The 57,671-nt window shown below is 65.6% G+C and carries 49 protein-coding genes, 1 tRNA gene and 1 pseudogene (1 of these 51 running past the window's edge); 24 read left to right on the forward strand and 27 right to left on the reverse strand.

Going from position 1 to position 57,671, the window contains the following annotated elements; translation table 11 throughout:
* Positions 1-250: 250 nt before the first annotated feature.
* A complete protein-coding gene (locus GC150_17695; GenBank protein MBI1386740.1) occupies positions 251-1,831 on the reverse strand; it encodes a trimethylamine methyltransferase in 1,581 nt (526 codons plus the stop codon).
* Positions 1,832-2,231: 400 nt separating this feature from the next.
* Here GC150_17695 and GC150_17700 point away from each other — a divergent pair, with 400 nt between their 5' ends.
* Positions 2,232-2,930, forward strand: coding sequence for a cobalamin-binding protein (locus GC150_17700; protein ID MBI1386741.1), 699 nt, complete (start codon positions 2,232-2,234; stop codon positions 2,928-2,930).
* A gap of 142 nt (positions 2,931-3,072) precedes the next feature.
* Here GC150_17700 and GC150_17705 read toward each other — a convergent pair whose 3' ends face one another.
* On the reverse strand, positions 3,073-3,675 hold the full coding sequence (locus GC150_17705) for a hypothetical protein (GenBank protein ID MBI1386742.1): 603 nt from the start codon (positions 3,673-3,675) through the stop codon (positions 3,073-3,075).
* Between the two features lie 194 nt (positions 3,676-3,869).
* Between GC150_17705 and GC150_17710 the strand changes: the two genes are divergently transcribed.
* The 3 genes from GC150_17710 to GC150_17720 all read left to right on the forward strand — a co-directional run bounded on the left by GC150_17710 (position 3,870) and on the right by GC150_17720 (position 7,818).
* A complete protein-coding gene (locus GC150_17710) occupies positions 3,870-4,664 on the forward strand; it encodes a DUF1638 domain-containing protein (GenBank protein ID MBI1386743.1) in 795 nt (264 codons plus the stop codon).
* Positions 4,665-4,766: 102 nt separating this feature from the next.
* Entirely contained in the window at positions 4,767-5,699 is a 933-nt protein-coding gene (locus GC150_17715; GenBank protein ID MBI1386744.1) for a methyltetrahydrofolate cobalamin methyltransferase, read from the forward strand.
* A 37-nt stretch (positions 5,700-5,736) separates the two neighbouring features.
* Entirely contained in the window at positions 5,737-7,818 is a 2,082-nt protein-coding gene (locus tag GC150_17720) for a DUF4445 domain-containing protein (GenBank protein ID MBI1386745.1), read from the forward strand.
* Between the two features lie 38 nt (positions 7,819-7,856).
* On the opposite strand, the gene GC150_17725 is transcribed toward GC150_17720, so the two are convergent.
* On the reverse strand, positions 7,857-8,963 hold the full coding sequence (locus tag GC150_17725) for an aminotransferase class I/II-fold pyridoxal phosphate-dependent enzyme (protein ID MBI1386746.1): 1,107 nt from the start codon (positions 8,961-8,963) through the stop codon (positions 7,857-7,859).
* 17 nt (positions 8,964-8,980) lie between these two features.
* Entirely contained in the window at positions 8,981-10,231 is a 1,251-nt protein-coding gene (locus GC150_17730) for a hydantoinase/carbamoylase family amidase (protein ID MBI1386747.1), read from the reverse strand.
* A gap of 243 nt (positions 10,232-10,474) precedes the next feature.
* On the opposite strand from GC150_17730, the gene GC150_17735 reads away from it, so the two are divergent.
* The 7 genes from GC150_17735 to GC150_17765 all read left to right on the forward strand — a co-directional run bounded on the left by GC150_17735 (position 10,475) and on the right by GC150_17765 (position 21,879).
* Positions 10,475-10,849: a hypothetical protein gene (locus GC150_17735; GenBank protein MBI1386748.1), complete on the forward strand. Its 375-nt coding sequence runs from the start codon at positions 10,475-10,477 to the stop codon at positions 10,847-10,849.
* Between the two features lie 318 nt (positions 10,850-11,167).
* Positions 11,168-12,250, forward strand: coding sequence for a twin-arginine translocation signal domain-containing protein (locus GC150_17740; GenBank protein ID MBI1386749.1), 1,083 nt, complete (start codon positions 11,168-11,170; stop codon positions 12,248-12,250).
* Positions 12,251-12,508: 258 nt separating this feature from the next.
* Positions 12,509-13,609, forward strand: coding sequence for an ABC transporter substrate-binding protein (locus tag GC150_17745; protein ID MBI1386750.1), 1,101 nt, complete (start codon positions 12,509-12,511; stop codon positions 13,607-13,609).
* A gap of 173 nt (positions 13,610-13,782) precedes the next feature.
* Positions 13,783-14,721, forward strand: coding sequence for a TRAP transporter small permease subunit (locus tag GC150_17750; GenBank protein ID MBI1386751.1), 939 nt, complete (start codon positions 13,783-13,785; stop codon positions 14,719-14,721).
* Between the two features lie 17 nt (positions 14,722-14,738).
* Complete coding sequence (locus GC150_17755) at positions 14,739-17,402, forward strand: TRAP transporter large permease subunit (protein ID MBI1386752.1); 2,664 nt, start codon at positions 14,739-14,741, stop codon at positions 17,400-17,402.
* A 262-nt stretch (positions 17,403-17,664) separates the two neighbouring features.
* The gene (locus tag GC150_17760) at positions 17,665-21,228 is read left to right on the forward strand and encodes an indolepyruvate ferredoxin oxidoreductase family protein (protein ID MBI1386753.1); all 3,564 of its coding nucleotides are present in this window, start codon (positions 17,665-17,667) and stop codon (positions 21,226-21,228) included.
* A gap of 243 nt (positions 21,229-21,471) precedes the next feature.
* Positions 21,472-21,879, forward strand: a complete 408-nt coding sequence (locus GC150_17765; GenBank protein MBI1386754.1) for a hypothetical protein — start codon at positions 21,472-21,474, stop codon at positions 21,877-21,879.
* A 24-nt stretch (positions 21,880-21,903) separates the two neighbouring features.
* On the opposite strand, the gene GC150_17770 is transcribed toward GC150_17765, so the two are convergent.
* The 8 genes from GC150_17770 to GC150_17805 form a co-directional block, all read right to left on the reverse strand.
* Positions 21,904-23,157: an AMP-binding protein gene (locus GC150_17770; protein ID MBI1386755.1), complete on the reverse strand. Its 1,254-nt coding sequence runs from the start codon at positions 23,155-23,157 to the stop codon at positions 21,904-21,906.
* A gap of 33 nt (positions 23,158-23,190) precedes the next feature.
* A complete protein-coding gene (locus GC150_17775) occupies positions 23,191-24,036 on the reverse strand; it encodes an ATP-binding cassette domain-containing protein (GenBank protein ID MBI1386756.1) in 846 nt (281 codons plus the stop codon).
* Positions 24,037-24,170: 134 nt separating this feature from the next.
* Positions 24,171-25,490, reverse strand: a complete 1,320-nt coding sequence (locus GC150_17780) for an ABC transporter substrate-binding protein (GenBank protein ID MBI1386757.1) — start codon at positions 25,488-25,490, stop codon at positions 24,171-24,173.
* An 86-nt stretch (positions 25,491-25,576) separates the two neighbouring features.
* Positions 25,577-26,653 (reverse strand): branched-chain amino acid ABC transporter permease, encoded by a 1,077-nt coding sequence (locus tag GC150_17785; GenBank protein ID MBI1386758.1) that lies wholly within the window; start codon positions 26,651-26,653, stop codon positions 25,577-25,579.
* Positions 26,654-26,662: 9 nt separating this feature from the next.
* Positions 26,663-27,592: a branched-chain amino acid ABC transporter permease gene (locus GC150_17790; GenBank protein ID MBI1386759.1), complete on the reverse strand. Its 930-nt coding sequence runs from the start codon at positions 27,590-27,592 to the stop codon at positions 26,663-26,665.
* Positions 27,593-27,657: 65 nt separating this feature from the next.
* Entirely contained in the window at positions 27,658-28,458 is an 801-nt protein-coding gene (locus GC150_17795) for an ATP-binding cassette domain-containing protein (protein ID MBI1386760.1), read from the reverse strand.
* 32 nt (positions 28,459-28,490) lie between these two features.
* A complete protein-coding gene (locus GC150_17800; GenBank protein ID MBI1386761.1) occupies positions 28,491-30,533 on the reverse strand; it encodes an AMP-binding protein in 2,043 nt (680 codons plus the stop codon).
* 284 nt (positions 30,534-30,817) lie between these two features.
* Complete coding sequence (locus GC150_17805) at positions 30,818-31,492, reverse strand: cyclic nucleotide-binding domain-containing protein (protein ID MBI1386762.1); 675 nt, start codon at positions 31,490-31,492, stop codon at positions 30,818-30,820.
* 136 nt (positions 31,493-31,628) lie between these two features.
* On the opposite strand from GC150_17805, the gene mmsA reads away from it, so the two are divergent.
* The 5 genes from mmsA (at position 31,629) to GC150_17830 (ending at position 36,687) form a co-directional block, all read left to right on the forward strand.
* On the forward strand, positions 31,629-33,128 hold the full coding sequence (gene mmsA, locus GC150_17810; protein ID MBI1386763.1) for a CoA-acylating methylmalonate-semialdehyde dehydrogenase: 1,500 nt from the start codon (positions 31,629-31,631) through the stop codon (positions 33,126-33,128).
* Positions 33,129-33,289: 161 nt separating this feature from the next.
* On the forward strand, positions 33,290-34,144 hold the full coding sequence (locus tag GC150_17815; GenBank protein ID MBI1386764.1) for a transporter substrate-binding domain-containing protein: 855 nt from the start codon (positions 33,290-33,292) through the stop codon (positions 34,142-34,144).
* Between the two features lie 121 nt (positions 34,145-34,265).
* Positions 34,266-35,006 carry an ABC transporter permease subunit gene (locus GC150_17820; GenBank protein MBI1386765.1) on the forward strand — a complete coding sequence of 247 codons (741 nt, stop codon included), beginning with the start codon at positions 34,266-34,268 and terminating at the stop codon, positions 35,004-35,006.
* Between the two features lie 4 nt (positions 35,007-35,010).
* The gene (locus GC150_17825; GenBank protein MBI1386766.1) at positions 35,011-35,922 is read left to right on the forward strand and encodes an ABC transporter permease subunit; all 912 of its coding nucleotides are present in this window, start codon (positions 35,011-35,013) and stop codon (positions 35,920-35,922) included.
* A 9-nt stretch (positions 35,923-35,931) separates the two neighbouring features.
* Positions 35,932-36,687: an ATP-binding cassette domain-containing protein gene (locus tag GC150_17830; GenBank protein MBI1386767.1), complete on the forward strand. Its 756-nt coding sequence runs from the start codon at positions 35,932-35,934 to the stop codon at positions 36,685-36,687.
* Between the two features lie 21 nt (positions 36,688-36,708).
* Here GC150_17830 and GC150_17835 read toward each other — a convergent pair whose 3' ends face one another.
* The 7 genes from GC150_17835 to GC150_17865 form a co-directional block, all read right to left on the reverse strand.
* Positions 36,709-37,497: an SDR family oxidoreductase gene (locus GC150_17835; protein ID MBI1386768.1), complete on the reverse strand. Its 789-nt coding sequence runs from the start codon at positions 37,495-37,497 to the stop codon at positions 36,709-36,711.
* Complete coding sequence (locus tag GC150_17840) at positions 37,494-38,354, reverse strand: FCD domain-containing protein (protein MBI1386769.1); 861 nt, start codon at positions 38,352-38,354, stop codon at positions 37,494-37,496. The genes GC150_17835 and GC150_17840 overlap by 4 nt, the downstream gene beginning before the upstream one ends.
* Entirely contained in the window at positions 38,260-39,282 is a 1,023-nt protein-coding gene (locus tag GC150_17845) for an ATP-binding cassette domain-containing protein (protein MBI1386770.1), read from the reverse strand. Before GC150_17845 ends, GC150_17840 begins: the two co-directional genes overlap by 95 nt.
* A complete protein-coding gene (locus tag GC150_17850; protein ID MBI1386771.1) occupies positions 39,279-40,259 on the reverse strand; it encodes an ATP-binding cassette domain-containing protein in 981 nt (326 codons plus the stop codon). Before GC150_17850 ends, GC150_17845 begins: the two co-directional genes overlap by 4 nt.
* Before the next feature lie 2 nt (positions 40,260-40,261).
* Positions 40,262-41,092, reverse strand: coding sequence for an ABC transporter permease subunit (locus GC150_17855; protein MBI1386772.1), 831 nt, complete (start codon positions 41,090-41,092; stop codon positions 40,262-40,264).
* A gap of 87 nt (positions 41,093-41,179) precedes the next feature.
* Positions 41,180-42,277, reverse strand: coding sequence for an ABC transporter permease subunit (locus tag GC150_17860; GenBank protein MBI1386773.1), 1,098 nt, complete (start codon positions 42,275-42,277; stop codon positions 41,180-41,182).
* 25 nt (positions 42,278-42,302) lie between these two features.
* Complete coding sequence (locus GC150_17865; GenBank protein ID MBI1386774.1) at positions 42,303-43,877, reverse strand: hypothetical protein; 1,575 nt, start codon at positions 43,875-43,877, stop codon at positions 42,303-42,305.
* 384 nt (positions 43,878-44,261) lie between these two features.
* On the opposite strand from GC150_17865, the gene GC150_17870 reads away from it, so the two are divergent.
* Together GC150_17870 and GC150_17875 are read left to right on the forward strand one after the other, a co-directional pair.
* Positions 44,262-45,857 carry an FAD-dependent oxidoreductase gene (locus tag GC150_17870; protein ID MBI1386775.1) on the forward strand — a complete coding sequence of 532 codons (1,596 nt, stop codon included), beginning with the start codon at positions 44,262-44,264 and terminating at the stop codon, positions 45,855-45,857.
* 39 nt (positions 45,858-45,896) lie between these two features.
* The gene (locus GC150_17875; protein ID MBI1386776.1) at positions 45,897-47,957 is read left to right on the forward strand and encodes an FAD-dependent oxidoreductase; all 2,061 of its coding nucleotides are present in this window, start codon (positions 45,897-45,899) and stop codon (positions 47,955-47,957) included.
* Positions 47,958-48,020: 63 nt separating this feature from the next.
* Here the strand turns inward: GC150_17875 and GC150_17880 are convergent, their stop codons facing one another.
* The 4 genes from GC150_17880 to GC150_17895 form a co-directional block, all read right to left on the reverse strand.
* A complete protein-coding gene (locus tag GC150_17880) occupies positions 48,021-49,301 on the reverse strand; it encodes an aminotransferase class III-fold pyridoxal phosphate-dependent enzyme (protein MBI1386777.1) in 1,281 nt (426 codons plus the stop codon).
* Between the two features lie 146 nt (positions 49,302-49,447).
* Positions 49,448-50,338, reverse strand: coding sequence for a bifunctional methylenetetrahydrofolate dehydrogenase/methenyltetrahydrofolate cyclohydrolase FolD (gene folD / locus GC150_17885; GenBank protein MBI1386778.1), 891 nt, complete (start codon positions 50,336-50,338; stop codon positions 49,448-49,450).
* A complete protein-coding gene (locus GC150_17890) occupies positions 50,328-50,663 on the reverse strand; it encodes a hypothetical protein (GenBank protein ID MBI1386779.1) in 336 nt (111 codons plus the stop codon). Before GC150_17890 ends, folD begins: the two co-directional genes overlap by 11 nt.
* Entirely contained in the window at positions 50,660-51,034 is a 375-nt protein-coding gene (locus GC150_17895) for a YggT family protein (protein MBI1386780.1), read from the reverse strand. The genes GC150_17890 and GC150_17895 overlap by 4 nt, the downstream gene beginning before the upstream one ends.
* Before the next feature lie 237 nt (positions 51,035-51,271).
* On the opposite strand from GC150_17895, the gene GC150_17900 reads away from it, so the two are divergent.
* Positions 51,272-51,347 (forward strand) — tRNA-Ala (locus GC150_17900).
* A gap of 110 nt (positions 51,348-51,457) precedes the next feature.
* Here GC150_17900 and GC150_17905 read toward each other — a convergent pair.
* Positions 51,458-51,664: a DUF1127 domain-containing protein gene (locus GC150_17905; protein ID MBI1386781.1), complete on the reverse strand. Its 207-nt coding sequence runs from the start codon at positions 51,662-51,664 to the stop codon at positions 51,458-51,460.
* 174 nt (positions 51,665-51,838) lie between these two features.
* On the reverse strand, positions 51,839-52,423 hold the full coding sequence (locus tag GC150_17910) for an OsmC family peroxiredoxin (protein MBI1386782.1): 585 nt from the start codon (positions 52,421-52,423) through the stop codon (positions 51,839-51,841).
* A 149-nt stretch (positions 52,424-52,572) separates the two neighbouring features.
* On the opposite strand from GC150_17910, the gene GC150_17915 reads away from it, so the two are divergent.
* Both GC150_17915 and GC150_17920 read left to right on the forward strand, forming a co-directional pair.
* On the forward strand, positions 52,573-53,616 hold the full coding sequence (locus tag GC150_17915) for a helix-turn-helix domain-containing protein (GenBank protein ID MBI1386783.1): 1,044 nt from the start codon (positions 52,573-52,575) through the stop codon (positions 53,614-53,616).
* Between the two features lie 16 nt (positions 53,617-53,632).
* On the forward strand, positions 53,633-54,094 hold the full coding sequence (locus GC150_17920) for a hypothetical protein (protein ID MBI1386784.1): 462 nt from the start codon (positions 53,633-53,635) through the stop codon (positions 54,092-54,094).
* On the opposite strand, the gene GC150_17925 is transcribed toward GC150_17920, so the two are convergent.
* Positions 54,053-54,490, reverse strand: coding sequence for a DUF393 domain-containing protein (locus GC150_17925; GenBank protein MBI1386785.1), 438 nt, complete (start codon positions 54,488-54,490; stop codon positions 54,053-54,055). The genes GC150_17920 and GC150_17925 overlap by 42 nt on opposite strands.
* Before the next feature lie 89 nt (positions 54,491-54,579).
* Entirely contained in the window at positions 54,580-55,317 is a 738-nt protein-coding gene (locus tag GC150_17930) for an SDR family NAD(P)-dependent oxidoreductase (protein ID MBI1386786.1), read from the reverse strand.
* Between the two features lie 119 nt (positions 55,318-55,436).
* Here GC150_17930 and GC150_17935 point away from each other — a divergent pair, with 119 nt between their 5' ends.
* The 3 genes and pseudogenes from GC150_17935 to GC150_17945 form a co-directional block, all read left to right on the forward strand.
* The gene (locus GC150_17935) at positions 55,437-55,892 is read left to right on the forward strand and encodes a DUF3429 family protein (protein ID MBI1386787.1); all 456 of its coding nucleotides are present in this window, start codon (positions 55,437-55,439) and stop codon (positions 55,890-55,892) included.
* 85 nt (positions 55,893-55,977) lie between these two features.
* A complete protein-coding gene (locus tag GC150_17940; protein MBI1386788.1) occupies positions 55,978-56,166 on the forward strand; it encodes a DUF2256 domain-containing protein in 189 nt (62 codons plus the stop codon).
* Positions 56,163-57,671, forward strand: a pseudogene (locus GC150_17945) (cryptochrome/photolyase family protein) (it continues 18 nt past the right edge of the window). Before GC150_17940 ends, GC150_17945 begins: the two are co-directional and overlap by 4 nt.

Consider the following 57,671-nt stretch of genomic DNA (forward strand, 5'->3'; position numbering starts at 1 on the left):
CACGGCAAGGCCCGTCTCCGCGAATTCCTCCCCGATGCGGGCGAGATCGATCACCACCGGAGCCCACTCCAATCCGTGCCGCAGCGGCCCGCGCGACCGAACTTGGCCGGCCTTCGAGCGCACGGTCCCCATGAGGCCGCCGCCGCGAACCACCCCTCCGTCGTTGCCGTCATTCGTAGAGACGAAACGCCTTGCGGATCACCCGTTCACGCATCTCGTCCGCCACGACCCGCGCCACTCGCGGGCCGCTTCAATGGAAGGCGTCGGGCATCGATTGCTTGCGAGTGGCAACGAACGCATCGATCGCCTCGGCAATGCCGGGGTCGATCGCGGGGGCCTCGTAGCTCGCCAGCCACTCGCGCGCGATGGTGTTGGCTCGCTCCTCGACGCGCTTGCGGCCTTCCGCCTCCCACTGCTCGAACGAATTGTTGTCCGCGACAATGGAACGATAGAACGCGGTCTCGAAATTCGCCTGGGTATGGGCGCAGCCGAGATAGTGCGCTCCCGGACCGACCTCGCGGATCGCGGACATCGCCTGCCCGTTCTCGCTGAGATCGACGCCCGCCGCGAAGCGCTGCATCATGGCCAGCTGGTCGACGTCCAGGATGAACTTGTCGTAGCTCGAGACGAGCCCGCCCTCGAGCCAGCCGGCGGCGTGCAGGACGAAATTGACGCCCGCGAGGAGCGTCGGCATGAGTGTGTGCGCGCTCTCGAAGGCGGCCTGAGCATCCGGCACCTTGGAGCCGCAGAGCGAGCCACCCGAACGGAAGGGGACGTTCAGCCGTCGGGCGAGCTGCGCGGCTCCGAAGAGAACCAGCGAGGGCTCGGGCGTGCCGAAGGTCGGGGCGCCGGACTGCATGGAGATGGAGCTTGCGAAGGTGCCGAAGACGACTGGCGCGCCCTTGCGGCAGAGCTGGGCGAAGGCCATGCCGGCCATTGCCTCGGCGAGGATCTGCGTCAGGGTGCCGGCCACGGTGACGGGCGACATGGCGCCAGCGAGGATGAAGGGGGAAATGACGGTCGCCTGGCCGGCGCGGGCGTAGACCTTGAGGGCGCCGACCATCGTTTCGTCGTAGACCATCGGCGAGTTGGCGTTGATGAGATTGATGATGCAGCAGTTGGCATCGAGGAAGTCGGCGCCGAACACGAGCCTGGCCATCTCGACGGTGTCGGCGGCACGCGAGGGGTGCGTCACCGAGCCCATGAAGGGTTTGTCGGACCGCTTTATGTGCGCGGCCACCATGTCGAGATGGCGCTTGTTCACCGGGATGTCGACCGGCTCGCAAACCGTGCCGCCCGAATGGTGCATCGCAGGCGCCATGTAGGCGAGCTTGACGAAATTCTGAAAATCCTCGAGGCGCGCATAGCGGCGCTCACCCTCGAGATCGCGCACGAAGGGCGGGCCATAGACCGGCGCGAAGACGGTGGCATTGCCGCCGATCTGCACGGAGCGCTCCGGGTTACGGGCGTGCTGGATGAACTGGCGCGGGGCATGGGCGATGAGCGAGCGGGCGAGGCCGCGCGGCATGTGCACGCGGGCGCCGCGCACGTCAGCACCAGCCTCCTTCCAGAGGTCGAGGGCTTCGGGATCGTCACGGAACTCGATGCCGATCTCCTCGAGGATCGTTTCGGCATTCGCCTCGATGAGGGTCAGCCCCTCCTCGGACAGCACTTCGAATGGGGCCATGGCGCGGCGGATGTAGCCGAACTGCTCGCCAGAGCCGCCGCCACGCCGCTGTGCGCGTCGTGCCTGGGCGCCGGAGCCACCCGGGCGTGCGCGGCGACGGCGCTCTCCTGCGCCCGAGGTTTCGGATTCCGGCTGATCGGTCATCTCTGCACACTCCAAGTGCTGCGGTCGCTGCCAATGCTGTGGTCGGGGTCGCGGCGCCAATCGAGGGCGGGGGTCCGTCTTGCCGAAGTGCCATGCGATCCGACTGTCGAGCCGAGCTAACCCGAGTATTCCGGTCCACAGATGTCCTGCGTCGCCAGCCAAGCGGCTGGAAGCGACATGCCCCACTCGGATCGAACGGAGTGCGCTGGCTCCTCCAGCCGCTGTTCACCGCACCAGGCGATTGTTCGAAAACGCATTTTTCCCTGCCGGTGTGTCGTGGGCCCGATCCCGCCCGTCGCAACCGGCACAACAAGGCGTCGCTTCCAGTATCGCCTCGCCAAGGCATTCGCTACATTACTCGCCACCGGCCCATCAATTCGCGACCCTGGAGGTCCAACACATGTCCGACGACGATATCGTGCTCGCGGAGCTGTCCGACGACGAACTCGTGCTGCAAATGCACGACGACCTCTACGACGGTCTCAAGGAGGAGATCGAAGAGGGGACGCGCATCCTGCTGGATCGCGGTTGGACACCTTACAAGGTGCTCACCGTGGCTCTGGTGGAAGGCATGCGGATCGTCGGGGAGGACTTCCGCGATGGCATCCTGTTCGTGCCGGAGGTGCTGCTCTCGGCCAACGCCATGAAGGCGGGCATGACGATCCTGCGGCCGCTGCTGGCGGAAACCGGTGCGCCCAAGGTCGGCAGCATGGTGATCGGCACGGTGAAGGGCGACATCCACGACATCGGCAAGAACCTCGTCGGCATGATGCTGGAGGGCGCCGGGTTCGACGTGTACGACATCGGGATCAACAACCCGGTCGAGAAATATCTCGAGGCCATCGAGAAGCACAAGCCGGACATCATCGGCATGTCGGCGCTGCTGACCACGACGATGCCCTACATGAAGGTCGTCATCGACACGCTGCGCGAAAAGGGCATGCGCGACGATTTCACGGTGCTCGTCGGCGGCGCGCCGCTCAACGAGGAATTCGGAAAGGCGATCGGCGCGGATGCCTATTGCCGCGACGCGGCGGTCGCGGTCGAGACGGCCAAGGCCTACATGGCGCGCAAGCACAACCGGATGTCCGGATCGTGATCCAGGACCGAAGCCGGCCGGTGCGGGGCCGCCTCCATCAGCCGCCAGAATGCAAGGCGCCCACCGGAACAACCGGTGGGCGTTGTCGTTCTGGGCGAGGTTGGTGGCGGACAAGTCTGGCAGGTCACCGCGACCTCGCCCGTCAGCGTCGCGGCGCACTCTCCTCGGTGGCCATCGAGACGTAGCTCGTCACCGTCCGCTCGCCTGGGCGGGTGTCCTGGAGCAGGCCCGTCGGATCGCCGCCGCGCTCGCGGTCCCAGCGAAGGGTGCCCTCGTAGTGGGTGCCCATCTCCATGCCGATACCCTGGTGGATGATATCGCCTTCGACGCGGGCCGTGCGGTGGAGCATCACGCTGCGGCCGCGCACGGTACCGGAGACGCGACCGTAGATTTCGACCGTGTCGCCCTCGATGCTGCCGAGCACATTGCCGTCCTCGGAGATGGTCACCGAGCCGCCCTGGACGTCTCCGGCGACCGTGCCCTCGAGCCGCAGGCCGCGCTCGGTGCGTACGTTGCCCTCGATGGTGATGTCGGACGTGATGACCGCCTCGCTTGCCGGTTCGCCAGCGGGCAGGCCGGATCGTGGGCGAAGAAAGCTCTGGGCCCGCGAGAGCGAGGCGATGGCGGCACGCCCATCGCCCTCCCGATCGTGGTCGCGCTCACGATCACGCTCGCGCTCCCTTTCCGCCGTGTACGTTTCATTGCCCCGATCGCTCGAGCCATTCCTTCGGCTGAAGACCTGCATCTATCTCCCCAAGTCGCAGCCGTGCGATTTGAAGATGTCACCGCGATCCCGCAGTCGGACTTTGGTCACGCGAGAGGGCGGTATTGTGGCTACAACATGTGCGATCAGCGGCGATTGACGCGCCGGGCGGCGATTGCGACAACGGCCCGGCTTGCGGCGGCGCTCCGGAGCGCTTTGCGGAGAGGGAAATGTCGATGAACGAAGGCGAGAGCGTAACGGGTGAGGCGGAGGGTGTTCACTCCCCGGTGATCCCGGAGGGGTTCCGCTATCGACGTGACGGCGTGCTCGCGGAGGGGCGCGTGCTGGTGATCGCGTGCGGCGCGATCGCCAAGGAGATCATCGCCGTGGTCGAGGCAAACGACTGGCGACACATGGAAATCGCTTGTCTACCGGCGATCTGGCACAACCGGCCCGAGAAAATCCCCGAGGGCGTGCGCGAGAAAATCCGCGAGGCCAAGGCCAGCGGCCGCTACAGCGCCATCCTGGTCGGCTACGGGGACTGCGGAACCGGCGGCCTCCTCGACAAGGTCCTGGCCGAGGAAGGCGGCATCGAGCGGCTCCCGGGTGACCACTGCTATGCCTTCTTTTCCGGCACGCGGCAGTTCGAAGAGACCTTCGCCGGGGAGATCGAGACCTTCTATCTCACGGATTTCCTGGTGCGCCAGTTCGACGCCATGATCTGGCGGGGCCTCGGGCTCGCCAAGCATCCGGAATTGCGCGACATGTACTTCCACAACTACCGCAAGCTCGTCTATCTGGCGCAAACCGACGACCCGGACCTCGATCGCCGTGCCGAGGAGGCGGCCGAGCGCCTCGCACTGCCGCTCGAAATCCGACGGACCGGGTACGGTGACCTGGTCGGCTCGCTCGGCGGGCTCGCCGGAAAGGGCCAGACGCCGCCAGCACGGTTACCCAGGACCGGGCGCGTCGGTTTCCAGACACCAGACGTCGTCAGCGAGCAACCACCGAACCAGCGGTCGGGCGATTGAGGTGGTCAGGCGATCGTCGCCGCCCTCGAAATGGGCTGGCAGGACGCTCGCAAGGCTCTCGCTTCGCGCCACGCCGCGCCCGATCCACCAGAAGGCTCGACCATGACCCGCACGCTCGTCGCCTCCGCGCGCAAGGAAATCCACATCGGTTTCGATCAGCCGTTCTGCGTCATCGGTGAGCGCATCAACCCGACGGGGCGCAAGAAGCTCGCGGCCGAAATGCAGGCCGGCGACTTCTCGACGGTGGAGGCGGACGCGCTTGCACAGGTCGCGGCCGGTGCCACCATGCTCGACGTGAATGCCGGGGTCACGGCGGTCAACCCGAACGAGACGGAGCCGCCGCTCCTGCGCAAGACGGTGGAACTCGTGCAGAGCCTCGTCGATGTTCCGCTTTCGATCGATTCATCGGTGCCGGCCGCGCTCGCGGCGGGCCTCGAGGTTTGCAAGGGTCGGCCGCTGGTCAACTCGGTGACCGGCGAGGAGGACCGCCTCGAGATGGTCCTGCCGCTGGTCAAGAAGTACAACGTGCCGGTGGTCGCGATCTCCAACGACGAGACGGGCATCTCGATCGATCCGGACGTGCGCTTCGAGGTCGCGCGCAAGATCGTGCAGCGCGCCGCGGACTATGGCATTCCGGCGCACGACATCGTCGTCGATCCGCTGGTCATGCCGATCGGTGCCATGGGAACGGCCGGTCTCCAGGTTTTCGCCCTCGTGCGCCGGCTGCGCGAGGAGCTCAAGGTGAACACGACGTGCGGCGCTTCCAACGTCTCGTTCGGGCTGCCGCACCGGCACGGCATCAACGCCGCCTTCCTGCCGATGGCGATCGCCAGCGGCATGACCTCGGCGATTATGAACCCCTGCCGGCCGCAGGAGATGGAAATGGTGCGCGCCGCCAACGTTCTGATGTCCACGGACGAGAATTGCGCCCAGTGGATCCGGATCTATCGCGAACCGGCCGGCGAGGGGGCGGCGCCGGCTGAGGAAGGGCGGCGGCGAGGCGGGCGCCGGCGGCGCGACGGCGAGGCCGCCTGACGACGAGCGAAGGCCGCCACGAAAGGGATCGAGCGACATGACGGACGGACCGGTCGAAGGCGGAGCGGGTGCGGTCGCCGAGGCGAGTGCCGACGTGAAGGATGCCCTGGTGCTGTTCATGCCGAGCGGGCGGCGCGGCCGGTTCGCGCATGGTACGCCGGTGATCGAGGCGGCCCGCTCGCTCGGGGTCTACATCGAATCCGTCTGTGGCGGACGCGGCATGTGCGGGCGCTGCCAGGTTTCGGTGGCCGAGGGGCATTTCGCCAAGCACAACGTGACGAGCGCGCGCGACCATCTCTCGCCGTTCTCCTCCCTCGAAACGCGATACGCGGAAAAGCGCACGCTCGCGGAGGACCGGCGGCTGAGCTGCTCGGCGCTGATCCAGGGCGACCTCGTCATCGATATTCCGGCCGAGGTGCAGGTCAACCGGCAGATCGTGCGCAAGAAGGCCGAGGACCGCCACATCCCGCGCGATCCGGCAACGCACCTCTGCTACATCGAGGTCGACGAGCCGGACATGGAGAATCCCTCCGGCGATGTCGAGCGGCTGCTCGAGGCGCTGACGAGGGAGTGGGGCTTCGAGAAACCGGGTATCGATTTTCATCTTCTTGCGCGCGCGCAGACGGTGCTGCGGCTCGGAGAATGGAAAGTCACGGTCGCGGTCAACGACGCCGAGGGCGCGCCGCGGGTGATCGCGATGTGGCCGGGCTTCCACAACGAGGCCTATGGCGTCGCCGTCGACATCGGCTCGACCACGATTGCCTGCCACTTGTCCTCCCTCCTTTCAGGGCGCACGCTCGCCTCCTCGGGAATCTCGAACCCGCAGATCCGGTTCGGCGAGGACCTGATGAGCCGGGTCAGCTACATCATGATGAACCCGGACGGGCATCAGGCGCTGACTCGGGCCGTGCGCGAGGCGGTCGCGGGGCTGATCAGCAAAGTGGCCGAGGAGGCCGGAATCTCGGCGGCCGACATTCTCGAAGGGGTTTTCGTCGGCAATCCGATCATGCACCATCTCTTTCTCGGCATCGATCCGCGCGAACTCGGCGGGGCGCCTTTCGCGCTCGCAACGAACGCCGCGCTCAACTGCCGGGCGAGCGACATCGGGCTCGACATCAACGAGGGCGCCAGGGTTTACCTCCTGCCTTGCATCGCGGGCCACGTAGGGGCGGATGCCGCGGGCGCGACACTCACCGAGCAGCCCTACAATGGCGATGAATTGACGCTCCTGGTCGATATCGGAACGAACGCGGAAATCGTGCTCGGCAACCGTCACCGCATCGTGGCGGCCTCGTCTCCGACCGGTCCGGCATTCGAGGGAGCGGAAATCTCGTGCGGCCAGCGGGCCGCGCCCGGCGCGATCGAGCGGGTTCGCATCGATCCGGCAACGCTGACGCCGCGCGTCAGGGTGATCGGGATCGATGCCTGGTCGGACGAGGCGGAGTTCCTCGAAAAGCGCGAGCAGGTCGGAGTCACCGGGGTCTGCGGCTCCGGCATCATCGAGGTGATCGCGGAGATGTATCTCGCCGGCATCATTTCGACGGACGGGGTGATCGACGGCAGCAAGGCGGAGCTGAGCGACCGGATCGTGGAGGATGGGCGCACGTTTTCCTATGTGCTCTGGCGCGGCGATCAGGAACTGCGCATCACGCAGAACGACGTACGCGCGATCCAGCTCGCCAAGGCGGCGCTCTATGCGGGCGTCAAACTGCTGATGGACCGTATGGGCATCGAAGAGGTGGACCGGGTCAAGCTGGCGGGCGCATTCGGCACCTATATCGATCCCAAGTATGCGATGATCCTCGGGCTCATTCCCGACTGCAATCTCGACAAGGTGCATTCGGTCGGCAATGCCGCCGGCACCGGCGCGCGCATGGCGCTGCTCAACAAGGGCTACCGGCACGAGATCGAGGAGGTCGTGCGGCGGATCGAAAAGGTGGAGACCGCGCTCGAGGCGAAATTCCAGCAGCACTTCATCAATGCCATGGCCTTGCCGAACAAGGTGGATCCGTTCCCGAGGCTGAGGGCGGCGGTGCCGCTGCCGGAGGCGGCGCCTGCAGCGGGCGGCGACGATGAGGACGGCGGCCGGCGGCGCCGGCGTGGCGGGCGGCGCGGCTGAGGGGGAACTCCCAGTCCTCCCCTCCGAGCAAGACGAAATCAGTTGGCGGCGCGCCGCCACCCGGCGAGGCTGGCGACGACCGCCTCCATGTCCGAACGCGTGCCGATCGTGATACGCAGACAGTGGTCCAGCGCATAGGCGCGCATCGGGCGGACGATTATTCCTTCCCTCTTCAAGTGAGCGTAGGCGCCGGCGGCATCGTCCGGTGCCGGTTCTCCGTCGCGCTCGAAAGGCAGGAGAACGAAATTCGTCTCGCTCGGCAGGGGTGCAAACCCGATCCGCGTCAATGCGTCGATCGTCCATGAACGCGCGGCGATCGTCGCCTCGAGACAGGCCGCGAGGTGACCGCGGTCGGCGAGGGACGCGATCGCGGCGGCGATCGAGGGGGCGGCCATGGTGAACTGGGCGTTCGTGCGCGAGAGCACGTCGACAACGTCGGCAGGGCCTACCGCCCAGCCGATCCGAAGGCCGGCGAGCCCGTGCGCCTTGGAAAACGTGCGCAGGACGAGGGTCGCGGTGCCGGCGCGGGCGAGTGCCGCGCCGCTTTCATAGCCGTGCGCGGTGACGAAATCGGCGTAGGCCGCATCGATGAGGAGGAGAATGTCGTCGCGCAGCTCCCGCCTCAGGCGCTCCACCTCGCTCGCTGGAACCATGGCAGCGGTCGGATTGCCGGGATTGACCAGATAGACGATGCGGGTCGCCGGGGTGACGGCAGCGAGCATCGCATCGATGTCCGGCCGTAAACCGCACTCGGGAACACGCACGAGTGCGGCGCCGGCCATCTGCACGGCTGTGGCAAAGAAGAGATAGCCGTAGGCGCTGGTGACCGCCTCGTCGCCGGGCCCGAGGTAGGCCGCCGTGACCAGTCGGATCGCCTCCATGGAGCCTGCCGTGCACCAGATTTGTGATGGCTCGAGGCGCTCAGAGGCGGCCACCGCGTCCATGAGGCGGAGTTCACCGTTCTCGGCATAGAGATTGGCGTCGGCCAGGGCGCGGGTCGCGGCCTCTATCGCGGCGGGGCTGGCGGGAAGCGCCAACTCGTTCTGCGCGAGCTGAATGCGGCGAACGCCGGGGGGCGCCGTGAGGTCGGCGTGCGCATAGGGAGCGAGAGAGAGGAAATTGGGGCGCGGCGCCGGTCGGGCCATGGCGATGACCGATCCTATTATTCATCTGCGGTGACAAGGGCGCGCAACACGGCGACGGACGCCATCAGGTCGTCGATCTCCATTGCCTCGTGCGGATTGTGGCTGCCGTTCTCGTTGCGCACGAAAAGCATGGCGGTCGGAATGCCGGCGAGGGCGAGAACTGCGGCATCGTGGCCGGCGCCGCTCGGCATGCGCATGACCGGGACGCCGGCGTCGCGGGCAGCAGACTCGAGGCGGTCGATCAGGGCGGGGTCCATGGGCGCCCCGTTCCATGTGAAGGGCTCGCCGAAGTCGATGCTCACGCCGCGCCGTTCCGCGATCGCTTCCGCCAGTTCGTCGAGACGGCGGTGCGCGTACTCGAGGGCGGAGGGGAATTGGCTGCGGATGTCGAGGGCAAAATCGATCTGGCCGAGGACCTTGCTACCGCCATGTTGCTCGGGATCGGACTGCACCTTGCCGAAGGTGATGGTGGCGGTCTGCCCACGGGCCTCGATTTCGTCCCAGACGGTTTCGAGGCCGGTCGCGAGGTCGCAAAAGCCGAGCACGGCATCCTGGCGATAGCCGCGCGCCGTGGCGCCCGAATGGCCGTAGGTGCCGGTCACCCGACCCTGCATGAAGCGGATGCCGCCGGCGATGCCTTCGACGAGACCGACGGGCAGATCGTTGGCGACGAGCGCGGGGCCCTGCTCGATGTGGACCTCGACGAAGCCGCGGCAGCGGGCGGGATCGATCGATCGCTCGCGGCGCGCAACGCCGTCGGGGTCGAGGCCGGCGGCGCGGAGGTGATCGCGCATGGTGCGGCCGGTGTCGAAGCGCGGGGCCTCGAGCCACTCGAGCGGCATCGTGCCGAGGGCGGCCTCGCTGCCGGGATAAGAGAGCGCGAACCAAGCCTCCTCGGCACGGAAGGCGACGACGCTGAAGGGAGCCCGCGAACGCTCACCACGCTCGGCGAGGTCGGCGGCAAGCGCGAGCCCGGCAATCACGCCAGCCGCGCCATCGAAATTGCCACCATGGCGCACGCTGTCGAGATGCGAGCCGAACAGCCAGGGGGTGAGCTTCGGGTCGGCTCCGGGAAAATCGAGGAAAAGATTACCGATGGCATCGACGCGGGTGGTGGCACCGAGCGCCTCGCCTGCGCGGCGCATGATGTCGTGGGCCGCCTGTTCGCTGGCATCGAAGGGGCGGCGTGTGACCCCGGGCGGATCGGCGGTCGCCGCCAGCAACTCGTCGAACAGCCGGTGCGCCAGATCCGTGGCCGCGCTCGCCATGTGTCGCTCCCCAATAAGCCGGGCTAGCCGCCCCGATATCCCGTTCGGCTGGCAGAATGGCGCATTTTCCGCGGTCGGCCAATCAGGATCGAACCTGACGGACGTTCGTTTACGATTCCTTAACTTTTGCTTCATCGCGCGGGCGAGCGCCTGCTAGCGTTGCCGCTGGTCGCGCTCTCGCGACTGCATTGCGGAGGGGAGGGCCGTGCGAAGGGCGCCGGCCGGGGTTCGATGGATGAGTTCATGTTGCGTTTGGGCATGATCGCGGTCGCCGCGCTGACGGGTGTCGTCTCGAGCGTCGATGGGGCCGATTTCTCGGCGCCGCTGGAGCGGGAGATCGTGGTCTTCGAGGAACCACAGTGCGCGGCCTGCGAGGCGGCCAGACGTGAGGTGATCCGGCCGTTCCTGGCGCTGCGCACCGCGAGTGCGGCACTCAGTATCGTCGACCACGAGCGGCTCGGGACCGCTGGCCACGCTCTCGGCGCGCCGATCGTCAAGGCACCGACGGTGGTGTTTCTCGAAGACGGCATCGAACGCGCCCGCATCGAGGGCTATGTCGATCCGGCGCTCTTTCAGCACCTGCTCGCGCAACTGGTTCCGGTAGCGACGGCACGCTAGCAAGTTCATGATTTTAAAATATTTTGTTCATCCGACGCTTGGTTCGAAACCGAGCTGCGAGCGGGTACAAAACGTTGGATGTGCTGCACTGGCACCGCGAACGGCGACCCCGTGAACTCGGGTGCGTACCGCGCCGGGCGGTTCCGCCGGAGCCCGAGCGTGCGGACAACGATCCGATCTTGCGGAGTGGGGGGCTTTCATCCTTAGATGGCGGCGTGTGTGTCAGCGACGTGCCGGACGGGCGCGTACGCGAGCGGGTGACACGTCATCCGACGGCGGCGGAATGGACCGCGAGGCGAACGCCACGGGAGGCGCGAAATGGACCGGCGTGACATCTTGAAGCTGACCGGCGCAGGCGTGGCGGCGGCCGCTGTCGGTGGCGTGGAATTGCCGGCCGCGCGCGGCGAGGTCATCGGCCCGGTGGCGCCGCCGAAGCTCGAGAGCCGCCATGACGTGCGTCTCGTCACACCCTGGCGGCCGTCCTCGCCCGTGACGCACGAACTGCACGCCATGGCGCGTGATCTTCACCAACTGACGGATGGGCGCCTTGCGATCGACGTCGTCGGACGTGGAGCCGACGAGGTGGCCGCGAACACCGACGGCCGGGCGACGATGGTGGCCGATCTGCAGTGGCGGCTCGCCGGCGACGATCCTGCGCTCGCGCTCTTTTCGGGCCACGGCGTCGGCGCGGTGAGCGGCCAATTCGCGGCCTGGTGTGAATGCGGAGGTGGACTTTCGCTTTGGCGGGCGGCGGCGGAGCGGCGCGGCCGTATTCCGTTCATCGTCGCCGCGACGGGTCAGCCAGGTTCGATCTGGTCGTCGCAGTGGCTCGCGGATCAGGGTCAAGGGAGCGGCTGGCGCGGCGAGCGGGTGTCGCTGATCACCGCGAAGGTTCTCGAAGCGGTTCTCGGGCCATCGCGGATCGACGGTGCTCCGGTCGTCGAGGGTGGCGGGCTGGTGCTCGATGCCGATGGTCACCGCCCGGGCGAAGGGCTGCGTCATGCCATGGTCGGTGGCGCGGCGCCGGACGATGTCGTCATCGCGCTCGAGGCGCCGCTCGAAATCTGGAGCGCGATGGACGAGGACCTGCGGCACCGCTTCGAGGGCCGCCTCGCGATCACACGGCTGCGGCTCGAGGCGATGTTCCGAACCTATGCGACGGTTGCGCGCGACCGAATGGCAATGGCCGCCGAAGGCCGCGTCGGGGCCCCCGTCGTTGCGGATCAGGCGCGATTTCGGACGGCCACGTTCCGAATTCTCGACGAGATCGCCCGAAGCGAGCCGCTCGCAGAGCGGATCGTGCAATCGTTGAAGGGCTTCCGGCGGCTGACGCAGGGTGGTGATATCCACTGGCCCGCCGACGTGGAGGAGGGGGGCCGGTCGGCCCCGTCCGTTGCATGACTTCGAGAGGGCGCGCCGCGGTCATGACGTCAGCACTTCGGACGTCGGCGAAACGCCGCTGACGTGCGGCGATGCGTATGCAGGCGCTGGAATACGACTTCCGTCGTAGGTGCCTCGGGCCGCGACGGGAACAGCCCGGAAACGGGGCGCCGAGGGGGGCTGGAGACGAGCACAAAAGCTGGACACTCCAGGTTCCCCATGCAAATGTCCGGCCCGCGACTTAACAGTCCGCAGGAGAGTAGGGAGGAAATACTTACTATGGACCGTCGTTCATTCATCAAGAAGGCCGGCCTCGTCACCGTCGGCGGTGCTGCGGCGACCGCTCTCGCTGCCCCGGCGATCGCACAGAGCCGCAAGGACATGGTCATCGTTTCGACGTGGCCGCGCGACTTTCCGGGCCTCGGCATCAGCGCGCAACGCGTCGCCGCCCGCATCGCCGAGCTGAGCGAGGGCACCATCAACGTCACGTATTTCGCGGCGGGCGAGAAGGTCGGCGCGTTCGACGTGCTCGACGAGGTGGCTGCCGGGAACTCGCAGGCCTACATCGGCGCCGACTACTACTGGAAGGGCAAGCACCCGGCGATGGCCTACTTCACGGCCGTTCCGTTCGGCTTCACGTATGCCGAGATGGATGCCTGGATGAAGTTCGGCGGCGGCAAGGAGCTGCATGCCGAAGTGATGGACCAGTTCGGCCTCACGCCTCTGCAGGTCGGCAACACCGGCGTGCAGATGGGCGGCTGGTTCAACAAGGAGATCAACTCGGCCGACGACTTCAAGGGCCTCAAGATGCGTATCCCGGGCCTCGGCGGTGACGTTCTCGCCAAGCTCGGCGCGTCGGTCGTGGCTCTTCCGGGCGGCCAGATCTACGAAAACCTCGTCTCCGGCGCAGTCGATGCGACCGAGTGGGTCGGTCCCTACAACGACTACTTCCTCAAGTTCTACGAGGCCGCGAAGTACTACTACTTCCCGGGCATGCACGAGCCGGGCTCGCAGCTCACCATGGCCATCAACAACGGCTTCTGGGGTGGTCTGACGAAGACCCAGCAGAATCTCATCACCGCAGCCTGCATGGAAGAGAATGCCATGCAGATGGCCGAGACGAACGCCCGCAACGGCGAGTATCTCACCAAGCTCATCAACGAGCACGGCGTGCAGCTTCGCGAATTCAACGACGAAGTTTACGACGCCATGGCCGAGGCGGCCGAGGAGGTCTTCGAGGAGACTCGCGCGCACAGCGAGCTCGCCAAGAAGGTCCACGATGCGTTCGCTGCCTTCCGCTCCGACGTCGGCCGCTGGATGCTCGCCGCCGAGGCCAGCTACCTGCGTCAGCGCAACCGGACGACGGGCGTCAAGCTGTAACGGCAGAACGTCGTCTCACCCACAATGCGGACGGGGCACACACCCCGTCCGCAGTTCGCGCAGGGAACCGAAGCGTTTTGACCGCCGTGGCAACCTCCGGCGCCGAGCATCAGGCGCACTCCGTCCATGCCGCCCATAGACCGGCCACGCTGACCAGGCTGTTCGGCTGGATCATGCTCGGCGTCACGTTCGCATTCGTCGTCAATGTCTATCTCAGCTATTGGCGCGGCTGGCCCGGGGCCGGCCCCGCGATCGGCCTTTCGGGGAACGGCGGCGCGCCCGATGCCCTGCTCTCCGGCATTCAAGCAGCCGTCTACATGGCAGCCGTCGGCCTCGGCATCCTCGCCGTCGTCATGCGCGGTGACGTCGGCCTCAGGGCGGACAGCAAGGTCATCTCCGACTTCAACGCCTATCTCATTCGCGCCTGCTTCTGGGCGGTTCTGCTGGTCGGCGTCGTCGACGGGGTGATCTCGTTCCTCCGGATCGAAGGGCTGCTCGAAGGCGTCGTCGGTAAAGATCTCGCCGGAGCGCTGGGACGATCGAATTTCCGCGGGCCCTACGTGCACATGCCGCTAGTCGGTATCTCGTTCGTCATCGCCCTCTTCACGCGCACACTCGGGTTCACCTGGCTGGCGCTGCTCGTGGTCGCGGCCGAACTGCTCATCGTCATCGCCCGCTTCGTGTTCTCCTACGAACAGGCACTGATGAGCGATCTCGTACGCTTCTGGTATGCGGCGCTGTTCCTGTTCGCGAGCGCCTACACGCTGATCGAGGAGGGGCACGTTCGGGTCGACGTCGCCTATGCCGGGCTCAGCGCTCGAATGAAGGGTTGGTTCAACGCGACGGGGACCCTCCTGTTCGGTCTGCCGTTCTGCTGGACGATCCTCCTGCTCGGGGCCGGTAGCAAGCAGTCGGTGATCGTCAGCCCGATGGTGACCTACGAGGTCACGCAGGCGGGCTTCGGTCTCTACATCAAGTATTTCATGGCCGGGTTCCTCGGCGTCTTCGCAGTGACGATGCTGATCCAGTTCGTCAGCTATCTGTTCGATGCCGTCGCCGACGTCCGCGAGGAGCCGGGCGGCCGCAACCACGATTCCCACAACGTCCAGTGAACCGGTAAGCCCACGCCATGGAACTGCTCTTTCTCGCGCTCCTGATCGGCATCATGGCGTATGCGCTCGGCTCGGGCTATCCGGTGGCCTTCGCGCTGCCCGGCGCGGCCATCGTCACGATCGTCATCGCGGCGGGGGCCGGCTATTTCTTCGCCGGCAACCCGGACGCCTATTTCGTCCACGGGGGGCCCAGCCAGTGGCTCAGTGCCGGGGTGACGAACTTCCGCGGCATCTACTGGGAACCTGAACGCGATACGCTGATCGCCATTCCCCTCTTCGTGTTCATGGGGATCATGCTTCAGCGCTCGAAGATCGCCGAGGATCTCCTCGTGACGATGGCGCAGCTTTTCGGGCCCATTCCGGGCGGGCTCGGCATATCGGTCGTCTTCGTCGGCGCACTGCTCGCTGCAACGACCGGGATCGTCGGGGCGACCGTCGTCGCAATGGGCCTCATCTCGCTGCCGGCGATGCTGCGCAACAAGTACTCCGTACCGCTCGCCACCGGCACGATCGCGGCCTCCGGCACGCTCGGGCAGATCATCCCGCCCTCGATCGTGCTCATCATCCTCGCCGACCAGCTGGCGAGCGCGGTCGATCAAGCGGGCGTCACGCGAGCGGCGCTCTACAAAGCCAATACCGGCCAGATCTCGATGCCGTCCGACTTCGCGATCACCTCGACGAGCGCCGGCGAAATGTTCCTCGGTGCGCTCGTGCCGGGCGTTCTGCTGGTCGGCCTCTACATGCTTTTCATCCTCGGGTTGGCGATCGCCAAGCCGTCGGTGGCGCCGGCCGTCCATCGGGAAGGTGCCTTCGACCGGGCCTTCGCGGTGCGTGTTTTCGCTACTCTCGTGCCACCGCTCGCGCTCATCATCCTGGTTCTCGGCTCGATCATCGGCGGCATCGCGACGGTCAATCAGGCCGGTGCCATCGGCGCGGTCGGTGCGATGATCATGGCGGGATACCGCTTGCGCGAGGGCGAGCGTGGGGCCTACCGACCGGCGATCCTCGCCATCATCGCGTTGCTTGCGATCGCGGTCGTCCTCAGCTTCCATGCGGTCAACGTGAAGCGGATCGAAACGTCCGAGGACGTAACGGCGCTGATCGTCGCGGCGATTGCCGTTTCGCTGCTGGTCATCTCGATTTTCTGGAGCGGTTGGCGCACCTTGAAGATCGAGGACACGCTGCGCGGCGTCATGGTCGAAACGGCAAAGACCACCTCGCTCGTCTTCATCATCCTCATCGGCGCGGCGATGCTGACGGCGGCCTTCCGGGCATTCGGCGGCGAGGACATCGTGCGCGAGTTCCTGCAGGGGCTGCCGGGCGGCTTCTGGAGCCAGTTCATCACCGTCATGGCGGTGATTTTCGTTCTCGGGTTCTTCCTCGATTTCATCGAGATCGCGGTGGTCGTCGTGCCGATCGTCGCACCGATCCTGCTTGCCGATCCCGGTGCGAACATCACGGCGGTCTGGCTCGGGGTCATGATCGGGCTCAACATCCAGACCTCGTTCCTGACGCCACCCTTCGGCTTTGCGCTCTTTTATCTGCGTGGCGTCGCGCCGGCGTCGGTGAAAACGCTCTCGATCTACAAAGGCGTCGTCGCGTTCATCGGCCTGCAACTGCTCGCACTCGTCATCGTCGGATACAATCCCTGGCTCGTGAACTACCTGCCGAACCGCTCGTCGCTGCTCTCGGAAACCGCGCCGCCGCCGAAGAACCCGCGGCTCCAGTACTGCATGGAGGAATATGTCGCGGATCGCCTCGAGCGGGACGGTGCAGGTATCGTCCGGGCGATCGAGCAGGCACGCGCGCTCGATGTGTCGGCACTTCCGCAGGACCTTCGCAAGAAGTTCGCCACTGCGACGACGGAGGCCGCAAAGGCCATCCCGGCAATGGAGGCGATCAAGGAAGCGAACCTTCGGATCACCGAATTCTCGGCCGGGTATCGACCGCTGCACATCGAAGTTCGCGCCATCGAGCGCGACATCGGGCGGGCGGAAGCCAAGCTCAAGCGACTGCGGACCATCGTCTCACAGTCGGGTGATGGACGCGCCTACACGGCGGCCCGCGGAGAGCTGGCGCGCCAGGAGATCGAGGAGATCGAGGGCGAGATCGCCGCTCTCAAGGCGCGCATTCCGGATCGCTGGCAAGCGCAGCGAGCCGAATTCACGACCTTGCAGAAGGCCGAATTCGCCGCGCGTCAGGGTTATCGCAGGATCGTCGATGGTGCCTACGATCCGCTTGTCGAAGTGCTGGCCGCGGTCCGCTCGACCTCGCAGCTCGAGGCGGTTGCAGCGGACGTGCGCGGGCTGCAGGGTGAACTGGAGAGCCTTTCGACCGCAGAGTTCGAAGCGCGGGTGACGGCCGTGCGCGACGCGGTCGGCCAGGTGGCCGGCGCCGGCGACATCCGCAGCGCCGTGAACAAGGCCAGGAGCGCCATGCGTGGCGCCGGCGCCGATCCCGCCAAGGCGCGCCCCAATCTCGTCAGCGCGGTTCAGCTTCTCGATCAGGGCCTCGAATGGCGGCGACGCGCGGTCGCCGAGGTGTTGCCCGGGCTCGAGAGTTTCGATGCCGCGATCCGCGACACCATCGGGCTCAGGGGCCAGCCCCGGCTGCCGCACGAGCAGGCCGCGTATGTGGCGGCATGCAGCTCGCATCACCGCGATCTGACGCTGAATTTCTGACGCGACACGCTTCGGCGAACCGAACCAACCGACGGCCGCCGCGTGGCGGCCGGCCGGGCTCTTGCTTGCGCAGGCGCGGGCACGTGGGCAATGGCGGCTTTTCTAGTCGACATTGGCTCGGGTCGGCATCCATCCGTGTGGATCACGCGATCGCGTACGGGCGATCTGTCGGAGGGGACTAGCCGTATGGCCTAAAGTATGTCAGCATTGTTGACCTATCAATTCCCGTGCTGATCGGCTCCAGCTCACGAGGGGTGGTATCATGGCCAAGACAGGGTCCAGCCTCGGCGACAAGTTCGATCTCGCTGAAGAGCGCGTGCTGCTGACAGGCTCGCAAGCCATCGTCAGGCTCGTTCTGATGCAGCGTGCGCGCGACGTGGCACGTGGCCACAACACGGGCGGCTACGTCAGCGGCTATCGCGGCTCGCCGATCGCCGGGCTCGAGGCCCAATTCCAACGGGCCGGCAAGCTGATCGCGGACAGTCAGGTCGTTTTCCATCCCGGTCTCAACGAGGACCTGGCGGCCACGGCGATCTGGGGCACACAGCAGGCCGAGTTGCGCGGCGAGGGTAAATACGACGGTGTCTTTGCCGTCTGGTACGGCAAGGGGCCGGGCGTCGACCGCTCCGGCGATGTCTTTCGCCATGCCAATCATGCGGGCACGTCGCCACTCGGCGGTGTCATCGCGCTCATGGGCGACGACCACACCTGCGAGTCCTCGACCTCGGCGCACCAGAGCGAATTCGCATTCGTCGATGCCATGATGCCGGTGCTCAACCCCGCGGGTGTCCAGGAGCTGCTCGACTATGGCGTGCACGGGTTTGCCCTGTCGCGCTATGCCGGCGTCTGGGTCGGTATCAAATGCGTCAAGGACAACATCGAATCGACGACCGTGGTCGACGGGCGGGCGGAGCGTGTCGCGGTCGTCCTGCCCGATGATCTGGCGATGCCACCGGGAGGCCTCAACATTCGGCTCGGCGACACGGCGCTCGCCAAGGAGGCGCGGCTGCACGATCACAAGCGTGGAGCGGTGCTCGCCTATGCCCGGGCGAACCGTCTCGACCGCGTCGTCATGGGCGGTGGCAGCGCGCCGCGCATCGGGATCATCTCCACGGGCAAAAGCTTCCTCGATACCGTCGAGGCGCTCGATCTCCTCGGCGTCGATGAAGCGGGCGCCGCCGCACTCGGCATCCGCCTCTACAAGGTCGCCATGAGCTGGCCGCTCGAGCCCGAAGGTCTCGCGGCCTTCGCCGAGGGGCTCGATCTCGTCATCGTCGTGGAGGAAAAACGCTCGCTCATCGAGACCCAGGTGAAGGAGCAGCTCTACAACCGTCCTTCCCGGCCGACCGTGCTCGGCAAGCGCAAGGAGAACGGCCGCGACTGGCTGTTCCCCGCCAAGGGTGCGCTGGAGCCGCTCGAGGTCGCCATCGCCATCGGCGAGCGGATCGTCGAGCGAACCGGCGACAGCGCCGTCGGCGATGCACTCGCCGGCCTCAAGCGGGCCCGCGGCAACGCACCCAAGGGCGGGGAAGTGGCGAGCCGCATTCCCTATTTCTGCGCCGGCTGCCCGCACAATTCCTCCACACGCGTGCCCGAGGGAGCGAGGGCGTACGCGGGCATCGGTTGCCATTATATGGTGCAGTGGATGGACCGCAGCACCGAGGGCTTCACGCATATGGGTGGGGAGGGCGCGAACTGGATCGGCGAGGCCGCTTTCTCCAAGCGATCGCACGTCTATCAGAACCTCGGCGACGGCACCTATACGCACTCGGGCTCGCTGGCTATCCGCGCCGCGGTCGCCGCTGGCGTGAACATCACTTATAAAATCCTCTACAACGATGCCGTGGCGATGACCGGTGGCCAGGCGCTCGACGGAGGAATAACGGTCGGTGACATCGCCCGCCAGGTGGCGGGGGAAGGCGTGCGGCGCGTTGCCGTCGTATCGGACGACCCGGACCGGACGGCTGCCACGGGAGCGCTGCCAGCGGGAATCGCCGTGCACCACCGCAAGGACCTCGACGAGGTGCAGGAGGGGCTCGCCAGGGAGATGGGCGTCACGGTGCTCATCTACGATCAGACCTGCGCGGCGGAAAAGAGACGCAGGCGCAAGCGCGGGCTCTATCCCGATCCGCCGAAGCGCGTGTTCATCAATTCCGAGGTCTGCGAGGGCTGTGGCGACTGCGGAAAGAAATCGAACTGCGTCGCGGTGGTGCCGCTCGAGACCGAACTCGGCCGCAAGCGCCAGATCGACCAGTCGGCCTGCAACAAGGATTTTTCGTGCCTCGAGGGGTTCTGTCCGAGCTTCGTGACGGTGCACGGGGGGAGCCTGCGCAAGGTGCGCGCGAGCGGTGGCGGCGGGCTCGCGAACGGACTGATCGAGGCAATGCGCGCGTTGCCGGAACCGGCCCGATCCGCGATCGGGCACGACCGCAACGTCTCGATCGTGATCACGGGCGTCGGTGGCACTGGCGTGGTGACGATCTCGGCTGTTCTCGGCCAGGCGGCGTTCCTCGATGGAAAAGGCTTCGGCTCGATCGACATGACGGGTCTCGCGCAGAAGGGAGGGGCCGTTGCCTGCCACGTCAGGATCGCGCCGCGCGCGGAGGATATCCATGCGATCCGCGCCGGGCTCGGCGGAGCCGACGTGGTACTCGGTTGTGATCTCGTCGTGACGGCTTCGGAAAAGGTGCTCGAGACCGTGGCGCACAACCGGACGGCACTCGTTCTCAACACACACGAGATGACGACGGGGGATTTCACCCGAAACGCCGATCTCGAGTTGCCGGTGGCGCGCATCCGTCGCGCCATCGCCGATCAGATCGGGCAGGGTGCGACGTTCGCGTTCGATGCGCATCGCCATGCCGTTGCTCTCTTCGGGGATTCCATCGCATCGAACATGATGATGCTTGGCTATGCCTATCAGAAGGGGCTCATCCCCGTTTCCGAGGGCGCGCTGCTCGAGGCGATCCGGCTCAACGGGGCCGCGGTGCAGCTCAACAGAGATGCCTTCGCCGTCGGCCGGCTGCTGGCGCACGAGCCCGCGCGCGTCGAGGCGCTGAGCGCAGCCGGTCGACAGGGCGCGGACGACGAACACGCCGAGCAGGCGACCCCGTCCCATGAAGAGGTGGTGCGCCGGCTCGCGGCCCGGCTCGCCGACTACCAGGACGCCGCCTATGCGCGGCGCTTCGAGGAGCGGATCGCCGCGATCGCCCGGGTCGAGGAGCGCGTTTCTCCGGGTTCGCGGCGGCTCGCCACGGCGGCGGCCAAGGGACTGCACAAGCTGATGGCAGTCAAGGACGAGTACGAGGTCGCGCGGCTCTATACCAACGGCTCCTTCAAGCGGGCACTCGAGGCCCAGTTCGACGGCGATTATCGGATTTCATTCCATCTCGCGCCGCCGCTCCTCGCCCGCCGCAATCCGGTGACGGGAGTGCCCGAGAAGCAGGCGTTCGGCGCATGGATGGGCGTGTTGTTTCACCTCATCGCGCCGCTCAAGGGGCTTCGCGGCGGCTGGCTCGATCCATTCGGGTACACGGGCGAACGGCGGATGGAACGCGCGCTCATCGGCGAATACGAGGGGCTGCTTGCCACGATCGAGCGGGAGCTCGATCCCGCAAACCTCGATCAGGCCGTGGCGCTGGCGGAGAGCGCGCTCGCCATCCGTGGTTTCGGGCACGTCAAGCACGCCGCGGTCGAGGAGGTCCGGCGGATGCAGGGGCGGCTCCTCGAGCAGATGCGCAGCCGGGCGCCCGCTGGCGGAGAGCCCGCAGGGGCGAAAACGGAACGCGCGGGACGGTCACAGCGCGGTAGTGCCCACGCGGCTTAGCGAGTCCGGTTGGCAGCCTCGACCGTTGGCTGGTTGCGTGGTCGTGCGCGACGGCAACACGCTGGCGAGCAGCAATACGCCACTGTTTTCTACTATTGCGCGCAAATTGTGGTCTGATACACTCGCATTGGTTGAAATACGAGACCGATGCGGGGCGGGATGATGATGGGCCGACGAGCGGCAGGGTCGGGGGTCGGGTCGGAACTCCTCAAGAGGCGCAGTGCGCTTTCGTTCGAGCGGGCGATGGCCCCCAAGGTCGGAACGGTGGTTCTGCTGTTTGCCGACGACTGCGATGCGGCTTTGGTTTCGGCGCTCGTCAACATGACGTTCGGCTACGAGACGAAGCTCCTCAGGCGACGTACCCTGGGGGAATCGTTCGATATTCTCCTGACGCAACCGTCCGACCTCATCATCCTCGGTGAAATGTTGCCGCCGAACGTCAACGCCACGAATTCCCTCAGGATGCTCGCGCCGGCGCTCGGCATGGCGCCGGTCCTGGTGGTATCGGCGCACGGCGATCTCGGTTCCATCAGCCAGCGAATGGCGGCCGGGGCGGCGGCCGTCATCAGCCGCGACAATCTGGCAGGCGCGGACTTCGCCGAGGCGGTTTCGCGGTGCCTGCGGCCGCGGGTGCCACTCGCGGCGGAATAGCGCGCACGGGCTGGCCATATCCGATCACGGCGCGGAATAATCCCGTTCGTCGGCGATTACCTTGCCGTCGTTCGGCAGGGAGCCCGGAGAGGCGATCTCCACCCTTCCGGCGAGCTTGGTGACATCGCGCAACGTCGCCGCCAATTGCGCGGCAAGGTCGGCGGGCGTGCCGGTGGCCGCCTCGGCGCGGAGGGTCATGGTGTCCTGCTCGTTCGCCCGGGTGACGACGAGGCGAAGGCGCCCGAGCCCGGCGTGGCGTCGCGCGATATCGGCGATCTGGGAGGGGTGCACGAACATGCCCTTGATCTTCGTCGTCTGGTCGGCGCGGCCCATCCAGCCTTTGATGCGAACATTGGTGCGCCCGCATGGGCTCGGCTCCGGGATGATCGCCGAGAGATCACCGGTCGCAAGTCGGATCATCGGGTAATCGGGATTGAATGTGGTCACGACCACCTCGCCGACCTCGCCGTCCGCCACCGGATCGCCGGTGCCGGGGCGCACGATCTCGAGAATCACACCTTCGTTGACGATCATGCCATGCACGAGTTCGCCCTCGTGGCGCGTCTCGTACGCGACGACGCCGAGTTCAGCGGTCGCGTAACATTGCAGGCAGGTGATGCCGCGTGCCGCATAGGCTTCGCGAAGGGAAGGGAAAAGGGCGCCACCCGAGACCATCGCCTTGCGCAGCGATGAGGTGTTGGTGCTCGCGGCGGCCCCCTTTTCGAGGAGTATATTGAGGAAGTCCGGCACGCCGACATAGGCCGTCGGGCGCAGGTGTGCGATCGCGGCGAGCTGCTGCTCGGTGTTGCCGGGACCGGCGGCGATGACGGTACAGCCGAGGGCGCGCGCGCCACCGTCCATGATCCACCCGCCGGGAGTCAAATGATAGGCGAAGGTGTTGAGGACGATATCGTCGGCGCCGAGACCGGCGGCATGGAGGGCACGGGCGGCGCGCCACCAGTCCGTGCCGGCGCCTTCGGGCTCGTAGATCGGACCAGGAGAGGAAAAGATCCGGGTGGCGCGACCGGTCGAAAAGCCGCCGAACGGGGGGGTTGCCTGTTGATGGGCGGCGAGGTCGGACTTGCGCAGTACGGGAAGGCGGGCAAGGGCGGAACGGGATGCGATCTCGCGCGGCTCCGCGCCTGCGAGGTGCCGGGCCCAGCCGGGGGCCTGCCGCACGGCCTTGGCGATCAGATCGCCAAGGAGGGAGAACTGTGAGGCCTCGCGCGTCTGCGGCGATCTCGTCTCTAGGGAATCGTAATGGACGGCTGGCGGCATGCTCTGGCGCCCTTCCATGTTGTGGGTGGCGGGCTAGGCGAGCCAGCGCTTGCGCCGCTTGTAGTGCTTGACGTTCTTGAAGGAGCGGCGATCACCCCCCGAGACGCCGAGATAGAACTCCTTGACGTCCTCGTTCGTCGAGAGGTCGGCTGCCGTGCCATCCATCACGACGCGGCCATTCTCGAGGATGTAGCCGTAGGTCGCATACCGCAACGCGATATTGGTGTTCTGCTCGGCGAGGAGCACGCTCACGCCCTGCTCCTGATTGAGGCGGCGGGTGATCTCGAAGATTTCCTCCACGAGCTGCGGGGCAAGGCCCATCGAAGGCTCGTCGAGCAGCACCATCTTCGGCTTGGAAAGGAGGGCGCGGCCGATCGCGCACATCTGCTGCTCGCCGCCGGAGGTGTAGCCCGCCTGGCTCGAGCGGCGCTCCTTGAGGCGCGGAAAATAGGTGTAGACCATCTCGAGGTCGCGCCGGATTGCCCGTCCACCGTCGCGGCGCGTGTAGGCGCCGGTGAGAAGATTTTCCTCGATGGTGAGGTGGCCGAAGCAATGGCGCCCCTCCATCACCTGGATGCAGCCGCGCCGCACGAGGTCATTGGGTGTCAGATCCTGGACCTGGGCGCCGTCGAAGACGATCGAGCCCTTGGTGACCTCGCCGCGTTCGGCGGAAAGGAGATTGGAGATCGCCTTCAGCGTGGTGGTCTTGCCGGCCCCGTTGGCGCCGAGGAGCGCAACGATGCCGCCGCGCGGCACTTCGAGTGAGACGCCCTTGAGGACGAGAATGACGTGGTCGTAGATGACCTCGATGTTGCTCACCGAGAGGATCACGTCGCCGGCCGGGCCGGTCTGTCCCGTGGTGGATTTGTTCTCGGCCATCGGTCTCGGTTCCTTGCGATCACGGGGCGGTCGCGCTGCTCGGCCCGGGGCGGGTTCGGGCGGCCGGGGAATCGGGGCGAATCCCTTCATGGATGCGGGACGCCACCGGGGGCGGCGTCCCGCGAGAGCGTGGCCTACTGGCAGGTGCGGGGCGTGATGCCGTTCTCCTTGGCGAACGCTTCGGCGTCCTCGTCGATGAGGGGCTGAATCACGTCCATGTCAGGGGAAATGTAATCGCTGACGCGGTTCCACTTCGTGCCGTCCCACTGCTGGACCGCGACGAGGCGGGGCCCCTCGTGGTTGTCGCAGGTGATCTTGACGGGGATCGTGAAGCCTTCGAGGCCGAGTTCCTTGAGACGCGCCTCGTTCACGTCGAGCGCCTCGAAGCCGTCACGCACCTGGGCGGCCGTCGGAGCCTTGGTGTTGTGCATGGCCATGGCCGTGCGGATCGCCTCGGCGGCCCACATGGCGGCAACGAGGCCGCGATTGTAGAGCACCTCACCGACGCGGTCCTTGAAGGCCGGATCGGCCGCCTTGCCGGCGTCGTAGACGTGCTTGATGATGTCACGATGCACCGGGAAGTCGGCGCCCGCGGCGTGGAAGGTGCCGGAGAGGTAACCCTTGGCGTCGTCGCCAGCCGGCTTGACGTCGTTCTCGGAGCCCGACCACCAGACGCCGATGAACTTGTCCATCGGGAAGCGGATGGAGGCGGCTTCCTTGATGGCGACCTGGTTCATGACGCCCCAGCCCCACATCAGCACCCAGTCCGGCTGCTCGCGACGGATCTGCAGCCAGGTCGCTTTCTGCTCCTGACCCGGATGGTCGACCGCGAGGGCGCGGAACTCGAAACCGTGCTTGGCGGCCAGTGCCTCCAGCGTGCGGATCGGCTCCTTACCGTAGGCGGAGTTGTGATAGACGAGGTAGATCTTCTGGCCCTTCAGCTTGTCCATGCCGCCGAGACGGTTGTCGCCGATGTATTTGACGAGCGCGGAGGCCTGGCTCCAGTAGGTCGCCGGGAAGTTGAAGACCCACTCGAAAACCTTGCCGTTGGCGGCCGAAGTGCGGCCGTAGCCCATCGAATGGATCGGGATGCGGTCGACGGAGGCCTTGGGGATCAGCTGGTAGGTGATGCCGGTCGAGAGCGGCTGATAGAGCAGCGCGCCCGAACCTTCGGTCTTGGTCTTCTCGTAGCACTCGACGCCCTGGGTGGTGTTGTAGGCCGTCTCGCACGGAACGACCTGGACGCGCTGGCCGTTGATGCCGCCGTCGCGCTCGTTGAGGAGAGTGAAATAATCGGTCCAGCCGTTTGCAAAGGGAATGCCGTTGGGGGCGTAGGGACCGGTGCGGTAATCCATGGACGGCACCACGAGATCGGCCGAAGCCGGTAGTGCCAATCCGCCCGCGAGCAGGATCGCCGCGAACGCACCGCCGAGGCGGGCAAGTCTTCGTGTCATCGTTTCCTCCCTTGTTGTGACCCGCGCGAACGAGCGAGCGGATCGGAACACGAACTCGAACTCCTGGTCGGCGAGTGTGGCCGAAGTCAGTGCGGGAACGGCCACAAACGCAACTTCTCCCTCGTGATCTGCCAAAGGCGTGCGAGGCCGTGCGGCTCGACGATCAGGAAGAATATGATGAGCACGCCCATGAGCATGATCTCGAGGTGCTTGGCAAAGACGGCCGAAAAGCCGAAGGCATCGACCATCGTGTTCTTCAAGAGGATGGGCAAGAGCACCATGAACGCCGCGCCGAGGAACGAGCCGAGCACCGAGCCGAGCCCTCCGATGATGACCATGAATAGAACGAGGAAGGAGCGGTCGATGCCAAAGGCCTCTCCCGCCTCTGCTGCCCCGAGCCAGACGGCGAACATCAGCGCGCCTGCGACGCCGATGTAGAACGAGGAGATCGCGAAGGCCGTGAGCTTGGCGACGAGCGGGCGGATGCCGATGAGTTCGGCGGCGATGTCCATGTCGCGGATCGCCATCCACGAGCGCCCGATGTGGCCACGAACGATGTTGAGCGCGACGATGGTGAGCACGGTGACGATGGAGAGCACCGTCAGGTACTCGGTGCGCGGATCGGCGGAAGGCCCGGTCAGGGCGAAGCCGAACACCTCGCGCGGGGGTACCGTGATCTGCCCGGTCGGGCTGTAATTGTAGAACCAGCCGACCTTGTTGAAGAGCCAGATGAGGAAGAACTGCGCGGCGAGCGTTGCGACAGCGAGATAGAAGCCCTTGATGCGCAGACTGGGCAGGCCGAAGAGCACGCCGACGGCAGCGGTGATGGCGCCGGAAGCCAAGAAAACGAGGATGGGATCGAGGCCCGGAAAGCTCGTCATGAGCTTATAGGAAGAATAGGCGCCGACCGCGAGGAAGGCGCCGGTGCCGAGCGAGAGCTGGCCGCAATAGCCGGTCAGGATGTTGAGCCCGAGGGCGGCGAGCGCGTAGATGAGGAACGGCAGGAAAATCGCGTTCGCCCAGTAGTCGTTTATGGCGAAAGGCACGACGAGGAAGGCGAATGCGAGGATCGCATACACCATCCAGCGATCTTGAGGGATCGTAAACAGCGCCTGATCGGCGGCATAACTGGTCTTGAACTGCCCGACCTCGCGATAGAACATCCGACCCCCCTAAATCCGCTCGATGATCTTGTCGCCGAACAGGCCCTGCGGCCGGAACAGCAGGAAGGCCAGCGCCAGCATGTAGGCGAACCAGTTCTCGATGGCACCGCCGACGAAGGGGCCGGCGTAGATTTCGGCGACCTTCTCGCCGACGCCGATGATGAGGCCGCCGACAATGGCGCCGGGAATGGAGGTGAACCCGCCGAGGATCAGCACCGGCAAAGCCTTGAGGGCGATCAAAGACAGCGAGAACTGGATGCCCGATTTCGCGCCCCACATGATGCCCGCGACCAGCGCCACGATGCCGGCGACCGACCAGACGATGACCCAGATGGTCTGCAGCGAAATGCCGACCGAGAGCGCGGCCTGATGGTCGTCGGCGACCGCGCGCAGCGCGCGCCCGATGCGCGTCTTGTTGAAAAAGACGGCGAGTACGGCGACGAGGACGGCGGCGACGGCTGCGGCGACCAGTTCGAGGTTCTCGACGTAGAGATTGTAATTGTCGAGCAGGTAGTCGTTGGCGCCCTGCGGCAGGCCGATGTCGAGCACCTTGACGTCCGAGCCCCAGATGATGTCGCCGGTGCCCTCGAGCACGTAAGCGAGGCCGAGCGTCGCCATGAAGAGGATGATGTGCGGCTGGTTCACGAGGTGGCGCAGGACGAGGCGCTCGATCAGCCACGCGATGGCGATCATGACGAGGATGGTCGCCGGAATCGCGGCCCAGACCGGCAGGGCATAGGCTGGATTGTTGGTGTGGACGAACGGGATGGTGCCATCGAGGAGTCCGACGAGGGTGAGGCCGGCAAAGAGTGCCATCACGCCCTGCGCGAAGTTGAAGATGCCGGAGGCTTTGAAGATGAGCACGAAGCCCAGGGCAACGAGCGCATAGAGCACGCCCGCGGTCAGCCCCGAAATCAAAGTCTCCAAAAAGAACAGCATCACTCGCCCTCGAACTCATTGCGCTCGGCCGCTCGGGCACGCTCGTGCCGCGGTCGAGCCCGCACTCAGTGGGCCACGCCCAGGTAGGCGGCGATCACCGCCTCGTTCGCCTGCACGTCGGCCGGGGTGCCGTCGGCGATCAACTCCCCGTGGTCGAGCACCACGACCCGGTCCGACAGGTCCATGACCACGCCCATGTCGTGCTCGATCAGCGCGATCGTGGTGCCGAACTGCTGGTTCACGTCGATGACGAAACGCGACATGTCCTCCTTCTCCTCGAGGTTCATGCCGGCCATCGGTTCATCGAGCAGCAACAACTCCGGCTCCATGGCCAGGGCCCGGCCGAGTTCGACCCGCTTCTGCAAGCCGTAGGGCAAGCGGCCGACCGGCGTGCGGCGGATGTGCTGAATCTCGAGGAAATCGATGACGCGCTCGACCGCCTCGCGGTGACGCAGTTCCTCGTTGCGTGCGGGACCATAATGGAGGGCCTGCCAGAAGACGCCGCGCTTCATCTTGAGGGTTCGGCCCGTCATGATGTTGTCGAGCGTCGACATACCCTTGAAGAGGGCGACGTTCTGGAAGGTGCGGGCAATGCCTTGGGAGGCGGCGATGTGGGGGCGCATCTGGCGGCGCGCCGTGCCCTTGTAGGTGATCGTGCCCTGCTGGGGATGGTAAAAGCCGTTGATGACGTTGAGCATCGATGTCTTGCCCGCGCCATTGGGGCCGATGATCGCCCTGATCTCGCCTTTCAAGATGTCGAAGCTGACGTTCTGGATGGCGCGCACGCCGCCGAATGCCAGCGAGACGTCGGAAACCGAGAGCAGGACCTGCCGCGCGTCTTCGCCGCCCGCGGCGTCGGACCGCATCGCTCCGGAGGTGGGCTCGAGGTCGAGTTTGTTCACTCGGCGGCCTCCTTCATGATGGACGCAGGCGGGTGCGTCTGCATGTCGACGATGTGCACGTCGCCTTCGATGACGCCGCGGCGGCCGTCCTCGAAGGTGACCTCGGTGCGGATCCGGCAGCGCGGTGAGCCGTCGTAAAGGGCCTCGACGAGCGGCGCGTAGCGGTCGGCGATGAAGCTGCGGCGGACCTTCTGGGTGCGCGTCAATTCACCGTCGTCGGCGTCCAGCTCCTTGTGGAGGATGAGGAAACGACGGATCTGCGATCCGGCGACGTTGGGCTCGCCGGCGAGGGAGCGGTTCACCGCGTCGACGTTCTCCTCGATCATGCGATAAACATCGGGATGGGCCGCGAGTTCCTGGTAGCTGGCATAGGAGACGTTGTTGCGCTCGGCCCAGTTGCCGACGGCGACGAGATCGATGTTCAGCATCGCCGCGCAGTAGTCGCGGCCATCACCGAATGCCACCGCCTCCTTGATGTTGGGATAGAATTTCAGCTTGTTCTCGATGTATTTCGGAGCGAAGAGCGAGCCGTCGCGCAGGCGCCCCACATCCTTGGCGCGGTCGATGATCTTCAAGTGGCCGTGCTCGTCGAAGAAGCCGGCGTCACCGGAATGGACCCAGCCGTCGGTCGTCTTGGTCGATGCCGTCGATTCGGGGTTCTTGTAATACTCCTTGAATCCGCCGGGGGAGCGAAACAGCACCTCGCCCGTCTCGGCGATGCGGACCTCGACGTCCGGAGCAGGGACCCCGACGGTGTCCGCGAAAATTTCTCCGTCCGGCTGCATGGTGATGTAGACGGAGGCTTCCGTCTGGCCATAGAGCTGCTTCAGGTTGATGCCGAGGGAGCGATAGAAGCGGAAAATCTCCGGGCCAATGGCCTCGCCGGCGGTGTAGGCGACCTTGACGCGGCTGAAGCCCATGCGATTGCGCAACGGGCCATAGACCAGGACCTCGCCGAGGCCGTAGAGCAGCCGGTCGATGAAGCCGACGCTGCGGCGGTCGAGGATGTCGCCGCCGACGCGGCGGGCGAGACCGAGGAAATAGTTGAACATCGCGCGCTTGGCCGGGCCGGCATCTTCCATGCGCACCAGCACCTGCGTCAGCAGATTCTCGAAGACGCGGGGAGGGGCGAAGAAATAGGTCGGGCCGATCTCGCGGCGGTCCTCGACGATGGTCTGCGGGCTCTCGGGGCAGTTCACGCAGAAGCCGGCCTCATAGGCCTGAGCGAGAGAGAAGATGTGGTCGCCGACCCAGGCCATCGGCAGGTAGGCGATGACCTCCTCGGTTTCGTCGAGCTTGTCGAAGTGGTTGCCGTTGCGGGCCGAGACGACGATGCTCTCCTGGGTCAACACGACGCCTTTCGGCTTGCCGGTGGTGCCGGAGGTGTAGAGCATAACGGCGGTCGCCGAGCCGGGAGTGGTGGCGATGCGCTCGAGCCAGCGCTGCTCGAGTCCGGCGTCAGCGGCGGCGGCGTCGCGACCGAGGCGCTGGACCTCGGTGAAGGCGTGCAGATTGTCGTGATCGTAGTCCTTGAGGCCGCGCGTCTCGTCGTAAACGACCTTCTGGAGCGTGCCGATTTCGCCGGAGATCGAGAGGACCTTGTCGACCTGCTCCTGGTTCTCGACAACGGCGATGCGTACGCCCGCGTGCTGAAGGACGTAGAGCATCTCCTCGGCGACGCTGTCCTGATAAACCGGGACCGGAATCGCACCGAGGCTCTGGGCGGCGACAAACGTCCAATAGAGGCGGGGCCGGTTGTCGCCGACGATGGCGACGGCGTCACCTTCGCGAAGGCCGAGGGCCTCGAGACCGAGTGCGAACTCGCGGACCTCACGAAGCACTTCCGCCCAGGTCCAAGTCTGCCAAATCCCGAGATCTTTTTCGCGCACGGCCGGGCGCCTGCCGAAGGTCGCGGCATTGCGTACCAGCAGCTTGGGAATGGTATCGAGATTGCTGTCCGAGGCGGCCGATCTCGCGCCCACGGGTGGCTCCCTTCCGATCACGACGCTCCTCCCCAGGAGCAGGGCTTCATCGCGCATCGCGCACCGGCGGCTGGACCGCTCTTGACGTCGCGAGCCGGGCACCGCTGGTCGCTTGCGACCCGTGGTGCCTCGTGAGCAAAATTCCACGAAACCCCGGCGCCGACAATAGGACCATTGACAGACGGGGCGCCGATTCGATGTTATGATCTGGGGAACTGTATCGAAGCGCCGGCCGGCGTTCGGCCGTTTCGACGAATTTCGGCGCTTTTCCAGTCGGTTGACTTTTTTTCGATGCTGGGCGGTGGGCGCTCACACCCTGGGCGCCGAGCGCTTGCGCGAAGTCAGCTGCCGTAGTTCGCCAAGGCCTCGACATCCAGAACGGCGATGCCGCCACGACCGACCTCGAGCAGGCCGGCCTCCTCCAGTTCCTGCAGCGCGCGGTTCGTGACAGGGCGCGAGACGCCGGCGAGGAGGCCGAGTTCCTCTTGCGTGATTTCGAGGCAAGAGCCGGCATTGGGATAGAGGACGGGGTTGAAGAGCCAGGCGAGGTTGCGGGCGACGCGGGCCACCGGATCATGAATTCGGTCGTGCTCGATGGTCGCGATGAACTGGCCCATGCGCTCGTTGAGCTGGGTGACGAGGTAGCGGTTGAAGCCGACGCTGTGTTCATAGAGCCAGTCGAAGGTGGCTTCGCCCATCATTGCCAGCTCGGTCTCGCGCAGGGCGACGAGGTCGTACTTGCGCGCCTCCTTCTTGAGGACGGTGCCCTCGCCGAACCAGCCACCCGGGGCGACGCCGGCAAAGGTCATTGCTTTGCCGGAGGCCGAGATCGCACTGATCTTGACGAGGCCGGTGACGACGCCGGTCCAGTATTCCAGCCGGTCGCCGCGGTGACAGATGTAGTGTCCGGCCGGAAAGCGACGCAGGACGATACCCCGGCGAGCGCGCTCGGCTTCGTCTGGTTTCAGCATCCGCGCCCAGAACGCGATCCGGTCCAGTTCTTCTCGCCCGATCATGGCTCCCTGCCCGTCCGGTGCGTCATCACGACCCGGTTGCCCCTCCCGCCGGGGCCGCGTATCACCAACTCCAGCGGCCGCTCCAACCTACCCGGAGCGCGCCCCATCGAGGCAGCATGTACGGGCGGAACGAGCCATGGCGGAAGAACTCTATCACTTTATCGGCGGAAAGCGCGTCAAAGGCACGTCCGGGCGGTTCGCGAACGTCTATTGGCCGATGACCGGCGAGGTTGCCGGCCGTGTGCCGCTGGCATCAAAGGCGGAAGTGCGCGCCGCCGTCGAGAACGCGCGCGCCGCGCAACCCAAGTGGGCCGCCGAGAACCCGCAGAAGCGCGCCCGTGTCCTGATGAAGTTCATCCAGCTCGTCGCTCGTGAGAACGACAGCCTCGCGGAACTGCTCGCGCGCGAGCACGGCAAGACCATCCCGGATGCCAAGGGCGACATTCAGCGCGGCGTCGAGGTGTGCGAATTCGCGATCGGCATCCCGCACCTGCTTAAGGGCGAGTTCACGGAATCGGCCGGGCCCGGCATCGACATGTATTCCATGCGCCAGCCGCTCGGGGTGGTGGCCGGCATCACGCCATTCAACTTCCCGGCGATGATCCCGATGTGGAAGTTCGCGCCGGCGATCGCCTGCGGCAATGCCTTCATCCTCAAACCGTCGGAGCGTGACCCGGGAGTGCCGCTGCGGCTCGCCGAGCTGATGCTGGAGGCGGGGCTGCCGGAGGGTATCCTCAACGTCGTCAACGGTGACAAGGAGTCGGTCGACGCCATCCTCGACGATCCGGACATCAAGGCGATCGGTTTCGTCGGCTCGTCGGCCATCGCCGAGTACATCTATTCGCGCGGCTGCGCGGCCGGCAAACGTGTGCAAGCCTTTGCCGGCGCCAAGAACCACATGATCATCATGCCGGATGCCGATATGGACCAGACGGTCGATGCGTTGATCGGCGCGGGCTATGGGTCGGCCGGCGAGCGCTGCATGGCGATTTCCGTGGCTGTGCCGGTTGGCGAGCGCACGGCGGACATGCTGGTCGAGCGGCTGATCCCGCGTGTCGAGGCGCTCAAGATCGGTCCGTCCACCGATCCGACCGCCGATTTCGGTCCAGTCGTGACGGCCGAGGCGCTGGCGCGCATCAAGAATTATGTCGACATCGGCATCAAGGAAGGCGCCGAACTCAAGGTCGATGGCCGCGACTTCAAGCTGCAGGGCTACGAGAACGGCTTCTACATGGGCGGCTGCCTCTTCGACCGCGTGACCAAGGACATGCGGATCTACAAGGAGGAGATCTTCGGTCCAGTGCTCTCAGTGGTGCGCGCCAAGGATTACGAGGAGGGGCTCGCGCTCGCGACCGACCACGAATACGGCAATGGCGTCGCCATCTTCACGCGCGACGGCGACGCGGCCCGCGACTTCGCCAGCCGGGTCCAGGTCGGCATGGTCGGCATCAACGTGCCGATCCCGGTGCCGCTCGCCTACCACACCTTCGGCGGCTGGAAGCGCTCGGGCTTCGGTGACCTCAATCAACATGGTCCCGACTCGATCCGCTTCTATACCAAGACCAAGACCGTCACCTCGCGCTGGCCATCGGGGGTCAAGGAAGGGGCCGAGTTCGTCATCCCGACCATGGGGTGACGGCTGGGACGGTGACCGCTACCGTCCCTTGCGTTCGTGTGCGGATTGTTGAACTTTGGCGGTACTCCGGGTCACGTCGGGCGCCGGCCATGGCGGGTCACCGTCAGAAGAAATCGTGAGGCCGGCCGGGCAATTCCCGGTCGCACAACAGGGAGGAATTCATGAAGAGACTTCTGATCGCGGGCGCCGCGCTGCTGGCCATGGTGGCGCCGGCCGCCGCGGACACGCTCGCGGACATCATCGCAAAGGGCAAGCTCGTTGCCGGCGTCAAGACCGACTACGCTCCCTGGGGCATGCGTGATGCCCAGGGCAACATCGTCGGTCTCGAGATCGACATGCTGCAGGACTTCGTCAAGCGGATCGGAGCCTCTGCCGGCAAGACGATCGAACTCGAGCTGGTGCCGGTCGTCGCTTCCAACCGGATGCAGTTCCTCGAGCAGGGCAAAATCGACGTGATGATCGCGACGATGTCCGACACGGCCGAGCGCCGCAAGGTCGTCGGCATCCTGCAGCCGAACTATTACTCCTCGGGCGTCGCCGTTTTCGCCCACAAGGACAGCGGCATCTCGAGCTGGGAATCTGTCGCGGGCAAGAAGATCTGCGGCATCCAGGGTGCCTGGTACAACAAGGATCACGGCGAAAGGAACGGCGCGGAAATCGTCGCTTTCAAGGGCGTGCCGGAGGTCGAGGCCGCTCTGCTCGACGGGCGCTGCGTCGGCTGGCTCTATGACGACAGCGCGTTCATTCCGCGCAAGGTGAACGATCCGGCCAAGTGGGCCGACTATGCGATCGCAACGCCCGTGGTCGCCGATGCTCCCTGGGGTGCGGCGGTACGTCTCGCGGATCTCGACGCCCCGCTCGGCAAGGCACTCTCGGACGCCATCATCGACTGGCACAAGAGCGGAACCATCGTCGCGCTGGAGAAGAAGTGGAACATCCCGGCGACGCGCTGGGTTGCCGACATGGCGGCCAAGTGCCAGGCCGGCGACAAGGTCTGCGACGGCGTGCGTGACTGATCGAGCGTGCCTCGGGCAATGATACGGCGCCGGACCCGCAGTTGGTCCGGCGCACTTTTCACCACCGCGTGCCGGCGATCTCTCAAGGCCGATGAATCTCGGGGGACGGTAATTGGAGGGAGTGCTCGAGCCCGTCTCGGAGTGGTTCCGCTGGCTCTATGAGGCCTATGGGATCAAGCTCACGATTTTCTACGACGAAATCGATCGCAAGCGCTTCTTCAGGGGCGTCTGGACGACCATCCATCTTTCGTTCGTGTGCATTGCGCTCAGCGTCCTGATCGGGCTCGTGGGCGCCTGGCTGCAGGGCTCCCCGTACGTTTGGGTGCGCCGTATCGTTCAGGGCTACATCCAGTTCTTTCGCAACACGCCACCACTGGTTCAGCTCTACTTCTTCTATTTCGCGGTCGACTCGGCGATCTCGGGGCTGCTCGGAATCCGTGGCGGCATGCTTTCGAGCTACGGCTGGGCGGTCTTTTCCCTCTCCTTTTTCGCCGGTGCCTTCAACGTGGAAATCTTCCGCGCCGGTATCGAGGCGGTCCCGAAGGCGACGACGGAGGCAGCCGAGGCGCTCGGTTTCACGCGCCTGCAGGTCTACCGTGAGGTGACGCTGCCTCTCGCCTACCGGGTCTGCCTGCCGGCGCTCAACAACAACCTCATCAATCTCCTCAAGACGACGACGGTCGCCTATGCCATCGCGGTGCCAGAGACGCTCTACATCTCCAACCAGATCTGGTCCGACGAATTCAACGTCACGGAGATGATGAACGTCGTCTGGATCGTCTATATTCTTCTCGTCGGGTTGCTGGTCTGGCTGATGCACCGCTGGGAGAAGGCGATCAAGGTGCCGGGGTTCGGGAGATGATCCGATGAAGAGATCCGGGCCACCGCCCCTCGCCGGCGCGACGACCGATCTGCCCGTGATGCACGAGTTCCGTCCCGGCGGGACATCGACGTGGGGCGCTGGCGACTGGGCGGCAACGGCGACGGACCGGCGGATCGGCCTCGCTCTCGTCTTGCTGTTGGTCGGCTGGCTGATGATCGACACGGCCTACGCTCAGCTCCAGGCGGATCCGAACCAGACCGTGTTCCAGACCCTGGTCAAGTGGACGCCGCTGATGCTGTTCGGCCCGCCCGGACAGCTCGGCGGCTTCCTTCTCAACATCATCGTCAGCTTCGTCGCCATGGCGCTCGGCACGTTCATGGGCCTCTGGCTGGGGCTCGGGCAGATTTCGCCCAATACCTTCGTCAGGCGCTCGTCCTTTCTCGTCACGCAGCTCTTTCGCAACTCGCCGTGGCTGGTGCTGCTCTTCTACTTCATGCTGCTGCTGCCATTCCGCATCACCATCCTCGGGGAGACCTACGACATTCCCGGCTGGTGGAAGGCAACCTTTGCTCTTTCCCTCCCGATCATGGCGAATGTGTCGGAGATCGTGCGCGGTGCCATCGCCTCGATCCCGACGGGGCAGTGGGAATCGGCCGAGAGCCTCGCCTTCTCGCGCGGCCAGACGCTCTGGCAGATCATCCTGCCGCAGTGCATCAAGCGGATGATCCCGCCGTGGATGAACTGGTACTGCATCCTCACCATGTCGACGCCGCTCATTTCCATCCTCGGAGTGAGTGACGGCATGACGCTGACGCAGGATGCGCTGGCGGCCGAGGGGCGCAGCGAGTTCCTCATCCCGATGTACCTCTGGCTGATGAGCTGGTTCTTCATCTACAGTTATCCGATCGCGGCCTGGACTCGGGCGCTCGAGAGGAAATATGCGGTCAATCAATAGGGGCGCCCGATGAGCCAACGCGCGTGGACACCGGACCAGCCGATCATCTCCCTCAGGGACGTGCACAAATCGTTCGGCCCGGTGGAGGTTCTCAAGGGCATCACATTCGACGTGATGAAGGGCGAAGTGGTGTGCGTCATCGGGCCGTCCGGCTCGGGCAAGTCGACACTGATCCGCTGCATCAACGCGCTCAACGACATCCAGAAGGGCTCGATCAAGGTCGAGGGCCAGGAGGTCAATGATCCCAAGCTCGACAAGCTGGCGCTGCGCAAAAAGGTGGGAATGGTCTTCCAGCAATACAATCTCTTTCCCCACAAGACCGCGCTCGACAACATCATGATGGCGCCTATCAAGGTGCTGCGCCAGCCTCGGGCGGAGGTGGAGGTGCGGGCACGGGCGCTCATGCGCAAGGTGCGCCTCGAGGGCAAGGAGGACGCTTATCCGGGCGAGCTCTCGGGTGGCCAGCAGCAGCGTGTGGCGATCGCTCGTTCACTCGCAATGAACCCTGACGTCATGCTGTTCGACGAAGTGACGGCGGCGCTCGATCCCGAGACCGTCAAGGAGGTTCTCGTCACCATCAAGGAGCTGGCGGGCGAGGGGATGACGTGCATCCTGGTGACGCACGAGATGGGCTTTGCCCGCGAGATCGCGGACCACATCTACTTCACCGACCGTGGCGTCATCGTCGAGCACGGCCCGCCGGCGACATTCTTTTCCGAGGCCAAGGACCCGCGCACACGCGAGTTCCTCAGCCAGATCCTCTGACGGCGCGGGCCGGCCTCGCCCTCAGATCGTAAGGCGAGCGGTGAGCCCGCCGTCAACGACCAGCGTCTGGGCAGTGATGTTGCGGGCGCAATCACTCAAGAGGAACGCGGCCGCGTCGGCGATGTCGTCGGGCGCGATGAGGCGCCCGAGGGGGTGGCCGGCGGCGAGGCGCGCGAGTTCGGGCTCCACCTCGGCGCCGCGACCACGGATGGAATTGCGCAGAAGCTCGGTGTCGACGAAGCCGGGGGCGACCGCGTTGACGCGGATGCCGTCTCGGGCATGGTCGAGGGCGAGGGCGCGGGCGAGCCCGGTCATGGCGCTTTTCGCGGTGATATAGGCGGTGCGCTCGGGCACGGCCGTGACGGCCCAGATGGAGGAAATGAGGACGACGCCGGCGCCCGGCGAGCGGCGCAGGGCTTGCAGTGCCGCCTTCACCGCGGCGAAGGCTGCGCGCAGGTTGAGATCGAGGCAGTCGTCCCAGTCGGTGATGGAAAGGCGTTCGGCGCTGCCGACGGTCGGGCGTCCGGCGGCGCAGACGAGGGCGCGTAACGCACCGTCCGCCCCGCCATCGAGAACCGCGCGGGTGATGGCCGCTTCGAGTTCGGCCGGGTCACGAACATCGACGCGATGGGGCGAAATCGCGAGACCCTCATCGGCGGCCCAGCGACGGCAGCTCTCCACGCTCTCGGGCGTGGAACCGCAGACGGCGACGCGATAGCCGTCGCGTGCGAGTCGGGCGGCGATGGCGCGGCCGATGCCTCTCGTGCCGCCGGTCACGTAGGCGAGCGGTGGAGCGGGCGTGATGCTCATTGCGGCCGTGCCTCCTCCAACGAGGTGTCGTCCGTTTCGAGGTAGAGGTCGACGATCTGGCGGATGTGCGCGCGAATGGCAGCCTCGGCGAGCAAGGCATCGCGCTTGCGGATCGCCTGGAGAATGAAATTATGGCCCTCGAAGGCTTCTGTCGTGGAGTGCGGCTTGCCCCAGTAGCGGGCATTTATGACGAGCACCTTGTCGTGGAGGGCGTGGAGCTGGTCGCGGATCATCGGATTGCCGCAGAGGTCGGCGAGGGAGCGGTGAAAGAGGTTCGCATACTCGTTGAAGCTGGCGTAGTCGTGCTCGATGTCGAAGCCGGCATAGGCTTCGAGTTGCTCGGCGATTTCGTCGAGGTCGCTGTCGCTGGCGCGCTCGACACACAGCGTCACGGCCATGCGTTCGAGCGCCTCGCGTAGCTGGTAGAGGTGACGGACCTCGTCGGACGTGAAGGCCTTGACCGCGAGTTGGCGCCCCTGCTTCTCGATGAAACCTTCCTGATGCAGGCGCGTCAGGGCTTCGCGCAGCGGTGTGCGACTGGCGTTGAGTTCCTCGCTGAGAGCGATTTCGCTGAGGATGGTTCCCGGCACGAGCCGCTGGGCGGCGATGTCGCGGCGCAGTTCGTGATAAATGCGCTGGCTCTGAAGTGGCACGCCCCGGTCACCTGGCACGAGGGTGGCGGACCGCGCAGGGCGGACGGGCTTTCGGCCCGCGACTTTGCGCTTTCCTGTCGATGCACGCCTCGTTGGCTGGCTCATCGGACTACCCCTTGTTGCTCGTCCTCTCCTCGACGCGGCGCGCCACGTCGCGCCAGCGATAACATGATACGTCGTGGTCCGGGGAAACGGTTTCGCCATCCGGGTGTCGCACGGCGCATTCCTCGGCCCGAAGTGGGCAGCGTTTGGCGAACCGGCAGCCGCGCCGGTCGTCCGTCGTCGGGTTGAAGGCCTCCTGGGCGATCGAGCCGTTCTGGTCGATGGCGAGGCTGGTGTCGACGGTCGACAGGAGCGCGACGGTGTAGGGGTGGCGCGGCGCGGTGAAGAGCTGCTCGGTGGGCGCGATCTCGACCAGCTTACCGAAATACATGACACCGATGCGCGTGCAGAGATAGCGCGCGACGTGCAGGTCGTGGGTGATGAAAATCATCGTCATGCCAGAACGTGTCTGGATATCCTTGAAAAGGTTCAAGATCTGAGCGCGGACCGAAACATCGAGCTTGGAGACCGCCTCGTCGGCGATCATCAAGGCCGGTTCGAGCGCGAGGGCGCGGCCGATCGCGACGCGCTGGAGCTGTCCGCCGGAGAGTTCGTGTGGGTAGCGGTCGCGAAAGACCGGCGAGAGGCCGACCCGCGTCAGGATGCGGTCGACGGCGGCATCGAGTTCGGACGTCGGCGCGACATGATGCAGGCGAAGCGGTGTCGCGATGGTCTCGCGGACGCGGTGGCGGGGGTTGAGCGACGAAAGCGGGTCCTGGAAGACGGTCTGGATACGGCGGCGCAGGGGTCTGAGTTCGCCCTGGGAGAGGTGCGAAATGTCGCGGCCCTCGAAAACGATCCGACCGGCGCTCGGGTCGACGAGCCGCAGGACGGCTTTGCCGAGGGTGGTTTTTCCGCTCCCCGATTCGCCAACGAGGCCGAGGATCTCGCCCGGGCGGACGGTGAGCGAGACGTCGTCGACGGCGGTCAGATGGCTCGGGCCGCGCGACAGCAGCTGGTCGATGCCGCGACGCGTGCGAAACCGCACCGAGAGGTTTTCGATCGATAGGAGCGGCGTCCGGGTGTTCATCGGGGGCTCCCGGATTTCACGCAGCGAACCTCGTGGCCGTCGGACGCGGTGAGCAGCCGTTGAGCGTGCTCGCATTCGGGCCCCGCGAGCGGGCAGCGCGCGCGAAAGCGGCAACCGGCCGGCATCGTGCGCCAATTGGGCAGTTCGCCGGGGATTTCGATGAGCCGGGCGACGCGGCGCTGGAGTTCATTCGCTGTGCGCACGAGACCTTGCGTGTATGGGTGGCGTGGCGCCCCCAGGATCTCGGCGGCGCTGCCACGTTCGACGATCTGGCCGGCGTACATGACGGCAATGCGATCGCAGAGGCGCGCGGCGACGGTCATGTCGTGCGTGATGAACACGAACGAGGCGCGTGTGCTCTCCTTCAGCCCGCGGAACAGCTCGATGATCTGGTGCTCGACGATGTTGTCGAGGTTGGTGGTCGGCTCGTCGGCGACGATGAGGGAGGGCCCGAGGCCGAGGACGAGAGCGATCAGGGCGCGCTGCAACATGCCGCCGCTGAGCTGGTGCGGATAGCTCGAGAGGATTGCCTTTCCGTGCGGAATGCCGACGGTCGCGAGGAGTTCGATCGCCGCTTCCCGCCAATTGGCAGGAAGGGAGGCATTCCGGCCGACGGCGGCGCGGGCCGCAACCTGCTGGAAGTGCCAACCGATCGACTTGACCGGATTGAAGGAGCCGACCGGATCCTGGAAAATCATGGCGATGCGGGTGCCTCGCAGCGCCCGGAATTCGCCATCCGTGAGCGACCTCGTTTCACGTCCATCGAAGAGGATCGAGTCTGCCTCAACGTTCGCATGGCGCGGCAGGAGGCGCAGAAGAGAGAGGAATGTCACGGTCTTTCCGGAACCGGACTCCCCGATGATACCGAGCACCTCGCTCTTGCGCACGTCGAGATCGATGCCCTCGACGACTGGTACGGTGGCGCCGTGGAGGGCAAAGCCGGCGCGCAGGTTGCGGACCTCGAGCAGGTTGGCCATGGCTACTCCGTTCGCCGGCGCAAGCGGGGATCGACCATGTCGCGCACTCCGTCGCCGAGAAGATTGAGACCGAGGAGGGCAAAGCAGATGCCGAGCCCGGAGAGCGTCAGAACCCAGGGGGCGCGGCGGAAATACTCCTGGCCGTCCGCCATGATGACGCCGAGGGAGGGTGTCGGCGGTTGAACGCCGAGGCCGAGGAAGCTCAGGCCCGCCTCGATGATGATCCCGAAGGCGAGGCTGATGCTGGCCTGGACCATGAGTGGAGCGGCGATATTGGGCAGGATTTCGCGAGCCAGCAGGCGCGGCACCGGCTGGCCCATGACGCGGGCGGCCTGCACATAGGCCTCCTCGCGTACCGACAGGGTGAGGTTGTGGGCGAGGCGAGCGAAGATCGGTACGTAGACGAGGGCGATGGCGATCGAAACGTTCACGACGCCGAAGCCGATCACGACCATGAGGAAGAGCGCGAGCACGAACGCGGGAAACGAAAAGAGAAGATCCATGATGCGCATGACGACGAGGTCGTAAAGCCCGCCCGCATAAGCCGCCGTCATGCCGATCGCGGTGCCGATGAGGAGGGCGGCCGCGACGCCGGCGCCGCTGATGAGGAGGGAAACGCGGGCCCCGTAGAGAACGCGGGTGAACACGTCGCGTCCGAGGGAGTCGGTTCCGAACGGATGGGCGAGGCTCGGCGGCTGGAAGACGGTGGTGAACGACATCGCGGTCGGCGAGTATGGCATCAGCATCGCCCCGACGGTGATCAGCGCCAGCACCAGCAGCGTGATGACGGCTCCGGTCATCGCCGTAAAGCTCGATCGGAATTCATTCCACATGAGTCGATTCCATCTCCGGTCCCGACCGTTGCGGGTACCTGGCGCGGCGCAACGCCTCGCGCATAGTCCGATAAGCGGATGGGGCCCTCATTTCACCCTCTTGGGGTCGAGCGCCGCGCAGATGAGGTCAACAGCGAGATTCACCGCGAGCACGATGGCGAGGAAGATCACCGTGCAGGCCTGGACCACGGGATAGTCGCGGGCAAAGGCCGCGTCCACCATCAGGGATCCGACGCCGGGAACACCGAAGACCCTTTCGACGACCACCACGCCGCCGAGAAGGTAGCGGATCTGCAACCCGATGATCACGAGATAGGGAATCACGGAATTGCGGAAGACGTAGTTGCGGAAGATGAAACCCTCCTCGAAGCCGAACGAGCGGGCGACGGTGACGTGGTCGCGGCTGGTGTTCTCGAGAAGCGCAGTGCGCAGCGTGCGCGAGAAGACCGCGGCCATCGGCGCGGCTATCGCGAGGGCGGGGAGCAATCCTGTCACCAAGGCGCCATGGAGGGAAACGAACGGGCTCGTGAAGCCGTAGGACGGCAACCAACCGAGGTTGAGAGCGAAGAAGAGGATGAGGACGTAGCCCAGCCAGAAGTCCGGCATGGATACGCCGAGCGCGGCGATGGAGGTTGCGATGGTATCGACGGCCCGCCCCCGATTGAGGGCGGCGAGCGAGCCGATGAGGAGCGAAAGCGCGACCGCGAAGAAGACGGCATAGAGGCCGACGAAGATGGTGTTCGGCAGCCGAGCGAGGAGCAGGTCGGAAATCGAAATGCCGCCGGCGATCGTGAGTGAATTTCCGAAATCTCCGGAGACGATCCCTCCGAGCCAGGAAAGGAACTGTTCCGCGACGGGTGCGTCGAGGTTGCGGTCCGCGCGGAACTTGGCGACAGCTTCGGGCGTCGCCGACTCCCCGAGAGCCGCGAGCGCCGGATCGCCGGGTGCGGCCTGCATGACGAGGAACACGGCGAGCGCGCCGACGAACATCGTGGCGATGGCGCCGAGGACGCGTGCCGCAACGAAGCCGAATGCCTTCATCTGCGAACGCCCGCCTCGGAGCGGAGCATTGACCTGGCGGACCGCATGGCTGGTGAACCCGTCCCAAGAAACCTGATGCCGTACGTGCCCGGAAAATGGGGCGCGTGGTGGCCGAGAGGCGGGCGCCGCGCCGTGCACCGGCATGGCGTCCGCCTCCCGGTTCGTGGGGTCAGCAGCTCGTTACAGCCGCGAACTGGCCACCAAATCCGGAATAGGGAAGCTGCACGAAGCCCTCCACCTTGGGTGAAAGGAGATTGTGCACGTTGCTCTCGAAGCATGTCAGCACGGGCACGTCCTCGGCCATCATGTCCTCGATCTTGCGATAAAGCTCTCCGCGGGCGGCCTGGTCGCTTTCGCCGCGGGCCTGCTCGATGAGGGCATCCAGGCTGGCGTTGGAATAGCCGCGGAAGTTGCGCCAACCCTTGGTGTGGAGAATTTCATAGCAATATTCGTCCGGATCGACGAGACCGAGCCAGCCCCAGATGCTGGCCTGGTAGTCGTGGGCCTTGAGGCGCGAGTAGACGGTGTTGGCCTCGGAAACCTCGACGCGAAGCTTGGTGCCGAGGGTCTCGTTCACCTGTGCAACGAATACTTCCGCGAAGCGCTTCCACCAGCCGGCGCCCCAGGTGAGGACGACGGCCTCCGTGCCGGCGCCATATTTCGACTTCGCCAACTCGGCCTTGGCGCGTTCGGCATCGAAGCCGGACGTTGCGCGGGCGCTCGAGGAATGGGCCCAGGAGAGCGCCGCCGGAATGAGACCGTTGGCGACCTGGCCCTCGCCGAACAGAACCACCTGGACCAACGCGTTGCGATCGAACGCGAAGGCGCAGGCGCGCCGGAAATGGACGTCGTCGAACGGGGCAACCCGGTGATTGAGCTCAATGAACCGGGTGTTGAGGCCACCCGACTTCAGGACCTTGACCGCGGCGTTGGTGGAGAGGTTGGGAATGTCGGCGAACGGCGCCGTGCTGGTGAGGTCGATGGTGCCGCCGAGAAGGGCCGTCACGCCGCTCGATTCCTCGGGGATGAGCGGCACTTCGATCTGGCTGGCGGTCGGCTGGCCGGAGATGAAATAGTCGGTGTTGGCGGCAAGCGACACGCTGACGTTCGGCTCGAGCTTGGTCAACTTGTAGGCTCCGGTGCCGATCGGCTGGCGCGCGAAGGCCTCGGCGTCTCCGCCCTCTAGGATGTGTCGCGGAACGATTTGGCTGCCCGTGCGCGTGTTGGTCAGATAGCCGAGCAGCGGCGCGAACGGCGTATTCGTCTCGAACTCCACGGTGTGGCTGTCGATCGCGCGGACCTCCTTGACGGAATCGAACTTACCCTTGTGTGGAGAGCCGAAATCCGGGTTGCGCAACCGATCGATGGTGAATTTGACATCGTCGGCGGTGCAGGGCTTGCCGTCGTGGAACTTCACGCCCTGGCGCAGCTTGAAGCGCCAGACGGTCGGCGAAGTGGCCTCCCAACTCTCGGCGAGGTCGCCGACGAGGTTCATGCCCTCGTCGAATTTCAGGAGCGTGTTGAAGATGCCCCAGATGAGATAGAACTCGGGGATGAGCGAGGCCTTGCCCGGATCGAGCGTGTTCACGACGCTGTAACCGGTGATGCCGGCGCGGAGCGTACCACAGGCGGCCTCGGCGGCCAGCACGCCCACCCAGGGGCTGGCGCTGCCGACGAGAGCGCCGGCGGCGGCACCCTGCAGCAGGCTGCGGCGATTGAGAGCGAAAAGCTTCGAACTCGACATAATAATTCCTCCCGTTTCGTTCCGGCGACAAACATCGAACTCGACGTGGCAGGCCACAGGGCGCAGGCGCCTTGCTGTGCGCCAGTCGCCACCAATCGCATTCTGTATACAACAACTGCCGCCGACGGGGCTGTATGTCAACGGGCTCGAAACGGGAATGGCTGCAATCGTCGAACGCTGTGCGTGTCAGGCCCGGTATCCATGTCGCGGATGCAGAGCTGGAACGGCTTGACGGATCGGGGCATGGTGCTGCTTAGTGTATACAGAACTGCCTGAGCGGGTGGGGATCGAGGGGATGACAGGTCTCCTTGGTGCACGAGCGCCTTTGCCAATCGGGTCGTCGTGCGGGGCGGTCGGGCCAGCAGATCAAGACGGGGACGGGAAATGACCGCTGAATTCCGGGCGCGTGCCGAACTCGCCACACTGGCCGGCCGTGGGTTCGACGTCGCGGTCATCGGGGCCGGAGTGAACGGAGCCAATACCGCACAGACGCTGGCGGCGGAAGGCTACGAGGTCCTGCTCGTCGACAAAGGTGACTTCGCGAACGGCTCCAGCGGGCGCTCGAGCCGGCTGCTGCATTGCGGCCTTCGCTATCTGGCGCCAGGTGCCTCGATGTGGGAGTTCGTGCGTCATCCGAGCCGGCTGGTGACGGCGATCCGAATGGCGCGCAAAGCGATGCAGTGTCGGCGGCAGTTCGTCGAGACGACGCCGGAACGGGCGCGCGCGATCACGTTCTGCTTTCCGTTCTACGAGGACGGCCCCTACCAGGCATGGCAGATCGACATCGCGTTTTCCATTCTCGGTGCGCTCGGTGGGCGCGGCGTGCCGCTCGACTACAAGCGACTCGGCCGACAGGAGGCGATGCGAACGCCGCTGCTCGAGCACCTCAGGGAACCGGACAAGCTCAAGGGTGTGGCCACCTTCTCGGAGTACCAGTTCGACTGGCCGGAGCGTATCGTGGTCGACACGGTGCTGGACGCCGGGAGGCTCGGCGCGACGGTGCGGAATTATACCCCGGTGACGCGGCTTGCGCGGCGGGGCGACGGCTGGAGGCTGACGCTCGCCGACGCCATGGATCGGGCCGCCCCGGAGATCGAGGTCGAGGCCCGCGCGGTGGTCAATATGGCGGGAATCTGGATCGACGAGGTCGGCCGCTCGATCGAGGGGGCCGCGCCGAAGCGGCGGATCACGGGCACGAAGGGGGCGCACATCGTCGTCAGGCTGCCGCCTGAATGCCGAGGGCGCGGTATCGTCACGCTCAACCGGCTGGCCGAACCCTTCTACTGCATCCCCTGGAACGATCTGCACTATTTCGGTCCGACGGAGACGCTCTACGAGGGAGACATCGAGGATATCTATCCGACCGAGGAGGATTTCGCGTTCCTGCTGGCGGAAGCCAACCATCTGCTGCCCTCGCTCGAGCTGACGCGAGGCGACGTGCTCTATGGATGGGCCGGTGTTCGGCCGCTGACGTACGATACGGCTCTGCCGAAGGGGGCGCGGTCGCGCGAGGTCCATGACTATGCGGGCGAGGGGCTCGGCGGCATGCTGGCGATGACGGCGGGGCCGGTGATGACACACCGCTCGGCCGGCGGTGAGGTGCTCGGAAGGCTGGAGCGCCGGGTGCGGCCCGGGCGAGGAAAGTCGGCTGTGTCCTACAGGGTTCCGCCACGCCGTGACGCGGAAAACTCTCCGCGCCTGCTCAATCACGGACCGGACGTGCGGCTCGACGACATCCGGCGCGGCGTGCGCGAGGAGTATGCCTGCACGCTCACGGACGTCATGGTGCGGCGCACGGGGGCGGCATGGTCGCAGACCATGGGTCGGGAGGGAGCGCTCGTCGCGGCCCAGGTGATGGGCGAGGAGCTCGGTTGGAGCGATGGGCGTATCGCGAACGAGGCAGAGGAATACATCCGCTTCCTGGAGCACCAGTTCCGGCTACCGCCGTCCGGTCGGGCGGATCGGCGCGCGGACGGATGACATTCGAGGCGGGCCGAGGGACGACGCAGGAGATCGAAGATGGAAGAGTCGCGGAGAGCGGGAACACGGCCGGCAGGGAGTGATCCGCTTCTGACGCCATTGCGCATCCGTCACCTCGAATTGCGAAACCGGGTGATGAGCACGAGCCACGCCTGCGGACTGCACGACGCGGGTATGCCCGGCGAGCGATACCAGAGCTATCACGAGGAGAAAGCGCGCGGCGGGATCGGGCTCACCATGTTCGGTGGCTCATCGAACGTCGCGCCCGACAGCCCCAATATCTTCCAGCAGCTCAACGTCGGCGTCGATGCGGTCATTCCGCATCTGCAGCGCTTTTCCGAGCGTGTCCACAAGCACGGCGCGGCCTTGATGTGCCAGATCACGCACCTCGGCCGGCGCGGGGAATCCTATGCCGGCGACTGGCTGCCGACGATTGCACCATCGCCGATCCGCGAGACGCTGCATCGCTCCTTTCCCAAGGAGATGGACGAGCACGATATCGAGCGCGTGGTGGCGGCCTATGCGGCGGCGGCGGTGCGCTGCAAGGAGGGCGGGCTCGACGGCATCGAGACGCTGACGGGGGGGCACCTCATCGGTCAATTCCTCTCGCCGATGACGAACAAGCGGAGCGACCGCTTCGGGGGCTCGCTCGAGAACCGCTGCCGCTTCGGGCTGATGGTCTACGAGCGCATTCGCAAGGCGGTCGGGGACGATTTCCTCGTCGGCATGCGGTTCGTCGTGGACGAGGGCGTCGGCGGTGGCCTCGATGGAGAGGAATGCCTGCGGATCGCGACGATCTTCCAGGAGAGCGGACTCGTCGACTTCTTCAATGCCATCTATGGCCGAATGGATACCGAGCGCGGGCTAGCGCGCGACAACATGCCGGGGATGGATTCTCCGATCGCCCCGTGGGTGAGACCGGTCGGAGAGTTCAAGCGGCATGTCAAGCTACCCGTCTTTCACGCCGCGCGGATCGCGGATGTCGCCTCGGCGCGTTATGCGATCGCGGAGGGGTTGCTCGACATGGTCGGTATGACGCGGGCGCAGATCGCCGATCCGCACCTCGTCAACAAGCTTGCATCGGGACGCGAGGAGCAGATCCGCCCTTGTGTCGGAGCGACCCACTGCATGTCGCAATACCGTCCCTCCTGCCTGCACAACGCGGCGACCGGGCGCGAGACGACGCTCTCGCATACCATTTCCCGTTCGCCACGCGCTGGTCGCAAGGTGGTGGTGGTCGGTGGCGGTCCGGCCGGGTTGGAGGCGGCGCGGGTCGCGGCCGAACGTGGCCATGGTGTCGTTCTTCTCGAGGCGGCGCCTGCCCTCGGTGGCCAGGTGCGCATCGGGGCACAGGGACCTTGGCGTCAGGATCTCATCGGCATCGTCGATTGGCGCCGGGCGGAGCTCGAGAGGCTGGGCGTCGAGGTCAGGCTCGACACCTATGCCTCTCGCTCCGACGTGCTCGCGCTTCGCCCCGATGTCGTCGTGGTCGCGACCGGCGGCGTGCCGGACCTGGAGTGGCTCGAGGGCATGGAGCATTGCGTGTCGGCCTGGGATCTCCTCACGGGCCAGGCGCTCGCGGCGAACAATGTGCTGGTCTACGACGGCACGGGGCGGCATCCGGCGCCGCATGCGGCGGCGCGGGCGGCGCAAGCGGGCAGCACGGTGTCGCTGGTGACGCTCGATTCCTCGCTGGCGCTGGAACTCACCTATGCCGAGCGGGTCGCCTGGAAGGACCACTGCTACAAGGCGGGGATCGCCGTCGTGCCCGACCACCGGCTGGTCAAGGTGGAAAAATCCGGCAATCGGCTGATCGCCCATCTCGAAAACCTGGTGACGCAGGATGAGCGGGTTCTCGAGGTCGATCAGGTCGTGGTCGAGCATGGCACGCGGCCGGTGGACGAACTCTATGGCGAGCTGCGTGCGGACTCGGTCAATGACGGAGTGACGGACATCGCGGCGCTCCTTGCCGTCGAGCCGCAACCGCGCAACTACCGGCCGGACGCCGCGTTCGAACTCTACCGCGTCGGTGATGCGGTCTCGAGCCGCAACATCCACGCGGCCGTCTACGATTCTCTCCGGCTCTGCTCGACCTTCTGAGGGGGCGTCCGCTTGGGGCGAGGCGAGGAGCGGGCCGGCTGACGAAATGCCGGCTGGTGCAACTCAAGCGCTGGCGAGTGCCCGCGCCGCGGCTTCGACCGCCTCCTCGGTCAGGGCGAAGTCCTCTTCGCCGAGCGCGAGGCTCGGATAGACCTTGCCTGGTGCCTTCAGGATGCAGCCGGAGCGCAATACGGCATTGAAGCGGGCGGCAAGACCTGCGTCGGCGGTGATGGCGTCGCGGTAGTTGCGCACCTCGCGGGCGGTGAAAAGCACATCGAAGAGGGCCGGATGTCCGACGATGTGGTGGGCGATGCCGGCGCGTGCGAGGTGGCGGGTGAACATCTCCATGATGCGACGGCCGTTGGCGTGGAGCTGCTCGTAGGTGCCAGGGCGCCGCAGAATCTCGAGCGTTTTCAAACCCGCGACAGCGGCCACCGGATTTCCCGAGAGGGTGCCCAGCATCATGAGCCAACGGTCGGCCCCGACGGCGTTCTTGTCGAAATGGCGCATGATGTCCCTGCGCCCGGCGACGGCGGCGATCGGAAAGCCGCCGCCGATCACCTTGCCGAGGGTGCAAACGTCGGGCGTCACGCCATATTCTTCCTGGGCGCCACCGTAGGCGAAGCGAAAGCCTGTGACGACCTCGTCGAAGATCAGGACGATGCCGTGCCGGTCGCAGAGCGCGCGCAGTGCGGATAGAAATCCCGGCACGGGCGGAATGATGCGTTGGAGCGGTTCGACGATGATCGCGGCGACCTCGTCGCCGTGCTCGGCAAGGAGGCTTTCGAGGAAGTCGGCGTCGTTGAACGGAGCGATCAGCATGCCGTCGCGGACGCATTCCTGGATGCCTGCGCTGTCGGGGATGGCCTGCGGATAGTTGACGAGCCGGGTCGGAGCCAGCGACATCTGCGCCTCCGGCCCCATGCCGTGGTATCCGCCCTCGAACTTGACGATCCGTTCGCGGCCCGTGAAGGCGCGGGCAAGGCGAATGGCATACATATCCGCCTCGCTCCCGGTAGCGAGGAAGCGGACCTGCTCGGCACAGGGAACGGCGCGGCAGATCTCCTCGGCGAGTTCGAGGCCGGCGGCGTTGTTGGCAAAGAACGTCATGCCCTTCGGCAACTGCTCGGCGACCGCCTCCAGAACCTCGGGGTGGCCATGGCCGAGGAGCATCGGTCCGGAGCCGATCAGGAAATCGACGTACTCACGGCCGTCCTCGTCCCAGACCCGCGAGCCGCGACCACTGCGGATGAAAACCGAATGGTCGAAATTGCCGAAGCCGCCGGCCGGCATCACTTCGCGTGCCCGCGCGGCGAGTTCGATCGATCTCGTGTTCTCGCTCATCCTGACGGCCTTTCTCGTTTCGTCGGACCTTCGGCGCCGGTGAACGGCCGACCGCCAGCCCCCGGCCAGGCATCAAGCCACGGCGGCGCCGACCTGTCGATGGGGAACGGCGCCGGCCGATCCGCCGGGAACAAGCTCCCGACCCGTCAAACATCGGGCATGGCGATGCCGGCCGCGGCGGTCGCGGCCTGGACGGTGTTGCGCAGGAGGCAGGCGATGGTCATCGGTCCGACGCCTCCCGGAACCGGTGTGATCGCACCGGCCACCTTGGCGGCCTCGTCGTATGCGACGTCGCCGACGAGGCGGCTCTTGCCGTCGGCGCCGTCGATGCGATTGATCCCGACGTCGATGACCGTGGCGCCGGGCTTGATCCAGTTGCCGCGCACCATCTCGGCGCGTCCGACGGCCGCGACCACGAGGTCGCCGCGACGCGTGACGGCGGGCAGGTCGCGGGTCCGCGAGTGGGCGATCGTGACGGTGCAGTTCTCCTGAAGAAGGAGCTGGGCGACCGGTTTGCCGACGATGTTCGAGCGGCCGATCACCACGGCTTCGAGGCCTGAGAGGTTGCCGAGCGTCTGTTTCGCGAGGATCACACAGCCGAGCGGCGTGCAGGGCACCAGCGCGGCTTCGCCCGTCGCGAGCCGGCCGGCATTGACCGGGTGGAAGCCGTCGACGTCCTTGGCAGGCTCGATGGCGTTCAGAACCTTGGTCGAATCGATGTGCTTGGGCAACGGCAACTGCACCAGGATGCCGTGGACATCGGGGTCGGCGTTGAGACGGGCGACGAGGGCGAGCACGTCGGCTTCGGGTGTCGATGCGTCCAGCTTGTGCTCGAAGGAGGCCATGCCGCAGGCCACCGTCTGGCGCGCCTTGTTGCGCACGTAGACCTGGCTTGCCGGGTCCTCGCCGACGAGCACCACCGCAAGGCCCGGCTGCAGCCCATGCGCCGCGCGTAGACCCGCAACCGCCTTGCCGATCCGCTCGCGCAAGCCTTCCGCCACCGCCTTGCCGTCGATGATGCGTGTTTCAGTCGCCATTGTCCCGTCCCTCGTTTCCCGTTTCAAGCAGGCCGGCCAATCGGACCAGCAGTTCTCCGGGTGCGCCTCTAACGGCAACCCGCTTGGTACGTGCTCGCCCGCCGGCGATGACCGCGACCGAAGTGCGCGCGAGCCCGAGCCAATCCGCCAGGAGGCGCTCCAGCGCGGCATTCGCCTTGCCGTCCTCCGGCACGGCGCGAACGCGCGCCTCGATTCGCGGCCCATCGGGGCCATCCCTCACGCCGACGATCGTGTCGCGTGCCGCCCTCGGTGTGAGGCGGACCGCGAGGACCAGGCCGTCGGGCGATGTTTCGGCCGGGATCAGCCGATGCCCCTCAGCGAGGGCAACGCCACGGTCGCCAGGAAATTCTGCGCGATCCAGATCAGGATCAGCACGACGACGGGCGAGAGGTCGAATGCTCCGGTGTCGGGCATGAAGCGTCGGACGCGCCGAAAGACCGGCTCGGTGACCGCACGCAGGGCCTGATTGAGGCTGCGGACGAACGAATTGTAGGAGTTGATGACGTTGAAATTGATGAGGAGCTGGAGGATGACCGCCGCCAGCACGATCCAGGAATAGAGGCTCAGAAGATAGATCAGCGTCGTGACGATGAAGACCAGAAGATTGTCCATTCCCGCTCCGCCGTCCATCTCGCCGGCCGCCTGCCCGGACGAGGTGCCCGGAGCCCGGTTCACCCCATGCCGCTCGAGCGATGCCGACGCCTCGAGGCTCCCGCCCCACCCGTCGACCGGTGACGATTGCCCCGGTGATCGTCCGCAACGTGCGCCGAAATCCGCGTTTCGCCGCCTCTCTGTCGCCCCTCATAGCCCCCAGGATGGCAGTGGGCAAGTCGTCGGGCGAGCAGCCCCCGAGCAATGCCGCGGGGCTTCACAAGGGGCGACGGACGCGCTAGATGGTGCGGTCTGACCGGAGGGGCTGTAGCTCAGTTGGGAGAGCGCGTCGTTCGCAATGACGAGGTCAGGGGTTCGATTCCCCTCAGCTCCACCAGCGTTTGGTTTTGAACGACGGTCCTGCCAGCCTGCTTCCGACGAGATCGAACCCCTGATTTGTTCGCTTTGCCACACTTCGCAGGCTCGTGTGGCGTGGTTCGATTCCCCTCAGAAATAAACCGCAATCGACGGGCGGTCCTGCGACGTATCCCGCAGCACCGAGTCGATCTCACTGCGGTCGAGAGCGATGTCCTTCAGCATGTGGTCATCGAGGGCCATGAGCTGAGCCTTGGCGGCACGGCGTTCGCGATGAGCTCTGTATGCGTGCCACAGCCGCAGTACGCCGCGCCCCAGGTCGCTGGCGCACTGGCTCATTTGGTTTGGGATGTCCTTCAGGTGCGGGCTGGCAGCTTCACTCTTCATAAACAATGCTTTGTTCATCGTCGTGTTCCTCGATTGGTATTTCTCCGATTTCGGCAGAGGTCGTTCGGTGAGGAGGCCGCCCGCTCGAGGCCGAGCCGGCGGCGCTCGTCCATTGGTTGTGCTTGATCAGGCCGAAGCTCGTTGAATGACGACCGGCACAGGCCGGCAGACGGTGTTGCAGACGGGTGAATGCTGCTGGGCATAGGCCAGCAGGGCGTCGAGCTCCTCGTCGGAGCAATCGGCCTTCACCTTCATCTTGATGTCGATCTGCTCGTAGCCGGCAGGGACGCTGTCATCGAGGCCGAGGAGGCCTTGAAGGTCGATGTTCCCCTTGAGCTCAGTCGACAGCTCCTTGATCGTGATGCCGCGTGCCATGGCATGAAGAACGAAGGTCGTCGTCACGCATCCTGCCAATGCATGCAGCAGGAATTCGACGGGATTGGCGCCCTCGTTGTTGCCGAGCAGAACCGGTGGCTCGCCGTTGGTGAACTCGACCGCCGCCGTGCGCGACGAGTCCTCCTGGCCCGCGCCATAGAAGTCCCGGATCGTAGAGCGGTTCTCGCCGCCGTTGATCCAGGTGTTGCGCGCCCGAAACTGGAACTTGGCAAGGCTCTTGTCGGCTTTCAGAGCGGCGATCGTATCGACAGCGGCCTGAACATTCAGTCCGTTGACGTAGGTCGCTTCCTCGGCGACAGCAAGCTGAGCGGTCATTGTCGTTCTCCTTCCGTTGGGTTTGCGATCTGCCGGCTTCAGCGGGTTGCTAGGGTGCGCCGGCGAGGCACAAACTACGGGTGGAGGAGCCGCAGCATCAGAGTGGGTTTTGCCAAAAACGATCCGTTCGTGCCAACATCGGTTTCGCCATGAACATTCGCGCCCCATCGCCCATCGACGCCGTTATCCTGGCCCTGCCCGAGACAGCCGGCTCGGCGCTCTACGGCATGGTGGACGTCTTGGCGGCAACAGGGACGCTCTGGCGGGAACTGGTCGGCGACGATCCGGGCCATCGCCTTATAGATCCCCGCATTGTTGCGCCGAAGAAGCGCTCATTCCGGTGCGGTAACGGTATTCCCGTGAGCCCCGACCTCAGCCTCGAGGAGACGAAGCGCCCCGAGATCGTGATCTTGCCGGAGCTGTGGCTTGCTCCGACCGACGACATGGGCGATCGCTACCCGGAGGTAAAAGACTGGATACGGCGCTGCTATCGCCAAGGCAGCACGATCTACACGGCCTGCTCCGGCTCGATTCTGCTCGCCTCCACAGGGCTCCTCGACGGGCGCGAGGCCACCTCGCATTGGGGTTATCAGGATCTCTTCCGCACATGCTTTCCCGCCGTTCGCTTTAACCCCGAGCCCAACCTCGTCATCGCGGATGCGGCCGGCCGGATCGTGACGGCCGGCGGTACGACCTCATGGCACGATCTCGCGCTCCATATCATCGCCAGACATTGCAGTCCGGGAGAGGCGCTGCGGATCGCAAAAGTCTATCTGCTCAAATGGCATGGCGAGGGACAGCTGCCGTTCGCCAGCCTCGTGCGTCGCCAGCCCCACGCCGACTCCGTCGTGCGCCAGGCTAAGTCCTGGCTTGGCGAGCATTTTCGCGAAGCGCACGCCGTCGCAGCCGTCGTCGAGGCGTGTGGCATCCCAGAGCGCAGCCTGAAGCGCCGGTTCAAGGCAGCCACGGGCACGACGTTGATGGCGTATGCCCAGAACCTGCGCATCGAAGAGGCGAAGCGCCTGCTCGAGAACGGCGACCTCTCGGCGGACGAGATCGCGGCGACAGTCGGATACGAGAATCCGGCCTTCTTCCGACGCCTGTTCAAGCGTTCTACCGGGCTGACACCAGGCGCGTATCGTCGGATGTTCAAACCGATGACCGAATCCGCAATAGCTGCGGCAACGTCATAGCTGGGGGGCGCTCTCAATGCCGGTGACCGCCGCGCGTTCCTGGTCCAGATCGAAGCCAGCCGAGGCGATTGCGTTCCCGGACCGCGCGACGTGGTGGGGCGGAGATTTCCAGACACCGCGCAATCACCTGCTGGCAGGACAGCAGCCACTGCCCTCAACGACGGTATCGCGCTTGTTTCCCACCTCGGACGGGACAGGTGACCGACTGATGGGGCGGCTCGAGCAACCGGTGCGCCCCGCTCCAGGAACGCCGCTCATTGTGCTCATCCATGGTCTCACCGGCTGCGAGGACAGCAATTATGTGCGCCGGTCGGCCCGGCTTCATCTGATGCGCGGCCGGCGGATCCTGCGGCTCAACCTGCGCGTCGCCGGCTTCGCGCGGAAACTGGAAGTGGCCGCGATACCGGAGTCATTCCTTCCCCACGTCGGGCGTGACTTATCCAGAAGATGGCGGCGCTTCGCCACTCGGCAAGTCTGATCGAGGGACTGTCGGTGCTTGGTGCACGACGCGCCCTACGACACGTGCCAGTCTCGGGCGAAGTGGCAAGAAGGCGCGATAAACGGTTTCGAGCACGGGGAGGATGCCGGGGATCCGCGCAAGGCGCGCAGCCCAGCGCCACCGAGGGAGATGGGCCCAGAGTGCAACGAAGGCTGCAGCGCCGGAAACGAGGGCCCCGTCAGCCCCACGAACGTGGAACCGGGCCAGTGCCTGCTCGCGCTCGAGGTTCGCGCCGAGATCGGCCCCAGGTTGGGCGACATCGACGAAGCAAAGCAACTCGGAGCCCTTCTGCGCCTGATAGTGCGAGATTTCCGCCCGACAAAGCGGGCAAGCGCCGTCGAAATAGACCGTTGCTGTATCTCGATCGGTGTCCATGCGGTTCACCCAAAAAACTCAGGATCAGCCAAGCGTACATTACGCGAACTCAACCAGTACTCACGCTCTGTGACGAGTAGTCGCCGGAGCTAAGGTGCGATCGTGCTTCCATCCCATGCGATGAGCTGGCCGCTCTGCGAAGCTTCGAGAGCATCGATGACGGCAAGCAAGCGCGCAGCCGCGAAACTGGGTGTAAAGAGCCGGTCAGGATCAACACCCGCCTGGAATGGACGCGACAATTCGCTAACGACTGTTCCCGGGTGAAGTCCAACACAGATCGCATCCTCGCGCTGCCGGGCGAGCTCTATGCTGAATGTCCGGATCAGCTGATTGAGCGCAGCCTTAGTCGATCGATAGGCGTACCATCCGCCGAGGCGGTTATCCGAGATGCTGCCGACGCGAGCCGACAGGGCAGCGAACACGGCTTTCCCCGAGCGTGGCAACCTTGGAAGAACCGACTTTGCGACAAGCGCTGGTCCAACGGCATTGACGGCGAAGCTCTCGATCAGCATGTCTTTGTCGAGAGCGCGCCAGGACTTCTCGGGTTGCATTCCCCCCGGCGCATGCAATCGTCCCGTCGCAACGATGGCGAGGTCTATACGGTCCAGACCGGCAAGCGCCATCTCGATGCTTCGTTCATCCAGGATGTCGATTGGGCGCGGCTTGATCTTGTCGCTGTCATGCCGCTTAGGCGCACGCGAGCAGGCCAAAATGCTGTGCACATTCGCGCACGCCGCGAGGTGGTCAACAAGGGCCCCGCCGATGCCACCGCCCGCGCCGATCACGACCGCGTGAACCGATTTGCCGAATGAGGTTAGTGACGTCACGATCTCTCCAGAAGGATTGAGCACGCGCCTGCTCCTAAACCCGCATAACCGCCCTGATCCTGAAAGAGCTCAGCGACGTTTTATACGCTGAACGCAACCCTTGGGATCAGTGAATACCAATGCCGCCAACCTCTCGGATTCCTCGACCGGCCCTCGTGCTCGGATGGCTCGGCGTCCTGCCGTTTGCCGCACTCGCTGTTCTGGCGGCAACTGGCGGCGAGCTGCTCAACGATGGCGCCATGAGCGGGCTCGTCCAGTACGGCTTGATCATCCTGTCGTTCATGGGTGGTGCGCAATGGGGACTGGCGATGCGAGCGGCCAGCAGCGACGATGGCGTGGAGGGATGGAGGCTCGCCATCAGTGTTCTGCCTGCCCTGGCCGCATTTGGCCTGTCGCTCCTGCCGGCAGGGTCGGCCCTTCTTGGCTTGGCGGGCGCCTTCGTTGCCCTGCTCGGCTATGACGTCTGGGCGGCTCGGGCAGGCATGGCACCGGCCTGGTATCCGGCGCTTCGCTTGCAGCTGACGGGCGCCGTCGTCGTCTGCTTACTGGCTGCTTCTGCATTTGGGTTCAGATGATGCGACAGGCCGAAGAGAGAATCGTCGTCTGTTTCAAGCGCGACTTTCGCGTCGTCGATCGCCACGCTTTGCTGAAGCTCGACCTATGAACCGATCCTCGATTGCCAGACCGACTCGCTGTCGTGCAAAGGCCGACCTCACTAACAAAATCTGCGCGACCTGCAGTCGCCCGTTCGCGTGGCGCAAGAAATGGGAGCGTGATTGGAACAGCGTTCGCCATTGCTCCGATCGCTGCCGACGCGGAAGAGCCCATTCTGTGAAGGAGACCTCATGATAAAACGAGTGATTGTCGTGCTCGGTGACCAGCTCACTCCGCAGATATCGTCGCTCCGTGGTGCAGACAAGGACCACGATGTCGTTGTGATGTGCGAGGTCTGGGAAGAAGCGACCTACGTCCGGCATCACAAGAAGAAAATTGCGTTCATCTTCTCGTGCATGCGGCACTTCGCAATGGAGTTGCGCGAGAAGGGCTGGACGGTCGATTACCGCACCCTGCAACAGACGGGTCATTCCAGCAGCTTCACCAGCGAGGTCCGTCGTGCCGTGGAGCGCCACGAGCCGCAACGGATTGTGGTCACGATGCCAGGCGAATGGCGCGTGCTTCAGGACATGCGCGGATGGCCGGAGCGGTTCAAAGTTCCCGTCGATATTCTGGAAGACGACCGCTTCGTTTGCTCTCCTGCCGAGTTTGCCATGTGGGCCGAGGGCCGCAAACAGCTTCGCATGGAATTCTTCTACCGCGAGATGCGCCGCAAGACCGGCCTGCTGATGGAGGGCGATGGCCCCGTTGGAGGTCAGTGGAACTTCGACCAGGAGAACCGCAAGGCCGCAAAGCCGGATCTCTTGATGCCACGGCCGCTTCGCTTCACACCGGACACCATCACGCAAGACGTTCTCAGTCTCGTTGCTGAACGCTTTGCCGATCACTTCGGCGATCTCGGGCCGTTCTGGTTCGGTGTGATGCGCGAAGAGGCCGAGCAGGCACTCGCGCACTTCGTCACGACAACGTTACCGCAGTTCGGCGATTTTCAGGACGCGATGCTCGAGGGCGAGCCGTTCCTCTATCACTCGTTGCTATCCATCTACATGAACGTCGGCCTGCTCGATGCGCTCGCCGTGTGTCGCCGCGTTGAAGCCGCCTATCGGGCCGGGCAAGTTCCGCTCAATGCCGCCGAAGGCTACATTCGCCAGGTCATCGGCTGGCGCGAGTTCGTCCGGGGCATCTATTGGCTGAAGATGCCGGACTATGTTGAAGAGAACTATTTCGGTCATAGACGACCCGTGCCTGAGTTCTACTGGACGGGCGAAACCGATATGGCCTGCCTCAGGGCAGCGATCGGTCAGACCAAGCGCGAAGCCTACGCCCACCACATCCAGCGTCTGATGCTGACTGGCAATTTCGCGCTGCTTGCGGGCGTGTCGCCGCAGGCGTTGCACGAGTGGTACCTGCTCGTCTATGCCGATGCGTTCGAGTGGGTGGAGCTGCCGAACACGCTTGGCATGAGCCAATTCGGCGATGGCGGCGTTCTCGCCTCGAAGCCCTATGTTGCCTCGGGTGCGTACATCAAGCGGATGTCGAATTACTGTTCGTCCTGCCACTATGACGTCTCAAAACCCCACGGCCCGGACGCTTGCCCGTTCAATGCGCTCTATTGGGCCTTCCTCGCCCGTCATCGCGACAAGCTTGCCGGCAATCCCCGCATGGCACAGATGTATCGCACGTGGGACAGGCTCTCCGATGAGCGCCACGACCTGACCCTGGCGACCGCCAAAGCCTTC

The organism is Hyphomicrobiales bacterium (assembly GCA_016125495.1).
Taxonomy (GTDB): Bacteria; Pseudomonadota; Alphaproteobacteria; order Rhizobiales; family RI-29; genus RI-29.

Bases quoted from the DNA above. Each gene is read 5' to 3' on its own strand.
- GC150_17695 (MBI1386740.1), bottom strand. From the start codon at position 1,831: ATGACCGATCAGCCGGAATCCGAAACCTCGGGCGCAGGAGAGCGCCGT.
- GC150_17700 (MBI1386741.1), top strand. From the start codon at position 2,232: ATGTCCGACGACGATATCGTGCTCGCGGAGCTGTCCGACGACGAACTC.
- GC150_17705 (MBI1386742.1), bottom strand. From the start codon at position 3,675: ATGCAGGTCTTCAGCCGAAGGAATGGCTCGAGCGATCGGGGCAATGAA.
- GC150_17710 (MBI1386743.1), top strand. From the start codon at position 3,870: ATGAACGAAGGCGAGAGCGTAACGGGTGAGGCGGAGGGTGTTCACTCC.
- GC150_17715 (MBI1386744.1), top strand. From the start codon at position 4,767: ATGACCCGCACGCTCGTCGCCTCCGCGCGCAAGGAAATCCACATCGGT.
- GC150_17720 (MBI1386745.1), top strand. From the start codon at position 5,737: ATGACGGACGGACCGGTCGAAGGCGGAGCGGGTGCGGTCGCCGAGGCG.
- GC150_17725 (MBI1386746.1), bottom strand. From the start codon at position 8,963: ATGGCCCGACCGGCGCCGCGCCCCAATTTCCTCTCTCTCGCTCCCTAT.
- GC150_17730 (MBI1386747.1), bottom strand. From the start codon at position 10,231: ATGGCGAGCGCGGCCACGGATCTGGCGCACCGGCTGTTCGACGAGTTG.
- GC150_17735 (MBI1386748.1), top strand. From the start codon at position 10,475: ATGTTGCGTTTGGGCATGATCGCGGTCGCCGCGCTGACGGGTGTCGTC.
- GC150_17740 (MBI1386749.1), top strand. From the start codon at position 11,168: ATGGACCGGCGTGACATCTTGAAGCTGACCGGCGCAGGCGTGGCGGCG.
- GC150_17745 (MBI1386750.1), top strand. From the start codon at position 12,509: ATGGACCGTCGTTCATTCATCAAGAAGGCCGGCCTCGTCACCGTCGGC.
- GC150_17750 (MBI1386751.1), top strand. From the start codon at position 13,783: ATGCTCGGCGTCACGTTCGCATTCGTCGTCAATGTCTATCTCAGCTAT.
- GC150_17755 (MBI1386752.1), top strand. From the start codon at position 14,739: ATGGAACTGCTCTTTCTCGCGCTCCTGATCGGCATCATGGCGTATGCG.
- GC150_17760 (MBI1386753.1), top strand. From the start codon at position 17,665: ATGGCCAAGACAGGGTCCAGCCTCGGCGACAAGTTCGATCTCGCTGAA.
- GC150_17765 (MBI1386754.1), top strand. From the start codon at position 21,472: ATGGCCCCCAAGGTCGGAACGGTGGTTCTGCTGTTTGCCGACGACTGC.
- GC150_17770 (MBI1386755.1), bottom strand. From the start codon at position 23,157: ATGCCGCCAGCCGTCCATTACGATTCCCTAGAGACGAGATCGCCGCAG.
- GC150_17775 (MBI1386756.1), bottom strand. From the start codon at position 24,036: ATGGCCGAGAACAAATCCACCACGGGACAGACCGGCCCGGCCGGCGAC.
- GC150_17780 (MBI1386757.1), bottom strand. From the start codon at position 25,490: ATGACACGAAGACTTGCCCGCCTCGGCGGTGCGTTCGCGGCGATCCTG.
- GC150_17785 (MBI1386758.1), bottom strand. From the start codon at position 26,653: ATGTTCTATCGCGAGGTCGGGCAGTTCAAGACCAGTTATGCCGCCGAT.
- GC150_17790 (MBI1386759.1), bottom strand. From the start codon at position 27,592: ATGCTGTTCTTTTTGGAGACTTTGATTTCGGGGCTGACCGCGGGCGTG.
- GC150_17795 (MBI1386760.1), bottom strand. From the start codon at position 28,458: ATGCGGTCCGACGCCGCGGGCGGCGAAGACGCGCGGCAGGTCCTGCTC.
- GC150_17800 (MBI1386761.1), bottom strand. From the start codon at position 30,533: ATGCGCGATGAAGCCCTGCTCCTGGGGAGGAGCGTCGTGATCGGAAGG.
- GC150_17805 (MBI1386762.1), bottom strand. From the start codon at position 31,492: ATGATCGGGCGAGAAGAACTGGACCGGATCGCGTTCTGGGCGCGGATG.
- mmsA (MBI1386763.1), top strand. From the start codon at position 31,629: ATGGCGGAAGAACTCTATCACTTTATCGGCGGAAAGCGCGTCAAAGGC.
- GC150_17815 (MBI1386764.1), top strand. From the start codon at position 33,290: ATGAAGAGACTTCTGATCGCGGGCGCCGCGCTGCTGGCCATGGTGGCG.
- GC150_17825 (MBI1386766.1), top strand. From the start codon at position 35,011: ATGAAGAGATCCGGGCCACCGCCCCTCGCCGGCGCGACGACCGATCTG.
- GC150_17830 (MBI1386767.1), top strand. From the start codon at position 35,932: ATGAGCCAACGCGCGTGGACACCGGACCAGCCGATCATCTCCCTCAGG.
- GC150_17835 (MBI1386768.1), bottom strand. From the start codon at position 37,497: ATGAGCATCACGCCCGCTCCACCGCTCGCCTACGTGACCGGCGGCACG.
- GC150_17840 (MBI1386769.1), bottom strand. From the start codon at position 38,354: ATGGCGAAACCGTTTCCCCGGACCACGACGTATCATGTTATCGCTGGC.
- GC150_17845 (MBI1386770.1), bottom strand. From the start codon at position 39,282: ATGAACACCCGGACGCCGCTCCTATCGATCGAAAACCTCTCGGTGCGG.
- GC150_17850 (MBI1386771.1), bottom strand. From the start codon at position 40,259: ATGGCCAACCTGCTCGAGGTCCGCAACCTGCGCGCCGGCTTTGCCCTC.
- GC150_17855 (MBI1386772.1), bottom strand. From the start codon at position 41,092: ATGTGGAATGAATTCCGATCGAGCTTTACGGCGATGACCGGAGCCGTC.
- GC150_17860 (MBI1386773.1), bottom strand. From the start codon at position 42,277: ATGCCGGTGCACGGCGCGGCGCCCGCCTCTCGGCCACCACGCGCCCCA.
- GC150_17865 (MBI1386774.1), bottom strand. From the start codon at position 43,877: ATGTCGAGTTCGAAGCTTTTCGCTCTCAATCGCCGCAGCCTGCTGCAG.
- GC150_17870 (MBI1386775.1), top strand. From the start codon at position 44,262: ATGACCGCTGAATTCCGGGCGCGTGCCGAACTCGCCACACTGGCCGGC.
- GC150_17875 (MBI1386776.1), top strand. From the start codon at position 45,897: ATGGAAGAGTCGCGGAGAGCGGGAACACGGCCGGCAGGGAGTGATCCG.
- GC150_17880 (MBI1386777.1), bottom strand. From the start codon at position 49,301: ATGAGCGAGAACACGAGATCGATCGAACTCGCCGCGCGGGCACGCGAA.
- folD (MBI1386778.1), bottom strand. From the start codon at position 50,338: ATGGCGACTGAAACACGCATCATCGACGGCAAGGCGGTGGCGGAAGGC.
- GC150_17905 (MBI1386781.1), bottom strand. From the start codon at position 51,664: ATGAGCCAGTGCGCCAGCGACCTGGGGCGCGGCGTACTGCGGCTGTGG.
- GC150_17910 (MBI1386782.1), bottom strand. From the start codon at position 52,423: ATGACCGCTCAGCTTGCTGTCGCCGAGGAAGCGACCTACGTCAACGGA.
- GC150_17915 (MBI1386783.1), top strand. From the start codon at position 52,573: ATGAACATTCGCGCCCCATCGCCCATCGACGCCGTTATCCTGGCCCTG.
- GC150_17920 (MBI1386784.1), top strand. From the start codon at position 53,633: ATGCCGGTGACCGCCGCGCGTTCCTGGTCCAGATCGAAGCCAGCCGAG.
- GC150_17925 (MBI1386785.1), bottom strand. From the start codon at position 54,490: ATGGACACCGATCGAGATACAGCAACGGTCTATTTCGACGGCGCTTGC.
- GC150_17935 (MBI1386787.1), top strand. From the start codon at position 55,437: ATGCCGCCAACCTCTCGGATTCCTCGACCGGCCCTCGTGCTCGGATGG.
- GC150_17940 (MBI1386788.1), top strand. From the start codon at position 55,978: ATGAACCGATCCTCGATTGCCAGACCGACTCGCTGTCGTGCAAAGGCC.